Annotated in this window: 48 protein-coding genes; 23 read left to right on the top strand and 25 right to left on the bottom strand. The window is 46.5% G+C overall.

Annotated elements, in window-relative coordinates; genetic code table 11:
- Positions 1 to 455 precede the first annotated feature (455 nt).
- From FVR03_RS05905 to fucP, 11 genes are all read right to left on the bottom strand, one after another.
- Positions 456 to 1,568, bottom strand: a complete 1,113-nt coding sequence (locus FVR03_RS05905; protein ID WP_147920828.1) for a glycoside hydrolase family 43 protein — start codon at positions 1,566 to 1,568, stop codon at positions 456 to 458.
- A 266-nt stretch (positions 1,569 to 1,834) separates the two neighbouring features.
- On the bottom strand, positions 1,835 to 4,753 hold the full coding sequence (locus FVR03_RS05900) for a glycosyl hydrolase 115 family protein (RefSeq protein ID WP_147920827.1): 2,919 nt from the start codon (positions 4,751 to 4,753) through the stop codon (positions 1,835 to 1,837).
- Positions 4,754 to 4,937: 184 nt separating this feature from the next.
- On the bottom strand, positions 4,938 to 6,101 hold the full coding sequence (gene uxuA / locus FVR03_RS05895; RefSeq protein ID WP_147920809.1) for a mannonate dehydratase: 1,164 nt from the start codon (positions 6,099 to 6,101) through the stop codon (positions 4,938 to 4,940).
- A 248-nt stretch (positions 6,102 to 6,349) separates the two neighbouring features.
- Positions 6,350 to 8,314 carry a RagB/SusD family nutrient uptake outer membrane protein gene (locus tag FVR03_RS05890; protein WP_147920808.1) on the bottom strand — a complete coding sequence of 655 codons (1,965 nt, stop codon included), beginning with the start codon at positions 8,312 to 8,314 and terminating at the stop codon, positions 6,350 to 6,352.
- Between the two features lie 10 nt (positions 8,315 to 8,324).
- On the bottom strand, positions 8,325 to 11,447 hold the full coding sequence (locus FVR03_RS05885) for a SusC/RagA family TonB-linked outer membrane protein (RefSeq protein ID WP_147920807.1): 3,123 nt from the start codon (positions 11,445 to 11,447) through the stop codon (positions 8,325 to 8,327).
- Positions 11,448 to 11,468: 21 nt separating this feature from the next.
- A complete protein-coding gene (locus tag FVR03_RS24300; RefSeq protein ID WP_187270053.1) occupies positions 11,469 to 11,897 on the bottom strand; it encodes a hypothetical protein in 429 nt (142 codons plus the stop codon).
- 921 nt (positions 11,898 to 12,818) lie between these two features.
- Complete coding sequence (locus tag FVR03_RS05880) at positions 12,819 to 13,835, bottom strand: zinc-binding alcohol dehydrogenase family protein (RefSeq protein WP_147920806.1); 1,017 nt, start codon at positions 13,833 to 13,835, stop codon at positions 12,819 to 12,821.
- A gap of 51 nt (positions 13,836 to 13,886) precedes the next feature.
- Positions 13,887 to 14,720, bottom strand: a complete 834-nt coding sequence (locus FVR03_RS05875; protein ID WP_147920805.1) for an amidohydrolase family protein — start codon at positions 14,718 to 14,720, stop codon at positions 13,887 to 13,889.
- Positions 14,707 to 15,564 carry a fumarylacetoacetate hydrolase family protein gene (locus tag FVR03_RS05870; protein ID WP_147920804.1) on the bottom strand — a complete coding sequence of 286 codons (858 nt, stop codon included), beginning with the start codon at positions 15,562 to 15,564 and terminating at the stop codon, positions 14,707 to 14,709. The genes FVR03_RS05875 and FVR03_RS05870 overlap by 14 nt, the downstream gene beginning before the upstream one ends.
- Before the next feature lie 193 nt (positions 15,565 to 15,757).
- The gene (locus FVR03_RS05865) at positions 15,758 to 16,522 is read right to left on the bottom strand and encodes an SDR family NAD(P)-dependent oxidoreductase (RefSeq protein WP_147920803.1); all 765 of its coding nucleotides are present in this window, start codon (positions 16,520 to 16,522) and stop codon (positions 15,758 to 15,760) included.
- Positions 16,523 to 16,567: 45 nt separating this feature from the next.
- Positions 16,568 to 17,908, bottom strand: a complete 1,341-nt coding sequence (fucP, locus tag FVR03_RS05860; RefSeq protein WP_147920802.1) for an L-fucose:H+ symporter permease — start codon at positions 17,906 to 17,908, stop codon at positions 16,568 to 16,570.
- Between the two features lie 399 nt (positions 17,909 to 18,307).
- Between fucP and FVR03_RS05855 the strand changes: the two genes are divergently transcribed.
- Positions 18,308 to 18,805: a DinB family protein gene (locus FVR03_RS05855; protein WP_147920801.1), complete on the top strand. Its 498-nt coding sequence runs from the start codon at positions 18,308 to 18,310 to the stop codon at positions 18,803 to 18,805.
- 957 nt (positions 18,806 to 19,762) lie between these two features.
- Complete coding sequence (locus FVR03_RS05850) at positions 19,763 to 20,233, top strand: hypothetical protein (RefSeq protein ID WP_147920800.1); 471 nt, start codon at positions 19,763 to 19,765, stop codon at positions 20,231 to 20,233.
- A 194-nt stretch (positions 20,234 to 20,427) separates the two neighbouring features.
- Here the strand turns inward: FVR03_RS05850 and FVR03_RS05845 are convergent, their stop codons facing one another.
- Entirely contained in the window at positions 20,428 to 21,513 is a 1,086-nt protein-coding gene (locus tag FVR03_RS05845; protein ID WP_147920799.1) for an o-succinylbenzoate synthase, read from the bottom strand.
- A 498-nt stretch (positions 21,514 to 22,011) separates the two neighbouring features.
- Between FVR03_RS05845 and egtB the strand changes: the two genes are divergently transcribed.
- From egtB to FVR03_RS05815, 6 genes are all read left to right on the top strand, one after another.
- Positions 22,012 to 23,280: an ergothioneine biosynthesis protein EgtB gene (gene egtB / locus FVR03_RS05840; RefSeq protein ID WP_147920798.1), complete on the top strand. Its 1,269-nt coding sequence runs from the start codon at positions 22,012 to 22,014 to the stop codon at positions 23,278 to 23,280.
- Between the two features lie 5 nt (positions 23,281 to 23,285).
- Positions 23,286 to 24,302, top strand: a complete 1,017-nt coding sequence (gene egtD, locus FVR03_RS05835; protein WP_147920797.1) for an L-histidine N(alpha)-methyltransferase — start codon at positions 23,286 to 23,288, stop codon at positions 24,300 to 24,302.
- A gap of 4 nt (positions 24,303 to 24,306) precedes the next feature.
- The gene (locus FVR03_RS05830; protein WP_147920796.1) at positions 24,307 to 25,419 is read left to right on the top strand and encodes an aminotransferase class I/II-fold pyridoxal phosphate-dependent enzyme; all 1,113 of its coding nucleotides are present in this window, start codon (positions 24,307 to 24,309) and stop codon (positions 25,417 to 25,419) included.
- 241 nt (positions 25,420 to 25,660) lie between these two features.
- Positions 25,661 to 27,004 (top strand): MATE family efflux transporter, encoded by a 1,344-nt coding sequence (locus tag FVR03_RS05825; RefSeq protein WP_147920795.1) that lies wholly within the window; start codon positions 25,661 to 25,663, stop codon positions 27,002 to 27,004.
- A 72-nt stretch (positions 27,005 to 27,076) separates the two neighbouring features.
- Complete coding sequence (locus FVR03_RS05820; protein ID WP_147920794.1) at positions 27,077 to 27,649, top strand: DUF922 domain-containing protein; 573 nt, start codon at positions 27,077 to 27,079, stop codon at positions 27,647 to 27,649.
- Between the two features lie 219 nt (positions 27,650 to 27,868).
- Positions 27,869 to 29,122, top strand: a complete 1,254-nt coding sequence (locus FVR03_RS05815; RefSeq protein ID WP_147920793.1) for a TCR/Tet family MFS transporter — start codon at positions 27,869 to 27,871, stop codon at positions 29,120 to 29,122.
- A 215-nt stretch (positions 29,123 to 29,337) separates the two neighbouring features.
- Here FVR03_RS05815 and arsC read toward each other — a convergent pair whose 3' ends face one another.
- Entirely contained in the window at positions 29,338 to 29,679 is a 342-nt protein-coding gene (gene arsC, locus FVR03_RS05810; RefSeq protein WP_147920792.1) for an arsenate reductase (glutaredoxin), read from the bottom strand.
- A 534-nt stretch (positions 29,680 to 30,213) separates the two neighbouring features.
- Here arsC and FVR03_RS05805 point away from each other — a divergent pair.
- Positions 30,214 to 31,674 (top strand): aminoacyl-histidine dipeptidase, encoded by a 1,461-nt coding sequence (locus FVR03_RS05805; protein ID WP_255474085.1) that lies wholly within the window; start codon positions 30,214 to 30,216, stop codon positions 31,672 to 31,674.
- 64 nt (positions 31,675 to 31,738) lie between these two features.
- Positions 31,739 to 31,981, top strand: coding sequence for a hypothetical protein (locus FVR03_RS05800; RefSeq protein ID WP_147920790.1), 243 nt, complete (start codon positions 31,739 to 31,741; stop codon positions 31,979 to 31,981).
- A gap of 77 nt (positions 31,982 to 32,058) precedes the next feature.
- Here the strand turns inward: FVR03_RS05800 and FVR03_RS05795 are convergent, their stop codons facing one another.
- The gene (locus FVR03_RS05795; protein WP_147920789.1) at positions 32,059 to 32,721 is read right to left on the bottom strand and encodes a response regulator transcription factor; all 663 of its coding nucleotides are present in this window, start codon (positions 32,719 to 32,721) and stop codon (positions 32,059 to 32,061) included.
- 1,255 nt (positions 32,722 to 33,976) lie between these two features.
- Between FVR03_RS05795 and FVR03_RS05790 the strand changes: the two genes are divergently transcribed.
- Positions 33,977 to 34,357, top strand: coding sequence for an STAS domain-containing protein (locus FVR03_RS05790; RefSeq protein ID WP_147920788.1), 381 nt, complete (start codon positions 33,977 to 33,979; stop codon positions 34,355 to 34,357).
- 224 nt (positions 34,358 to 34,581) lie between these two features.
- Here FVR03_RS05790 and FVR03_RS05785 read toward each other — a convergent pair whose 3' ends face one another.
- On the bottom strand, positions 34,582 to 35,439 hold the full coding sequence (locus FVR03_RS05785; protein WP_147920787.1) for a hypothetical protein: 858 nt from the start codon (positions 35,437 to 35,439) through the stop codon (positions 34,582 to 34,584).
- Positions 35,440 to 35,836: 397 nt separating this feature from the next.
- Between FVR03_RS05785 and cphA the strand changes: the two genes are divergently transcribed.
- The 5 genes from cphA to FVR03_RS05760 all read left to right on the top strand — a co-directional run bounded on the left by cphA (position 35,837) and on the right by FVR03_RS05760 (position 41,944).
- Complete coding sequence (gene cphA, locus FVR03_RS05780) at positions 35,837 to 38,464, top strand: cyanophycin synthetase (protein ID WP_147920786.1); 2,628 nt, start codon at positions 35,837 to 35,839, stop codon at positions 38,462 to 38,464.
- A 603-nt stretch (positions 38,465 to 39,067) separates the two neighbouring features.
- Positions 39,068 to 39,628: a hypothetical protein gene (locus tag FVR03_RS05775; protein WP_147920785.1), complete on the top strand. Its 561-nt coding sequence runs from the start codon at positions 39,068 to 39,070 to the stop codon at positions 39,626 to 39,628.
- Between the two features lie 22 nt (positions 39,629 to 39,650).
- Positions 39,651 to 40,391, top strand: coding sequence for a DUF72 domain-containing protein (locus tag FVR03_RS05770; protein ID WP_255474084.1), 741 nt, complete (start codon positions 39,651 to 39,653; stop codon positions 40,389 to 40,391).
- Between the two features lie 225 nt (positions 40,392 to 40,616).
- Positions 40,617 to 41,621 carry an NAD(P)/FAD-dependent oxidoreductase gene (locus FVR03_RS05765; protein ID WP_147920784.1) on the top strand — a complete coding sequence of 335 codons (1,005 nt, stop codon included), beginning with the start codon at positions 40,617 to 40,619 and terminating at the stop codon, positions 41,619 to 41,621.
- Positions 41,621 to 41,944 (top strand): 2Fe-2S iron-sulfur cluster-binding protein, encoded by a 324-nt coding sequence (locus tag FVR03_RS05760; protein WP_147920783.1) that lies wholly within the window; start codon positions 41,621 to 41,623, stop codon positions 41,942 to 41,944. Before FVR03_RS05765 ends, FVR03_RS05760 begins: the two co-directional genes overlap by 1 nt.
- A 232-nt stretch (positions 41,945 to 42,176) precedes the next feature.
- Here FVR03_RS05760 and FVR03_RS05755 read toward each other — a convergent pair whose 3' ends face one another.
- The 4 genes from FVR03_RS05755 to FVR03_RS05740 all read right to left on the bottom strand — a co-directional run bounded on the left by FVR03_RS05755 (position 42,177) and on the right by FVR03_RS05740 (position 46,428).
- On the bottom strand, positions 42,177 to 43,505 hold the full coding sequence (locus tag FVR03_RS05755) for a hypothetical protein (RefSeq protein WP_147920782.1): 1,329 nt from the start codon (positions 43,503 to 43,505) through the stop codon (positions 42,177 to 42,179).
- Between the two features lie 544 nt (positions 43,506 to 44,049).
- Positions 44,050 to 45,054: a DUF2382 domain-containing protein gene (locus tag FVR03_RS05750; protein WP_147920781.1), complete on the bottom strand. Its 1,005-nt coding sequence runs from the start codon at positions 45,052 to 45,054 to the stop codon at positions 44,050 to 44,052.
- A gap of 54 nt (positions 45,055 to 45,108) precedes the next feature.
- Positions 45,109 to 45,648 (bottom strand): OmpA family protein, encoded by a 540-nt coding sequence (locus tag FVR03_RS05745; protein ID WP_255474083.1) that lies wholly within the window; start codon positions 45,646 to 45,648, stop codon positions 45,109 to 45,111.
- 504 nt (positions 45,649 to 46,152) lie between these two features.
- A complete protein-coding gene (locus FVR03_RS05740; RefSeq protein ID WP_255474082.1) occupies positions 46,153 to 46,428 on the bottom strand; it encodes a hypothetical protein in 276 nt (91 codons plus the stop codon).
- Between the two features lie 453 nt (positions 46,429 to 46,881).
- Between FVR03_RS05740 and FVR03_RS05735 the strand changes: the two genes are divergently transcribed.
- Entirely contained in the window at positions 46,882 to 47,424 is a 543-nt protein-coding gene (locus FVR03_RS05735) for an NUDIX domain-containing protein (RefSeq protein WP_147920779.1), read from the top strand.
- A gap of 264 nt (positions 47,425 to 47,688) precedes the next feature.
- On the opposite strand, the gene FVR03_RS05730 is transcribed toward FVR03_RS05735, so the two are convergent.
- The 4 genes from FVR03_RS05730 to FVR03_RS05715 all read right to left on the bottom strand — a co-directional run bounded on the left by FVR03_RS05730 (position 47,689) and on the right by FVR03_RS05715 (position 50,841).
- Positions 47,689 to 48,582: a cyanophycinase gene (locus FVR03_RS05730; RefSeq protein WP_147920778.1), complete on the bottom strand. Its 894-nt coding sequence runs from the start codon at positions 48,580 to 48,582 to the stop codon at positions 47,689 to 47,691.
- Between the two features lie 63 nt (positions 48,583 to 48,645).
- Positions 48,646 to 49,053, bottom strand: a complete 408-nt coding sequence (locus FVR03_RS05725) for a hypothetical protein (RefSeq protein WP_147920777.1) — start codon at positions 49,051 to 49,053, stop codon at positions 48,646 to 48,648.
- 7 nt (positions 49,054 to 49,060) lie between these two features.
- Positions 49,061 to 49,933, bottom strand: coding sequence for a TIGR02587 family membrane protein (locus FVR03_RS05720; protein ID WP_147920776.1), 873 nt, complete (start codon positions 49,931 to 49,933; stop codon positions 49,061 to 49,063).
- A gap of 116 nt (positions 49,934 to 50,049) precedes the next feature.
- The gene (locus tag FVR03_RS05715) at positions 50,050 to 50,841 is read right to left on the bottom strand and encodes a transporter (RefSeq protein WP_255474081.1); all 792 of its coding nucleotides are present in this window, start codon (positions 50,839 to 50,841) and stop codon (positions 50,050 to 50,052) included.
- A gap of 269 nt (positions 50,842 to 51,110) precedes the next feature.
- On the opposite strand from FVR03_RS05715, the gene FVR03_RS05710 reads away from it, so the two are divergent.
- The 3 genes from FVR03_RS05710 (at position 51,111) to FVR03_RS05700 (ending at position 53,367) form a co-directional block, all read left to right on the top strand.
- Complete coding sequence (locus FVR03_RS05710) at positions 51,111 to 51,617, top strand: hypothetical protein (RefSeq protein WP_147920775.1); 507 nt, start codon at positions 51,111 to 51,113, stop codon at positions 51,615 to 51,617.
- A gap of 356 nt (positions 51,618 to 51,973) precedes the next feature.
- The gene (locus FVR03_RS05705) at positions 51,974 to 52,621 is read left to right on the top strand and encodes an outer membrane beta-barrel protein (protein WP_147920774.1); all 648 of its coding nucleotides are present in this window, start codon (positions 51,974 to 51,976) and stop codon (positions 52,619 to 52,621) included.
- Between the two features lie 11 nt (positions 52,622 to 52,632).
- Positions 52,633 to 53,367, top strand: a complete 735-nt coding sequence (locus tag FVR03_RS05700; protein ID WP_147920773.1) for a hypothetical protein — start codon at positions 52,633 to 52,635, stop codon at positions 53,365 to 53,367.
- Positions 53,368 to 53,438: 71 nt separating this feature from the next.
- Here the strand turns inward: FVR03_RS05700 and FVR03_RS05695 are convergent, their stop codons facing one another.
- The gene (locus tag FVR03_RS05695) at positions 53,439 to 54,182 is read right to left on the bottom strand and encodes a (Fe-S)-binding protein (protein ID WP_147920772.1); all 744 of its coding nucleotides are present in this window, start codon (positions 54,180 to 54,182) and stop codon (positions 53,439 to 53,441) included.
- A gap of 2 nt (positions 54,183 to 54,184) precedes the next feature.
- Positions 54,185 to 55,030 carry a hydroxymethylglutaryl-CoA lyase gene (locus FVR03_RS05690; protein ID WP_147920771.1) on the bottom strand — a complete coding sequence of 282 codons (846 nt, stop codon included), beginning with the start codon at positions 55,028 to 55,030 and terminating at the stop codon, positions 54,185 to 54,187.
- Positions 55,031 to 55,429: 399 nt separating this feature from the next.
- Here FVR03_RS05690 and FVR03_RS05685 point away from each other — a divergent pair, with 399 nt between their 5' ends.
- The 3 genes from FVR03_RS05685 (at position 55,430) to FVR03_RS05675 (ending at position 57,571) form a co-directional block, all read left to right on the top strand.
- Positions 55,430 to 56,500, top strand: a complete 1,071-nt coding sequence (locus FVR03_RS05685; protein WP_147920770.1) for a CNNM domain-containing protein — start codon at positions 55,430 to 55,432, stop codon at positions 56,498 to 56,500.
- Positions 56,501 to 56,689: 189 nt separating this feature from the next.
- Complete coding sequence (locus tag FVR03_RS05680; RefSeq protein WP_147920769.1) at positions 56,690 to 57,226, top strand: GNAT family N-acetyltransferase; 537 nt, start codon at positions 56,690 to 56,692, stop codon at positions 57,224 to 57,226.
- Positions 57,227 to 57,370: 144 nt separating this feature from the next.
- Positions 57,371 to 57,571: a hypothetical protein gene (locus FVR03_RS05675; RefSeq protein ID WP_147920768.1), complete on the top strand. Its 201-nt coding sequence runs from the start codon at positions 57,371 to 57,373 to the stop codon at positions 57,569 to 57,571.
- Positions 57,572 to 57,671 lie beyond the last annotated feature (100 nt).

Below are 57,671 nucleotides of genomic sequence, written 5' to 3'. Positions count from 1 at the left end.
TTCTGGTTTTTGATTGCTCACGATGCACTGCTCCTACCCTCCGGATTTTATTTGAAGCTGACACGAGCTTAGAATAGAAGCCACAATAAGGCTGCTTATTGGTAGCTTACCGATTTAATAATGTAATACCTTCTACACCTTCAATAACACAACACAAACTATCCTTTTACCTTAAAACCAAAGGGCCTGCCGGTACAATACCAGCAGGCCCTTTGGTTTTAAGTATTTAGGTTCTATTCTTGTCTATTTATAACCTCATCTCCTATTAGGGTAAGATGTTACTTCTGATTGCCGGATAAATGAGGGCACGATCGTTTTGCCTGGTAAATTGACTATTGCTTCAGGCTTAGCTTGCAAATTATTCAAATGAAAATAGCCTCCAAAAGGTTTCACATCCAAATTTTGCCAAGGGTCCGGCCGGTTTATCTCAGTTGAACACACCTAAATAGCCTGATCTAAGCTTCTTCCGATTGAGCCGTAATGGTCTGGATGCTGCCGTCAGGGTTATGCTGCAGCTCCGTTACTTTTATGTTGCGAAGGTGCGTTTTGCCGGAGCGTTGCGTGTCGTGGTAGAATAGGTACCATTTGCCGTTGTGCTCTACAATGGAGTGGTGGTTTGTCCAGCCTTCAACCGGGTTCAGAATAACTCCTTTGTAAGTGAAAGGCCCCAGAGGGCTGTCGCCGGTGGCGTAAGCAATGTTGTGAGTGTCGCCGGTGGAGTACGAGAAGTAGTATTTACCGTTGTACGTATGCACCCAGGCGGCTTCAAAAAAGCGGCGTTCGTTGTCGCCAGTAAGTAAAGGTTTACCGTTTTCATCGAGCAGCTGCACATCTTTGAGAGGGCCATCAAAAGAGAGCATATCTGCGCTCATTCGGGCAACTTTCGGCATCAAGGCAGGCTGATCATCTGCTGGGTATTTATCTTCTGCCTGGTAGGTTCCTGTGCTCCAGCGTTGCAACTGACCACCCCAGATACCACCCAAATACATATAGGAGGTTCCGTCGGTATCGGTAAAAACAGCCGGGTCTATGCTGTAGCTGTTGGCGATGGGCTGTGGCTCCGGCTTAAACGGTCCGGCTGGCGAATTGCTGGTGGCAACGCCGATCCTGAACACATCCTGCTTATCTTTAACAGGGAAGTAGAGGTAATATTTTCCGTTTTTGTGCGCAGCATCTGGTGCCCAAAGCTGCCGCCCTGCCCACGAAATATCCTTTATATCGAGCACCTTGCCATGGTCTGTTACTGCACCGCCTACACTATCCATGGAGTACACATGGTAGTCGCGCATATCGAAATGGGAGCCATCGTCTTTTTCAGCCACTCCTGCATCTATGTCGTGCGATGGGTAGATGTAGATTCTGCCGTCGAACACATGTGCAGAAGGATCTGCCGTATAATTATCGGTCACCAACGGCTCCGACAGGTATTTTTTAGAACCAGAAGTCGCGCCTGGTGTATCGGTCTCCTGCGCCTGGTTTTCGGAAGCATTGTTTTGGCAACCGACTGCAAATACGGATGAAAAGGCCAGCAGGAAGATTGCTTTCTTGTAAGTGGAGTGTCTGTTCATTTTATAGTACATGATTTAAATTTATATTTTAAGTACAGTTGTTATAACAACCTCAGCAACTTCTAATGAAAAAACTGAAGATAATATTTCTGAACGATCCATTAAGGAGCCCTTGACTTAAAATTGCTGATTTACCTTCGGAAGGCTATTTTCATTCAAATAATTTGGTTATTGATGGTTAAATTGTTGTTTTGAATGGTTACAAGTAAAACTATCTGAAGTTTCGCTACAAATAAGGTTGCATCTCAATTCGCTATTCTCAGAACTTAATTGACCGCCTGCGAGGTTTGCCTGTAGTTTTCGGGCGGACCCAGGTACGAAGGTTTTAAGCCGCCGGTATCAATAATAAGCCTTTGCAACACTACCCCGGGGTCTACCACCCAGAACTTAAGCACGTGCTCGCCCGGCTCCTTTACCTGATGCTTCGAGGATTTGATGTTGATGTTGTTTGCCACCCACTGATCCCATAGCTTACCAGTCTCGCCAGCATGCATGTTGATCAGCTGCGGTGTTTCGTCATCGATAGAAACGGCATAGCGCAGGCCTTGGGTATCGTTGAAATTGAGCGTTGGGCTAAGGTAAGCATGCACAGTAATTTCACCGGCCTGCTGCAGGGTTATGCGGTACTCCAGGCATGGGCTTTTGCCGCCAGGTTTTTGGGCCGGAGCTGTTACAGGAAAAGCAGTAATGGCAGAACCTATTCGGCCCAGGTCTGGCAGCAGTTGCCATTTTACCTGCTCCGTTTCCTGTGCCCTGATATACTGCGGGGCTTCTATGGTCAGGTAGCTGGAGCTGTGCACAAAACCCTGTTGCTGCGCTGCCTTTAGAGCCGTATTATTTACAAGTGCCTGTACCACCACCTTGCTGCCTTTGGGGCCGCTGATGGTTATCGGAACGCGATGCTGCCCCTGTGGCGCCTGCTGCCAGTCTACGCTCAGGACCAGTCGTTGCTCCTCCTCTACTCTGCCTTTGCCAGCCGATACTTTAAGCCAAGGTGCTCCTGCCTGCACTGTAAACTCGAAGGGCGTTGTGCCTCTGTTATAGATGTCGATGTAAGTAGTCTGCTGCTGCAGCGGATCCAGAGCAGGTAGCGTTGCCTCCTGCTTTGCCTCTGGCCACCAGGCTTCGCTGCCTTCTATGGCCACTCCCAAGGCAGCTGCGCTTGGCAGGTTCAGCGTTTTCAGCTCCGGGAGTACATCTTTCTCGGGTTGCTGCCAATAGGTGTAGCTAATGTGGGTCTGGTCCATCATGTGGTTCCATTTGCCGCCAGCCATAGTTTTGTTGTAGTACCTGCTCAGCTCCTGATCTTTTTCGAACAGCTCTTTTACACTGGCAGCCATTTTATTAGCGGCGGCCCGGCTTTGTTTGGCATAGAGCCAGTTGAGGCCGGTGTTTACGTGCAGCTCGTTCAGGTTGGCACAGGCCTTTATGGGGTGCAGCACCAACTGGTAATAGGCATCCCGATGTGCTTCCGGCAAGGCGCTGTAAACCTTCTCGGCCTCCTCTGCCAGCTGCTTGTATTCGGCCACCACCCGTTCTGCCTCCCGGTAGTTAACCAGGCTGTAGGTGTTGGGGGCAAGCAGTTCAGGCTTACGGCGGCTGTTGTATTTGGTGTAGCGGGCCACAAAGTCTGCTATGGCAGGTGCATGCTCTGCGCCAAACTCACGGGCAGCCCACAGTTGTGTGTACTCCTGAAGCCTCTCTATAGGCCACTTCTCCGGGTTCCAGGCGTAGTCAAGAAAGAACTCTGTAGGGAACTCCATTGGTTTGATATCACCTACGTTCACGATCCAGATTTTGGTGGCGCCGTAGCGATAAGCCAAGTGCATCTGCTCCCACACCCTGGGTATTGGGTTAGTATTAAGCCATTTGTAATTTCTTGGGCCACCTACATAATCGTAGTGGTAATAGATGCCGTAACCGCCTGGGTGCGGTTTTTCGTTTGGTTTGGGCAGCTTCCGGATGTTGCCCCAGTTGTCGTCGCATAGGAGTAGCGTTACATCATCGGGTACGCGCATGCCTTTCTCGTAGTACTCCTGCACCTCTTTGTAGAGCGCCCAGAGCTGAGGCGTTTGAGAGGCGGGTTTTCCGGTTACCTCTGCAATAATCTGGCGCTGGTCTTCCACAATTTTCTCCAGTAGGGCAATGTTGCTTTCTTCACTCATCGGCTCATCGCCATCGCCGCGCATGCCTACCGATACGATGCTCTCTTTGGTGCCCATGCGCTCGATGCCTTTGCGCCAGAACTCCTGCAGGTTGGCTTTGTTGGTGTCGTAGTTCCACGGGCCGGAGCCGTAGCGGCGCCATTCGTCGTGGGCGCGCATGAGCGGCTCGTGGTGCGAGGTGCCGATAACCACGCCATACTCATCGGCCAGCGGAGCATTGAGCGGATCGTCGTCGCTGAAGGCGCTGCCCCACATGGCTGGCCACAAATAGTTTCCTTTCAGGCGCAGCAGGAGTTCAAATACCTTGTCGTAAAATTTATGGTTAAAGCCTCCGAACTGCTCCCTCGACCAGCCACTCAGGGCTGGAGCCTCATCATTGATAAATATACCACGGTACTCCACCACCGGCTCGCCTTCGGTGTGGCGGCCAGGCAGCACGAACAGCTGCTCTTTCTGCCGCACCGGCACATCGGCCCAGTAGTACCACGGCGACACCCCGATTTGTGCCGACAGGTCGTACATGCCATAGATGGTGCCGCGCTTGTCACTGCCTGCAATTACCAGAGCCCGGTCTACACCTTTCATCGGTTTCTCCACCACCTGTATCAGGAAAGTTTCGCGTTTTCCGGCCACGCCCTCCACCGCCAGCTTCTTCTGTTTCACCAGCTTATCGATCAGCGGACTTTTGCCCAGTGTTCCGATCAGCACAATTTCTTTCTGTTTGGAGGCAGGCGAATTACTGACGGTAAGAACCGGCTCCGTTTGTGTTACCCGCTTCACATCGGCTTGCAGGTGCTTTGCCACCCGCATAACCCCCGGAAAATCCTGAGAGCTTACATACAGTGGAGCCGCTTTACCAGCTGTCGCTAACGAGAAACTTCCGGCTACCTTCTGGTTAGAGATGTAGGGCTTCTGACCTACGGTGGCTGCCGCTGCCAGTGGCAGCAGGAGGCAAAGCAGGAGCAGGAGCCGTAGCTGGTACCATGGTTGCGCCACTGCAGCACCCATGGCTGGTGGCATTGTTCTTAAATGGGTTTGATGCCTGAAAAACGTCATGCTTACTTATCGTGTTGCAACCCACAAATAGAAAACCCATCTGCAGGTAAGAGGTTAACTTCTTACGCTTTGCGCAAATTATTTGAATGAAAATAGCCTTCCGAAGCCTTGGAGCCAATAAGTAGTCAAGGGTCCGGACGACTGCTTACTAATGTAATGACCGCTCGATGCCCATTTCCAGGCCCCGCAGTTCCGCCAGGCCTCGTAAGCGCCCGATAGCAGAATAACCTGGGTTCGTAACTTTGTGCAAGTCGTCGAGCATCTGGTGGCCGTGGTCTGGTCGGAAAGGGATTGGCTGCTCCCGTTGCCGGTTAATTTCTACCAGCTCACGCATTACGCCATACATGTCTACATCTCCTGCCAGATGATCAGATTCGTAGAAGTTACCTGACTCGTCGTGTTTCACATTGCGCAGGTGGGCAAAATAAACCCGGTGCCCTACGGCTTTCAGAATCTCTACCGGGTCGTTATGCCGGCCAGCACCAAGTGAGCCCGTGCAGAAGCAGATACCATTCGGCTCCCGGTCAACTCGCTCGATTATATACAACAGATCATCTTTAGAGCTGGCAATGCGGGGCAGGCCAAGTATGGGGTACGGCGGATCGTCCGGGTGAATGGTCATGTTGATCCCTGTTTCCTCACACACCTCCATAATACTCTCCAGGAAATAAGCCAGGTTCTCGCGAAGGCCGGCATGCCCGATCTCTTTGTAAATGCCGATGCTGTGCGTAAGCTGCTCCAGTGTGATGCTGCCTTCTGTGGGCACACCCATTAAAATAATATCGGCCAGTTCCTGCAGATAAGCTGTCGGCTTCGTCTCCACCCGCTGTTTGGCCTCTGCCACTACTGCTGCTTCGTAATCTTGTTCAGCACCTGCTCTTTTCAAAATATAGAGGTCAAAAACCGCCAGATCGGTCCAGTCGAAATAGAGGGCTTTGGCACCGTTTGCGAGTGTGTAGGCGAGGTTGGTGCGGGTCCAGTCGAGTACGGGCATAAAGTTGTAGCAGACCGTCCGGATGCCGCAAGCAGCGATATTGCGCAGCGACTGCCGGTAATTCTCGATGTAAAGCTCGCAATCGGTACTGCGGGTTTTAATGGCCTCATGCACCGGCACACTTTCTACCACAGCCCAGGTAAGGCCTGCTTCCTCTATTATTCGTTTGCGCTCCTGTATCTCCTCCAGTGGCCAAACTGCGCCGTGTGGCATGTGGTGCAGGGCACTCACTATGGCCGTGGCTCCTGCCTGCTTTATATCCTGAAGTGTAACGGGGTCGTTGGGGCCGTACCAGCGCCAGCTTTGTAGTAAGGGCATATTAATTTATAGTTAAATGAAAGAAGCTGATTAGTTTTATAAAGTTACTATAATCGATAAGTTAGATAAAAGGGCTGCCTAAGGAGCAGCCCTTTTATCTAACTCATTTAAAATATTATGAATTCAGGTGATACAGAATTTAAAAGTATGGTAGAACAGTAGCCAATGTTCATTTTTAATTCTGCTTAAAAGCAGGCTTGGTTGTCCCGTCTGCTCAACCAAGCCTCTCTAAATAAATAAATATAATATTAATTATAATTCGGGTTTTGGTAAGCAGCCTTTACATCAGGGCTTACATCCATCCGATCTAACTGTGCTTGCGGAATTGGTCGAAGGTAATGATAAGGTTCTATTGTTCGTGTTACAGTTACTGGTGTATGATCTCCATATCTGTCTCCGCCTATACTGTAAGAGGAAGCAAGTTCATTCCACTTTTGCGTACGTACCAGATCGTACCAACGGTAACCTTCGCCAAAATACTCGCGTGAGCGCTCTGCCAGAATATAGTTAACATCTAAAGTGGCAGGTGTTGCCGCTACCATGGCTGCGCTGTTGTCTTCTACTTTGGCAACATTGCCATTGTTGTTCCAGCGCCACATACCGGCACGTGCCCGGATAACGTTTATCAAATCTCTGGCGCTCTTACCACCTTGTGGAGTAGCTCCCTTTACAGCTGCTTCAGCAGCTATAAAGTACAGTTCTGAGAATTTGGCAATATGGAAAGGGCGAGTACTGCCGGCATTGGGTTGTCCTAATCCGTCACCATTATCGGTACGGTAAGGGCCCAGCTTCCAAAGGCCAGGATATACAATTCTGCTTATGCCTTGTGGTGAAATTACAAAATCGGCTCTTCCCGGAAGTTCTCCTGCACCCACATTGCTTCTTCCTGCTTGACCTGGTGCAGGGTAACTAATAGTTCCTGCAGGTTCTTCGTTCAGGAATGTAAGAATGGCATCACCTGGTTGAACTGGAAGTAAATTAGCATTGTAAAGCATAGGATTAGCAACCCCGCCTTTCGGCCAGTTTCCACGATAAACAGTTGTAAAAGTGCCATCGTAGCGCGAGTCATTGGTTTTATCTGCAAACGTATTTGTAATGGCACCAATTGTGGGAGCCATACGCGTCCAGGGGCGGCCAAGTGCCTGCACAGCTTCGCGTTGAACAGAAGAAACAGTCGGGTTAGACCAACTTGTCTCACTAGTTGAGCTTCTGATGTTGGTGTAGTTCCATGTCATCATCCAGCCGGCAAAGTTATCGGGTGCGCCGCCATTACCCCAGGTAAGGCTGCCACCATTATACAACTCGCTAGCCTCAGTATGATCGGCAAACAATAGCATTTCTTTGTTGCGGTCGTTTTGCGCCAGATTCACATCATAAAAGGTTTCCATCAGACCGAAAGGACCTGGATTATCTATGGCTGAGGCTGCTATATCATAAGCCTGCTGGAAATACCACTGGGCATTATGGCCATCCGGATCAACTCGTTGTGCAGCCGGGTAAGTAGGAATATTATTGGGATTCTCCAGCCACCACCCGTAGGTTAAGTAAGCTTTTGCCAGATATAGTTGTGCTAACGTTTTAGTTGCCCCGCCAATCATTCGCCCGGTTACAGGCAAATCTTCTACTGCCCTAATTAAGTCAGGGAATATGGCTTTGGTATAAACTTCCGGCACCGTGTTACGAACAGAATTCCTATTGGGAGTTCTGTTAAACTGTAACTCTCCTGAACCCAAATCTAAGGGCACACCACCGAACGTCTGCACCAGCAAAAAGTAATCGAAGGCACGGAAAAATCTTGCCTCAGCAACTAGTGCCGGCGAAACGGTGCCAACTAAAGCAGCATTTTCGATAATGCCGCTAGCAGTGTTAATATTAGGGAATGCATTCTCCCATAACCTGTCGGCGCGGCTGTTGTTGGAGTTAATAACACCTCTACCTGATAAGTCCATTACCAGGAAGTTCTCATCAGCATCTCTGCCGTAGGTAACTTCATCGGTGCCTGTTAGTCCGGTGTTATAGTAGTAGGCATCGCCATAAATCCAACGCAAGTGCGCGTACATCGACGTTAAGCCACCATCCAGCCCCCTTTCGGTCTGGAAAAAGCTGGGATCATATATACTACGGGGCTGTTCATCCAGAATATCTTTGCACCCCACTAAGGCCAGTGTTAAGGCAGCCGTGCCTATAAATTTCTTAATTTTATAACGTTTCATTAGTATCTTTTTAGAAAGTAACATTTAAACCAACCAGAAAACTGCGTGTTGAAGGTGCGTTTGTACCGATCGTTAAAAAGCGATTAGGAGTACCAGTTGTTACAGCCACATTTTGATCGGCATAGGAGTTGGTCTCAGGGTCCATGCCTGATTCTCTGTTATATGGCGAGAATAAAACAAAAGGATTCTGTGCTGTAACGTAAAGGCGCAGATTACTGAATCCTGCTTCTTTAATCCAGTTGTTCTGGTTAAAATTATAGCCCAGGGTAATGGTGCGCATTTTCAGGTAAGACGCATCGAAATAACTCAAAGTGCTGGCATATCTGGGGTTGTCGCCGCTGGTTGCGCCACCTGGTCTTGGGTATTTGGCATCAGTGTTTTCTGGTGTCCAGTAATCTACATTAATGTTTCCGCGTCGTCCGTTCAGCATGTTCAGGTAGCCCGACGATCCATAGAGTGTGCTAATAAGGATGCCTCCATTCTGAAATGCTCCTACTGCAGTCAGGTCGAATCCTTTGTAAGCAACTCGTGTGTTAAATCCGCCCTGGAAGTTAGGAGTTGTATCCAGAATCTGTCGGTCTTGAGGCCCAACTGGTCTTGTTGGTGTGCCATCAGCAGTATAATCGCCGGTATAGCGTACTTTTATCATGCCTACATTACCACCTGGCTCCAGGATATTAAGATGAGGATCTCCCTCTTGCCACAGGCCTGTTTTCTCAAAGTCATAGATAACGTTGATAGGGCTGCCTACAAACCACCACTGGCTTTCATTTCTTTGCTGCTCCCCTGCTAACGATACTATTTTGTTGCGGTTAGCATACATGTTTATACCCGCTTCCCACGTCCAGCCGTTAAGATTGTCCAGGATTACGCCGTTAAGAGCAAGCTCAATACCTTTATTTTGGGTTGAGCCAATATTAGTTGTAAAGCTTTCTGCACCTGATGTTCTAGGCAGAGGCAATCCAAGCAGAACATCTTCCGTGTTAGTTACATAATACTCCACAGTACCTGACAAACGATGATTTAAGATTGCGAAATCCAAGCCATAATTCCATGTTTTAGAAAACTCCCATCCTAATCTGTCGTTAGGTAACTGGTTTACCCATAATCCTGTCTGATAATCTGTAGGACCAAAGTTATAAGGCCTGGTAGCCAAGCGTCCTAAAGTGGAGTAAGCAGTTACAGCCTGGTTAGAGGTCTGACCATAGCCAGCACGCAACTTCAGCATATTTATAAGGCTAACATCCTGCATAAATGATTCCCTGGCAATATTCCAGCCTACTGATACAGCAGGATAAGTATTCCATTTATAACCTGGTGCCAGCACAGAAGAACCATCTGATCGCACAGTTGCACTAATCATATAGCGGTCATCATAGGAGTACATGGCCCGTCCCATCCAAGACATTAAGCCTGTTTGCCAGTATTGCTGCTGATTAGGATCAACTGTAATTTCGTCAGTGGCCAATCCTAGGTTATAAAACTGGAAGGCATCTGAAGGAATATTACGTCCTAGAATATGCGAACGGTTGAACCGGGTCTGAGACGCTGAATATAACCCAACTACATTTAAATTATGCTTCTCTGCAAAAGTGCGATCATAAGTCAGGATGTTCTCAATCGTATAGTCTGCAGTTACTGAATTGCTAAGTGTGCCGCTTGAAGGCGTTGTCGGAGTAACAGCGTTGATACCCTCACCAGTAAAAGTACCTGTTTGGCTATGACGGTAGTTTAAACCCAGGTTCGTGCGGAACTTTAACCCTTCCACGCCAGGAATAGCCAATTCGCCAAAAACATTGTTATAGGAGGCAAGAACTCTATTTTGATTCAGCCAGCGATCACTTAAGTCTTCTATCCTGTTTCTTTCAAACACCCACTGTTCATCGAGCGGTAGTCTTACAGTTCTTTTCAGGGAGCCGTCAGCATTGTATGGGTTTGCAATTGGGGAAGCACTTAACGTGTTGTACAAGCCAATATTTGCACCCTCTGTAGTACTGTAATTATTGTTTGTTGTAAAACCTAAACGGATGTATTTACCTACTCCTTGATCTAGGCTGCCTCGCATGGAATATCGAGTGTACTGCTGTGTAGGTACCACGCCCTGGTCTTTAAAGTAACCTCCACTGAAGCTGTAGCGACCTTTCTCTGTTCCACCGGAAACATTAATATCCTGGCTTGTAATGACACCTGTTTTGAAAAGTAAATCCTGCCAATCAGTATTCACACCCTCAGCCTCATCCTCTCCAAGCTGACCAGCATACTGCCCGGCAGCCTGACGGAGCGCAAAGAACTCTTCGCCGTTCATCATCGGATACCTGGAGAACACCGTTTTTGCACCAGTAAAACTGTTAAAAGTTATCTGTGCTTTTTGTCCTGCTTTACCTGATTTGGTTGTAACCAATATAACACCGTTGGCACCGCGTGAACCATAGATAGCAGTTGCAGAGGCATCTTTCAATATGTCTACACTCTGTATATCAATTGGATTGATATCGCCAATAGACCCTGGGAAAGGAATACCGTCTAATACTACCAACGGGTCGTTTGTAGCAGTTAAAGAGCGTGTACCCCGGATGCGTATCTGGGTGGTGGCACCCGGCTGAGAAGATGACTGTGAAAATTCTACACCTGGCAAGCGCCCTTGCAGAGCCTGTGAAATATTTGCTGACGGCACCTGGTTTAACTCTGCTCCACTTATAGAAACAACAGAACCAGTTACAGCTTCCTGCCGCTGCACGCCGTAGCCAATAACCACCACCTCATCAAGCGCTCTGGAGTCGCTTTGCAGGGTAACATTTATAGTAGCCCTATTGTTAACCGCCTGCTCCAGCAACTGATAACCGACAAACGTGAATACCAGCGTACCTGTTCCGTCAGGAAGGTTCAGTGTATAGTTGCCGTCTATATCGGTTGGAGCAGCATTAGAAGTTCCTTTTTGAAGCACCGTTACCCCCGGAAGGCCGGCACCAGTCTCATCTGTTACACGGCCGCTTACCCGGAAACTGCCGGTTTGCGCCAGCGTTTGCAGACTCAGGAAAAGAAAGGTTACCAGCATGGAGGCTACTTGCAAGGCTCTTGGCTTGCCCAGTTGCCCGCTGATCGCTCTTGGTTTTTGTGTAAAATCACATTTCATAGATATGTATTGTTTTTGAGGTTATTTTAAATGATGAACTATAAAGAGGCAAAGGCACCCTGCAAATGGAAGCCTGGTTAGAGAACAACTGCCGAAACAGGCAGCGTTGCGGGGAGTAGTTAACATGAGTTGTGAGTGGTATGAGAGATGGAAAAATGAACACTTTTTTAAAGACTGATAGTTTATGCCAACGTTGGCAATTTTTGACATACCAATATATTTTTCGATATAAAGCAAAAGTGCGGGCACCTGTTGTTGCCTCACCTCACTTTGCTGCCACTGCTGTTCCGGAGTAAATGCGTTCTTACAAATAAGCATATAAAAGTAGCTAACAGGCTTGCCAGATACACGTTGCATTCTCTTCCTCTCCGCCCAACGTTGATTGTTCTGCCTAACCTGCTCATAGCCAGGAGAAGAAACGTGTAAGAAGTATGGATCTAAATAATGCATAGGGTATAGAAGCAGCACCAGAAAAGCCCTTAAACAAACATTTGTTTGTAAGCCGACATAAACTTGATAATAATATTTTATAATTGCAACCGATTGCAACAATTTTTTTTCTGCAACACTATTTAAGTTATTCTAATAAGAAGTAATCCGTTAATAATTACGAAAAGGCCCCAATACTTCAGAGCTGGCAGTAAAGAGGCCTTTCTAAGCTTAGATTAAATGATAAGTGCCTGCTTTTCTTGCATATAAACAGCTGTAGGAGAAGACAATGAAGTTCGAAAATAAAAACTGCTATTGTTGCTGCAATCTGTTGTGGTAAACTTAGTTTACAGAAGCTAATCACAAATACTGGCAAATATAGTTTGGTTGAATGGTACGTGCATCTAAATAAAGCGTATCGCAAAACTTAAGTTATAATCAAGATCTACTACAAATGGCACCACCGCAAGCTGCTTAACATAATTTTTCAACTAGATACGCCTTGTTACATACCTGCTATAGCTTCTGCTACCTTTAAGCTTCAGCGGCACGATAAGCATTAATGCTGATCAACTATTTTTCATACAGACATGCGGCTGGGAACCCTTGACAACATTTTAACAGAATTCCTTCTGGAGGGTCTATTCATTTAAATAATTTGAGTTAAACGAATCATAAGCTAGTTTTTCCCACTCTGCCCCGTGCCCTCTCCCCTGATAGTGGAGTTTGTGAAGCATAATTAAGGTATTAGTTGTTAAAGAGAACTTATAGGTAAAGACGAAGAAGGCGCTTAACGTGGAGGATTAATCCAGACAGAAAGCTATTTTAAGAAGAGCAAAAAAAGCCCCGGCGAAACAAGTTGTTTAACCGGGGCTTTTAAATTATGCTAATTAAAATGGGCTTCAGAAGGCGAATTCAACCTTTTGGTGTCAAGGGTTGAAGTTAATCCAGTTCTACCATGGCTTTAATAACACCGTTTGCAGGGTCTAACCAGCCAGCGAACTCCTCCTTCACCTGCTCAAACTGAACCCGGTGTGTAATGTAAGTAGTAGGTTCCACTAATCCTTTCTTCATGGAGGCCACCACGTGCTCAAAATCCTCGCGTGTGGCGTTGCGGCTGCTCATGAGCGTAGACTCCCGCTTATGGAACTCCGGATGGCTGAAGCTTACCTCCCCCTTCTGCAGCCCCACCATAACGTAGCGGGCGCCGTGCGCCATGTACTGGAATGCATTGTTAATGGCACGCTGACTTCCGGTTGCATCAATTACCACAGTCGGCATGTCGCCGTTCGTGATTTGCTGCAGCTGCTCCGTCACGTCCGGGGAGAGTGCGTTCACAATATGCTGCACCTTGAGCTTCTCTTTACAGAAGGTGAGGCGCGAGTCGTTAATATCCATGGCGATAACCTGGGCACCAGCTATGCGGGCAAACTCCATAATACCAAGCCCGATGGGGCCCGCTCCTATCACCAGCACAAACTCACCAGGCCGCACGCCGGCTCTTCTTACACCATGCGCACCTATGGCTAAGGGCTCCACGAGTGCCAGCTCGTCAAAACTGAGGCCTTCGCCGTGCACCAGAGCATAAGAAGGCACCGACAGGTATTCCACCATACCGCCATGCACGTGCACACCGCATACTTTCATGTGCGTGCAGCAGTTTGGTTTTCCTGCCCGGCAAGCGACACAGGTCCCGCAGTTAAAATAAGGAATAAAGGTTACAGCCTCTCCTTTTTCAAAACCGGGGGCATCATCAAAATCGACAAGCTCGCCAGCCAGTTCGTGGCCCAGAATGCGCGGGTACTCAAAAAATGGTTGTGTGCCCTCGTAGGCGTGCAGGTCGGTTCCGCAGATACCAATGCGCCTGATCTTGATGATGGCATGACCTGGGGTTAAAGCAGGTTGTTCTCCGGTAGCGTAATCGAATTGCTTCGGAGTGGTACAAACTAATGTTCTCATGAAACACGTATTCTTTATTTGAATTGCCTTCAATAGTCAGGCAGGTATTGTTTAGTTCAGCTTGTAAAAAGAAGCAGCATTTCCTCCGAAAAAGGCAGCCTGCTCCTGCTCGCTGAAAGCAGAAAAGTAGTCTTGCACAATGCCGAGCATTTCTTCGTAAGCACCTGCCACCAGGCACACCGGCCAATCAGAACCATACATAATCCGGTTCGTGCCGAAGGCCTCAACTACGGTATCGAGGTAAGGCCGGAAATCTTCTTTTTTCCAGTTATGCCAATCTGCCTCGGTTACTATGCCCGATATTTTGCAATACACATGTTGGTGCGCTGCCACCGCCTGCATATCCTTTTTCCAGCTATCAACTTTTTGGTCTTTGATGTAAGGCTTGGCCATGTGGTCTATTACGAAAGGCTGCTCCGGAAACTCCGCCACAAACTCTTGTGTATACCCCAACTGATCCGGGAAAATCAGCACATCGTAGGTGTAGCCAAACTGCTGCAGTTTGCTGATGCCTTTCCGGAACTCTGGTGTCAGCATCAGGGCCCGGTCTTCGGCTCCCTGCAGAATATACCTGAACCCTTTCAGCTTATCAAACTTGCTATAGTTCTGGAGTCGTTCCTCCAGGTCCTCAGCAAAAAAATCGACCCAGCCTACTACGCCTTTTATAAAGGAGTGCTTTGCCGCCTGCTCCAGCAGAAAATCGTTTTCGAACTCCGGCTGTGCCGACTGCACCAATACGCAGCCCTCGAAACCGTTGCGCTCCAATACCGGCTGCAGGTCTTCGGGCAGAAAATCACGCTGAATCCGAGACATGTCGTCGTTTATCCAGCTATCGCGAACCGGGTCATATTTCCAGAAATGCTGGTGCGAATCAATTTTTGGCATACGCTTTCACATATTGCTTCGACGTACCGAGGCCTTCAATACCCAACTCCATTTCATCGCCTGGCTTCAGGTACACCGGCGGGTCAAAACCTAAACCTACGCCAGCCGGAGTGCCTGTAGAAACCACATCGCCGGGCAGCAGGGTCATAAACTGGCTCAGGTACGATACCAGGTGCGGTATTTTAAAGATGAAGTTCGAGGTGTTGCCATCCTGCATCATCACACCATTTACTTTGAGCCACAGGCGCAGGTTATCGATATCGGCGATCTCGTCTTTAGTTGCCAGAAACGGCCCCATAGGAGCAAACGTATCGCAGCCTTTGCCTTTGTCCCAGGTGCCACCGCGCTCGAGCTGGAACTCCCGCTCCGACACATCGTTGTGCAGGCAGTAACCGGCCACATAGTCCATCGCTTCTTCTTCGCTTACGTAGCTGGCTTTCTTGCCAATTACAAAGGCCAGTTCCACTTCCCAGTCGGTTTTAACGGAGTTCTTAGGAATTACCACATCATCGTTAGGGCCAACCAGCGCGGTTGTCGACTTAAAAAACAGCACCGGCTCAGTCGGCACTTTGGCGTTGGTTTCGCGGGCATGGTCGGCATAGTTCAAACCAATACACACTATTTTAGAAGGCCGCGCAAACGGGCTGGACAGGCGGCTTCCTTCCGGTATGCGCTCCAGGTTGCCTTCGTTCTTTTTCACGAACTCTCTTAAGCGGTTCAGGCCGTCGTTCTCGAAAAAGCGCTCATTATAATCTTCACCAAAAGCAGAAGTGTCGTAAGCTACATCGTCTATTAAAACGCCAGTCTTTTCCTGATTTGGTTCTCCGTATCGAATAAGTTTCATAGTAGATCGTGTGCCGCACCAGCTAGCCCGGCTCTTTTATGTTTATTAGTGAATATCTTATTTTATGGTAAAGTTACTTTGTTCTTGTTGTAATTTAGAGCAAGGCGCCAAATAATTCTCTGTCTGTTCAAATTATTTGAATGAAAAAGCCCTTCAGAAGGGCTTTTTGTATTTTTAGTCCAAGGGTTGGAGCTTAGTTATTAAGTTTAATAAAGCCCCCATCAATCGGGTAATCGTTGCCGGTAATAAAGGAGGCTTCGTCGGAGCAGAGGTAGAGGATCAGCTTCGAGATTTCGTCTGGCTTGGCCATTCTGCCTATTGGCTGGGTTTTAGACAGCTTGTCGAACATTTCCTGCTCCTGCCCCGGGTAGTTCTTGGCCAGGAAACCATCTACAAACGGGGTATGCACGCGGGCCGGCGAAATGCTGTTGCACCGGATGTTGTCGTGTATATAATCTTTGGCCACCGACATGGTCATGGCCTGCACCGCACCTTTGCTCATGGAGTAGGCAAAACGGTCGGGTAAACCGATAACGGCCGCAATAGAACCCATATTCAGAATAGCGCCTCCCCCATTTGCCCGCATAACCGGGATGGCAGCAAACAGGCAGTTATACACGCCCTTCACGTTAACCTGGTACACCCGGTCAAAATCCTGCTCCGAAGTTGTATCCACACGGCCGATATGCGAAATACCGGCGCTATTCACCAGAATGTTGATCGTACCGATGCTCTCGAACACTTGTATTACCTGCTGATGGTTGGTTACATCGCAAACATGTGCCGTTGCTTTGCCGCCAGCATGTTCAATTTCTGAAACGGTTTGCAGGGCCTGCTCCTGGTTCAGGTCCAGCACTTGTACTTGGGCTCCTTGTTTAGCAAAAGTTAGGGCAACGGCCTTCCCGATGCCACTACCTGCACCTGTTACAAGGGCTACTTTATCTGTTAATTCAAACATAAGAATATAAGTTACTTTGAATTTAAATGCTTCGTTTTAGGCGTGCTACTTTACTGTATTAAACTGAGGCGATGGTGATCCTGCCGCTCCGGCACCGCGCAGGCGTTTGTTTAGGGCCTCCTCGTGCTTGCCGGCAATAATGGCATACACCACAATTACCAGGAAGCAAATCATGGGCACTATAAAGGAGAGCCCAATACTACCGGTCATGTCAGACACAATACTTTGAATACCTGTAACTACTGCACCTCCTAAAATAGCCATAATCAATCCAGAGCCTCCAACTTTGGTATCTTTCCCTAACCCTCTGATGCCCAAACCATAAATAGTAGGAAACATAAGCGACATACAACCTGAAATTCCGACAAGGGCATACACTCCGAGGTAGCCGCTGCCAACAACCACAAGCAGTGTGCAGACGGCCGCAGCCAATCCCGTTATCATGAGTAGCGTGGCAGGCTTTATAAAGCTCATCAGGGCCGAAAATATAAACCTGGATACCATAAACAACACTAGCGCACCTAAATAGTAGTTAGAAGCGCTGTCTTCGTTGAGGTTAAGTTCCTGCATCACATACCTGATCGTGAAAGACCAGACACAAATCTGGGCACCCACATAAAAGAACTGTGCCACCACGGCCCACACGTAATGCGGCAATTTAGTAAGCCGCTTAAAAGTGGAGGCAAGCTCGAGGTCTGGCCCGCTATCAGAGGCTTTGGGCATTTTAGTAAACTTTAGTACAAGCCAAAGCAGCATCAGAAAAAGAGCCACTCCTACATAAGGCCCCATCACAGCCGTCAGTTCTTCTGATTGAACGGCAGCCAGTTCCGCCTCGCTCATGGCGCTTCGCTCCTCCGCGCTAGAGAGGTTGAGCTGCGACAAGATAAAAACCTTGCTCAGTAAAACCCCGATAATGGAACCAATCGGGTTAAAAGCCTGCGCCAGGTTAAGCCGCCGCGTGCCAGACTCTTCGGGCCCAAGCGCCACAATATAGGGGTTGGCAGCTGTTTCCAGAATAGAAAGCCCGCCAGCCAGCACAAAAAGCGCCGCCAGGAAATGCCCAAACACCATGGTAATACTGGCCGGATAAAACAGCAGCGACCCCAGAATAAAGAGCCCCAAGCCGAGCAGTACACCGGTTTTGTAAGTAAATTTCTTAATAATGATGGCAGCAGGCAAGGCAAGGAAAAAGTAAGCCCCATAAAAGGCATACTGAATCCAGGCTGTCTGGAAATCGGACATGCTCATGATTCGCTTAAAGGCTGCCAGCAAGGTATCGGTCATGTTGTTGGCCAGTCCCCATAGAAAAAAGAGGCTCGTAATCAAAATAAAAGGCCAGGTGGTGCCTGCTCTGAACAGGGAAGCCTTTGGTGCGGAACTACTCATGTTTTAAGTCGATAATTATGGTCGCAGATGTTTTTTTAACCGGTTAAGCGGCACTAACAGCGTAAAGCTTACCTAACCTGCCACAGTTTCTGAGGCTGCTGCTTTTTACAAAGCTTATGTTGCTGCAAAGTAAGCAAAACAAAGTTAATCCGGTTTTAGCTGCAAACTAGTTACAAACAATTGTTTGTTTATCCAAAGAAAACTAATTTCTGGCTGCGGCTGCTCTAGGTTATTACCATGTTATTATAAAATTTTAACATGTATGGGCTAAACCTGAATCCTTTTCCGGTAATCCTTCCATTTCTGCATAAAAAATTTATTTCGATGACCGAAAATCTTACTGCCATAGGGTTGTCACTAGTGGCAGTTTTCTTTGTAGCATCAACAAAAAATAAAACTATGAATATGTTAGAAGTTTTTGCGCAGGAGCTGGAGCAAGAGTCGCACACCACCCGAAAAATGCTGGAACGTGTGCCCACAGACAAACTCGATTGGCAGCCACACCCCAAGAGCATGACGCTGCGGCGCCTGGCAGCGCACGTGGCCGAGCTGCCAGGCTGGATCGGCATGACCTTTAACACCAGCGAACTCAATTTCGATAACAACCCTTACGAGCCACAGGTGATAAACTCTAAAGCAGAACTAATGGACTTTTTTCAACGCTCCTTAGAAGGCGGCAAGGAACACCTCCAAAAGGCACACGAGGACCAACTGGCAGAGGAGTGGCAAATGCTGGAGGGTGGCCAGGTTATGTACAAAGGCTCAAAAGGTGCCGTTATCCGGATGGCTATATCGCAAATCATCCATCATCGGGCGCAGTTAGGCGTTTACCTTCGCCTGCTCGACATCCCGATTCCAGGCAGCTACGGCCCAAGTGCCGATGATGAAACCGAGTAAGTAACGACAAGCTGCTTCGGTTTAGGGTCAGCTTGTTTAGCTTCTAAGAAACATACCTCCTTACTAACGCATTAAGTCCGCATGCCACCAATAGTTAAAGGAGGTATGTTTTAAAATTATTTGAGTGTTTTAGACTTGAAGAGGCATGAGTATATTTATAAGGAGTAAATTCCTGCCGCATGTTTAGCGAAGCGCAACTTGTGGTTTGGTATAACAGCAAGTTTTCAACTTACTTAAACCACCTGCTTTCATACTTTCGCAGGTTGAAAACAATGGCCCCATTAGTTACTGCTGCGCCTAAACCAGCGGTGTAAATTAGTATAGTACTATACTTATACGCCTCCATCTGTTATTATACCATAAAATTATTCTGATGAAAATAGCCTTCCCAAGCTTTTTCATTAATTATAGGTCAAGGGTCTGTTATTTTGTTCCTGTTAAACAACCTCTGCAGCTGGCTGCTTGCGTAGCTGCAGCATCTTATTTCTACCAGACTTTCCCCCAGCATTCACTACACCTGTAGTTGGTTACTTTTCAGGTACAGCAGTTAGGCAATCATCAGTTCAACAAGCCAGTAATCGTACAAGTCCCATCCTCAAATGTTACAATCCGGTTATCTGTTTATAATCAGGCAGCGTGTAGTAAAAAAAAAAGCTTCCGCGCCGCGGTTATTTTCATATTTCGGCTGGAGTGGCACCAGTCAAAGTTTTAAAATGGCTTCTAATCAGGCATTTCAAGTATTCAAAAATCTTTTATTTTAAATATTGAATCCTTTAGCAGGCGATAGCGTAAAAGGAGTCGTTTAGAAATTAATCGATAAATAAAAACACAAGTTGCACATCCTAATTTTTGTAGTTGTGCATCTAATCAGGCACCTACTCCTGTAAATCAGGCCACACCCTTTTAATCACTATTAATATAATGCAATTATTATTTAAAATTAAAAACAACACTAACATGAGAAAACTATTATTACTCCCGATATTAGTCATGCTTGTTACATTCACTTCCTGTAAAGACGACGAAGCTGAACCATTTGTAGAAACACCCCTCGACCTGGAGTTGAAAGGCAACTGGGAAAACTTTGAAACAGTAGCTGTATTTATTGATGGCCAGGACAAAGTGGCCCACACCGACACCTCGCGCGCTGTAGTAAAACATTCGTTTAACAAGCCGAACATGAAAATGGTACACTCTGTATCTGGCCAGGAAGCAACTGTTAACTATGCTTTGCCAGACTCCAGTGGCACCCGCTACATCGTTATTTCCGACTCTCAGAACAACCAGGATGTTTTCGAAATTAAATCGCTCACAGCAACCGATATGGTGTGGGAGAAGGTAGTGCGCTATGCCAGCTATAAAAAAGACGACACCTACATTACCTCCCGCAGAGGCACCTGGACCTACAAATTCAGAAAAGTAGAATAACTGTTGCTTCACCACATAACAACTGGTGTTAGCTTACAAATCTCAAAAGGTCCGCCACTTAACATGGCGGACCTTTTTGCGTTAGTAGCCAATTGCTTCTGGTCCGGGTTAATTATTTGAATAAAATGCTTCTCCAAAAGAGTTTACCTCAGAAAACCGCCAAGGGTCTGGCTTAAAATTTTAAAGCCATGATGTTATGCTGATGGCACATTGCCCCACTCCTGCTGCTGGTCGTACCACAAAAAGCCCTGTTTTATGGTGAGCGGTGAGGCCAGGTTGTTATGGTATAGCTGCCCGGTACCGAGGCCCTGCGGCATGGTAGTAGTATAAGTTGCGGTGAACTGGCTAACTGAATTCAGCCCGATGTTCGATTCCAGGGCCGACGTTACCCACCAGCCAATGCCCCTGCCCTCTGCCAGCGAAATCCAGTTGGCACTTGCCTGCAAACCACCCACCAGCGTAGGCTTCAGAATAATATACTGTGGCTTTATAACATCAAGTAAGCGGGCTTTTTCCTCCGGCTGCTCCACTCCGATCAGTTCTTCATCTAAGGCAATAGGAACTGGAGTGTAGGCACAAAGCTGGGCCATTTGCTCCGGCTGTTGCTGCCGTATGGGTTGCTCGATAGAATGTAGCTCGTACCGTGCCAGCCGCTCCAGTTTCCGGAAGGCTTCTTCCGGTTTAAAGGCGCCATTAGCATCTACCCGTATGGTCAGTTCAGCGGCACTGGCAGTACTTCGGATGCTTTCCAGAATCTCTAGTTCGGTAGCAAAGTCGAGGCTGCCGATTTTAAGCTTTAGACAAGTGTAGCCCTCCTTCAGCTTTTTCTTTATCTGATCCTGCATAAAAGCCTTGTCGCCCATCCAGATCAGGCCGTTTATAGCGATGCCTTGCTGCCCTTCCGAAAAAGCATTTCTGAAAATAATTCTGTTACCGCCATGCTGCAGATCCAGCCAGGCGGTTTCGAGGGCAAAACGTATGGCTGGCCAGCCGGCAAGGGCCAGGCCTTCGGTATCTAAAAATTCCTCGTTACCGGTAAGTGCTACGGCACCACTGTTCACCTGCCTACAGAGTTGCTCCAGCTTCGCCTCCAGATCAGGGGTTGCATCTACGCTTAAGCCAGCTAAGGGAGCACACTCACCAATGCCTTGTTTTTCGGGTCGGTTTTGCTCCGATAGCACCAGGTAATAAACTTTATGTTCGGCAATGGCTCCGCGCGAGGTACGGGCATCGAACTTAAAAAGCAGGGTGTGAGGCAAAAGGTGCAGGTGGTAGCGCATAGCAGAAAAGTTAGCAACAGATAATGAAATAAATCAGCAGCCTGACAAACAGGCAAAGAATTGATGAATTGACTGGCTTCTGTAAAACTAAAAACATCTGTATAAAGTAAACAATGAATTTAAGAAAATAAGCCTGAATGGACAGTGTAAACCATAAAAAGGAGCCGCGGCAGGCAGTTACTCCACTTAGTTTAAGTAGCCTTCATAGCAGCACGCCCCTTGACTAAAAAAGCTAGTAAAAGCTTCTGAAGGCCATTTTTATTTAAATAATCAACAAAGAATGTGTCGTACGCCTGGTTGTACAGCAGTTGCCAGTCCTGATATACTGAGACTTAACTTTTCGGAATTTGAAATTTTACTACCAAATGTTATAGGACACAAGACTTATAGGACGAAGGACTCAGGATTTATTCTTAATCCTGCTAAAATAAAATTTTGATTTCCAATAAGTTAAATCGTCATCCATAACATCAAAATCATTTTTTCAGCGATAAACACATGAGCACCATCACCGCCACAGCACCAACAGTAAGCTTGCAGCGCTTCCAGGAAATAAGGGCACGCACCGAAAAAATCTGTGCCCCCCTCGAAGCAGAAGATACTGTTGTGCAGCCTATTATAGATGTTAGTCCGCCGAAATGGCACATGGCCCACACCACCTGGTTTTTCGAGACCTTTGTGCTGCAGCCGCACCTGCCGGGTTATAAACTGTTTCATGCCAACTACGGCTTTCTGTTTAACTCCTACTACAACACGGTTGGTAACCGCGTGCAGCGCGATGCCCGCAGCACCCTTACCCGTCCGCCCCTCCGCGACATTTATGCCTACCGTCAGCACGTAGATGAACATATAAGCCAACTCCTACAGCAGCTCGACGATGATAAGGCTGCAGCCATAATGCCCTTGCTGGAACTTGGCCTGCAGCACGAGCAACAGCACCAGGAGCTGCTTATTACCGATATAAAATACATCCTCAGCACCAACCCGCTTGTACCGGCCTACCAGGCAGCACCTACCAAGGCACCCCATACAACTGCTGTGGCAGCCGAATTTCTGGAAGTTCCGGGCGGCATTTACAGCATTGGCCACCAGGGCAGCGGCTTTAGTTTCGATAACGAACAGGGTGTGCACGAGGTGCTGTTGCAGGATGTACAAGTCATGAACAGGCTCGTGACCAACGGTGAGTACCTGGCCTTTATACAAGATGGGGGCTACACCGATTTCAGGCACTGGCTGGATGAAGGCCTGGCCCTTATAAAAGCTGCCGGGCTAAAAGCTCCGCTGTACTGGCTGGAGCAAGATGGCGAGTGGCAACGGTTTAGCATGCACGGGCTGGAGCCACTGGACCCGCACCAGCCGGTATGCCACCTCAGCTTTTACGAAGCCAACGCATACGCCACCTGGGCCGGTAAACGTTTACTTACCGAGTTCGAATGGGAGGCAGCCTCGCAACTTTATGCTCCCAGCAAAGGTAATTTTATGGAATCGGAGTTGCTGGAGCCGGCTGCTGCCACACCTGGCGCTTCGGGTCTGCAGCAGCTCTATGGCGATGTGTGGGAATGGACCTATAGCGCCTACCACCCATACCCCGGTTTTTCGAAAGCTCCCGGTGCGCTGGGCGAGTACAACGGCAAATTTATGCTGAACCAAATGGTGCTGCGCGGTGGCTCCTGCGCCACACCGCAAAGCCATATACGCACTACTTACCGAAACTTCTTTCACCCTGACAAACGCTGGCAATACAACGGAATAAGGCTGGCTTATTAAAACGTATGAAAACACTAACCTCAACACCCAACAAATTGCCACTCGTAGAATTACACAAAGAACCTGACGGAAGCGTTTCGAAAGCTGCTTTCGCCAAAGATGTGGAGGCCGGCCTCAGCAAAAAAAATAAAACACTCTCGTCGCGGTACTTCTACGACAGCCGGGGCAGCCAGCTTTTTCAGGATATTATGGCGCTGCCGGAGTACTACCTTACCCGAAGCGAGTTCGAGGTGCTCACCGACCAGAAAGAGGCTATTGCAGCAGAGGTAGCGGCCGAAGGCTTTTTCCATTTAATAGACCTTGGCGCAGGCGACGCCCTTAAAACCAAGATTCTGCTGCGGGAGCTGCACAAGCAAAAGCAGCAGTTCGATTATGTGCCGGTAGATATTTCGGGGCACGCCATGCAGGAACTGACCGAGCGCCTGCACCACGAACTGCCCGATGTGCCGGTGCAGGCGGTGGTTGGCGAGTATATTCAGGCGCTTGAATGGCTGCAGGAGCATAAATCGGAGCGGAAGGTGGTACTGTTCCTGGGCTCCAACATCGGCAATTTCACTTCTGATGAAAGCATGGCCTTCCTCAAAATTGTGAGGAGCTACCTCGGCTCCGGCGACAAACTGCTGATGGGCATGGACCTGCGCAAAGACCCCAACACCATTCTGGATGCCTACGACGACAAAACAGGAGTAACAGCCGCTTTTAACCTGAACCTGCTGCGGCGCATAAACGAGGAACTGGGCGGTAACTTCGACCTAAACTGCTTTAGCCACTACGCCACCTACGACCCGCAGGCCGGGGTTATGCGCAGCTACCTGGTCAGCAGGAAACGGCAGGAGGTCTGGATAGAGGCTATTGGCAAAATGTTCTCGTTTACCGCCTGGGAAACCATTCATACCGAAAACTCCCATAAATACTCGCTTGAGCAGGCGCAGGAAATGGGCAAAGCCACAAACTTCAGCATCGAGACTGTTTTTCTGGACAAAAACCAGTATTTTGCTGATATCCTTTTCGCCGTAAAGTAGACCTATGACCGATATTAATTTAGCCTCAGGAGCAAGCTACTTCCGTAGTCCTGCTCCTGCCATAGCCACTGCCATAGCAGCACTGGAGGCCGGTGCAACTGGCCATGGCACCGCAGAGGGTATACCAGAACTGCGAGAAGCCATTGCCCAACGCTACCAAGCTGACGGCATTGCCATTGCGCCAGAGCAGGTGCTGGTAACGCCTGGCAGCAAGCAAGCCCTATTTTATCTATTTACCACGTTGCTGCAGCACGACTCCGATGAACTGGTGATTCCCACTCCTGCCTGGGGTGGCTTCAGGGAGTTAATGGCTTACGGTAAAGGTAAACTAGTGGAGCTGCCTACAGCTGCCAGCACAGGTTACCGCCTCGATTCGGCGGATCTACGAAAAAAATTAAACGAGCACAGCCGCATACTTTTGCTCACAAACCCCTGCAACCCAACCGGCCGTATCTATACAAAGCAGGAACTGGAAGGCATACTTTCGGTTACCCGCGATTTTCCTGACTTAACCATTATAGCTGATGAGATTTATGACTTTATTACTTACAACGGGGCTTTTACTAGTATCCTTTCCTGCGAAGGGGCGGGCCAGGAAATAGTTGTCGTAAACGGTTTCTCCAAGTCGTTTGCCATGACCGATTGGCGGCTCGGCTTTATGGTAGGGCCAACAGAACTTGTTAGCAGGTGCACCCGGTTTCAGGGGGCTACTCTGGCCGGCGTTAGCAATTTTTTGCAAAAAGGAGCCGCCTCTATGCTGCAACAACGCACGGAGGTGCTGAAACCCATGCTGGAGGTACTGCAGGAAAACCGCCGCCTTACGGCAGCCGTATTACATGACATTCCGCACCTGCCATATTTCTATCCGGAGGGAGCTTACTATTTTTTCCCCGACTTCAGCTATTACCTACCCGGAACTACGCCACAAGGCACTACCTTAACCAGCAGCCAGGATTTGTGCCAGTACCTGAAGGATGAAGTGGCGCTACAGCTCTATGCCGGCGAAAACTTTGGAGCATCGGGCCATGCCCGCCTCTCTTTCGCCGTAGAGAAAGAAACGCTGCAAGAGGCGCTCATACGTTTAAAAGAGGCGCTGGAAGGACTGGTGGTGCAATAAGCTTAATTTGTCGGGGAAGTTCTAATTCTGCTAATGAAAATGACCTTCAAAAGAAAAAAGGGCAAAATTATGCCAAGGGTTGAACACAGCAACTACAGCTATTTGTAAGAGGAACGCTACAAATAGCTGTAGTTACAAATTGATAACACGCCACTACCTGTTCCTGATTTCAAATTTCTGCATATCTAACTTTATCAAATTTAAAAAGCGTACTTTTGCGGGCCTAAAATGAGCCGCTGGTATGAGATCAGAAGAATATAAAGAACATTTCGCTAAAAATTTCCTGCTTGCTTACCCTGTTGTTCTCAGTCAGCTGGGGCACATTATGGTAAGTGTTTTCGATAGCCTGATGGTGGGTCAAATTGGCACCCTGCCACTGGCAGCCGCCTCACTGGGCAATAGTGTATTTGTCGTGATGATGATGTTTGGCATCGGCGTCTCGATGAGCATCACTCCTTTAATTGCCTCTGCCGATGGCCGTGGCAATCCTACCCGCATCTCGCTGTGGTTACTGAACGGGCTTGTTTCTAATGTGCTGCTCGGCCTGCTGGTGATGGTGGCGGGCTATTTCCTGTCGCCGGGCCTTAGCCTGCTGAACCAGCCCGAGGCTGTGGTGGAGCTGGCCATTCCTTACATCCGGATTCTGTTCTACTCTATGGTGCCGCTCATGGTATTTCAGGCGTTCCGGCAGTTTACCGAAGGGCTTTCGCTTACAAAACAGGCCATGTATATTTCAGTTGTCGCTAACAGCCTCAACATCGTCTTTAATTATATCTTAATTTATGGGAAACTCGGTTTCCCGGCTATGGGACTGGTGGGGGCTGGTTGGGCTACTTTTATCTCGCGCATCATCATGGCCCTCCTGATGGGTGGTTACGTGCTCTACGCCAAACGATTTGCTATGTACCGCCATTACCTGAACCTGCGCCACCTGTCGCTCATCCATATGTCGCGCATCTTTAAACTGGGGCTACCAATTTCGCTGCAAATGCTGTTCGAGGTGGGCGCGTTCAGTTTCTCTGCTATCATGATCGGGTGGATCGGGGCAAGTGAACTGGCGGCGCACCAGATTGCTATTAACATAGCCTCTGTATCGTATATGATGGCCAGCGGCATAGCAGCAGCTGCCACCATTCGGGTAGGAAACCAGAAAGGCCTGGGTAACATAAGAGCTATGCGCATGGCAGGCTTCAGCAGTTTTTTAATGGCCATTGTGTTTATGATCGGCAGCGGCCTGCTTATGGTGACTTTTAACCGGCTCATTCCGATGCTATACATCGATGATCCGGCGGTAATCGCGATTGCCTCGCAGCTCCTGATTATCGCTGCTCTTTTCCAGATTTCGGATGGAGTACAGGTGGTTGGCTTAGGTACTTTACGAGGCCTGGAAGATGTCAGAATTCCGAGTCTTGTGTCGTTTGTTGCCTACTGGATAATTGGACTTCCATTAGGATATTTGCTCTGTTTTAAGCTTGGAGTTGGTGTAAACGGAATCTGGGCCGGGCTACTGATAGGACTTTCTGTAGCTGCTGTTTTGCTCTTCTGGCGGTTCAATAAACAGACGATTCAACTGCTTCAAAAATAAATTAAAAAAAATGCAACCTTTCTAAAATAGCCCTTGTTGCCCCTGTAATGACGATAATTTTACTTTTAGCCAATGTTTATTATCACGCTACTCTTATCTTTTGTTACAGGATTCTTTGCACCAGCCACCGTTCCTTTTACTCCTGCTATGCCAGCAGTGGAGGAAGACAATAGTGCAAAAAGCGAAAAACTTTCCTGGTCTCCCAGTAGAAAGCTGAGTTGGGAAGATTTTAAAGGAGACCCTGACACTGAGAACCCACACCACGCCTTAACTGCTGCAAACCTAGCCCTGGATGCCAAGTGCCGGAACAACCAACTGGAGTTCCAGGTATCCTGCGTTTTTCTGCCTACGCAGTCGTGGTCTAAAAACAAGAAATCTGAAAAGCTGCTGTACCACGAGCAGCTTCATTTCGACCTGACGGAGGTGCATGCGCGCCTGCTTCGCCAGCAACTGCAAGCTCTTGGCAGCTCCTGCGACAACGTGCAGCAGAAACTAGGCCCTACCGTTACAGCCGCCTTTGCTGCCTGGAAAGCCGAGCAGGACAAGTTCGACAAATCGGTACGTCATGGGCTTAATTATGAAGCACAAGCTGAGTGGGCGGCCAACATTGAGCAACGCTTGAAGGAATTAGAAGCCTATCAGTAACAGCATTACCTCCCGATTAACTGTTCTAAACAAGGCTACAGTTGCCTTGCGATCTTGTTGCTGTAAACAAAACAGCCTGCCTTTGGTTTAGTTCTTTCTTAAACCAATGGCAGGCTGTTGTAGTTTTACCCTTTTCTACTGGCTATACACCTTATTCTGACTGCTGAAGTGTTGCGATTTGCTATAAAAGTTTTACTTTCAGGCCATTAATTAACTTTTATGGTTTTTATGCCCAAAGCGGCTCAGAGTTTTGTTCTGGCTACCTTGTTTTTAGATGTTCTGTGCCTTGGCATGGTATTGCCGGTTCTCCCGGGCCTGCTGAGCCAGATAACAGGCTGCACATTAAGCGAAGCGTCGGTTTATGGCGGCTGGCTCATGTTTGCGTTCTCGCTTACTCAGTTCCTGCTGGCCCCTACCATGGGCAAACTAAGCGACCGCTTTGGCCGACGGGCTATCCTGCTGCTGTCGCTGGCTGGCATAGGAACAGATTACCTGTTCATGAGTTTTACCTCTGGCATCGGGTGGCTATTTATTGGGAGGTTGCTGGCAGGCACTACCAATACAACGTTTTACATGGCTACCGCCTACACCGCCGACATAACTTCCATGGCTGATCGTGCTAAACGCTTTGGGCTATTAGGTGCAGCTTTTGGGCTTGGTATTACTGTTGGTCCGGTGCTGGGTGGCGAACTGAGTCAGGTTGGGCTGCGGGTACCGTTTTATGCGGCATTGGGCATTACGCTCCTAAATCTGGTCTACACTGCTTTTGTGGTTCCGGAATCGTTGCCCGTCCATAAGAGAAGCGCCTTTAGCTGGAGCAGAGCCAACCCGTTAGGGACCTGGCTGCACCTCCGGAAGTACCCTTTGGTGGTAGGTTTATGCTGCTCGTTATGTTGCACCTACATTGCGGTGCATGTGTTTCATAACGTCTGGGCTTATTTTACAGCCTTAAAATTTAACTGGGCCGAAAATCATATCGGCTACTCATTTGGTTTACTGGGTTTACTTATTGCCTTTGTTCAGGGTTGGCTTACCGGTTTTGTGGCACCAAAGTTAGGTCTGAAAAAAACAGCTTATATAGGAGTAGGACTTTACAGCCTGGGTTACCTGCTACTAGCCCTGGCCACCGACTCCTGGATGTTGTTTGCCTTTTTGCTGCCGTACGCCATGGGTGGTATTTCAGAGCCAGCCATTCAAAGTATTCTTTCAAGCGAAGTTCCTGAAACCGAACAAGGTGAGTTACAAGGCGGTATTGCCAGCCTGGCGAGTGCCACGGCTCTTATAGGAGCACCCATGATGAGTTATTTGTTCGCCTTCTTCACCTCTGGCAGCGCCCCTGTTTATTTACCCGAAGCTCCCTTTTTAGCAGCTATTGCACTTACGCTTACCAGTCTGTTTATATTACTGCGTGTGCTGCACAGGCACTCTCTTAAATCAGATAAAGAGCGCACCCATGTAGCTGCTACCATTTAATGTTTCTCAGACGTTCTCCTCTGCACTACCTGGTTCATAGCCTAACTGACCCTTGGATAAAAAGGGCCTAAATTCTTTTGGAAGGGCATTTTCATTAGAATAATTACTTTTCTTAACCAGCCTTGTTAAAAGGGAGCAGCAAAATGTTAGGGAAAAGCTTGAATGTTCTTGACAAAACTTTGCCGATTGGTCGAAGCATAGGAATAATGCAGAAGTTACAGCAACGCTAGCACATTTTCCGGAGGTCTTCCTATCACGGCTTTATCTCCTTTTACCACTATAGGTCTTTCGATAAGCGATGGGTTGGCTACCAAAATCGCCACCCATTCCTCATCGGTGTACACTTTGCCTGCAAACTTTTCTTTAAATAGTTTTTCCTGCTTCCGCACCAGGTCCTCTGGTTTCAGATGCAACTTCTGCGCCAGGCTTTGAAGTTCTGCTGCTGTGGGAGGAGTTTTCAGGTACTCGATTACCTGTACCTCCCGGTTTTCCTGCTGAAGGAGGTCTAGTGCCTGGCGGCTTTTGCTACAACGGGTATTATGGTAAATTGTGAGCATACGTGTTTCGGCGTTTGTTCTGCTAGTTAAAAGAATTTTGGTACGCAAGCAACTCTTGCCTTACTTCCTCAACCTCGAACCCTTGAAGGTAAAGTTGTAAAAAACCTTTTGGAGGCTGTTTTCATTTAAATAATTCGGAAGCTAACACTGTAGTAGAGGCAACTCTCTCTTACTTGTACGCAGCTTGTGGTGCAGCTAACACAGCACTCTATAACAAGAGGCAGTTGCGGCTGTTAAGACCTTATGTTGAGCACGTTAACCACAGATATAGACAGCGACAGTACTTCCTGGAAATAGTTTTACGAAAAATACAAAAGAAAAAAAGTCTTGTGTCTTGTGTCGTGATACTTGTGTCCTGTTTCCAGGAGAGATACAATTTCAATTTCCGATAAGTTATGACGCAGCCTATAAGGCAGCTTGCAGACAGTAAAATTTGGTTCGTTATTTTTATGCTGCTCAAATATTTGCTAGCTTGTTTCTGCTGCGCAGGCAGCTCATATATTTAATTCGTAACCTATGACAACTACTACATCTGTGAGAAGCCTTCAGCCTGAGGCACTTTGGAACAATTTTGCCGACCTAAACGCTGTACCTCGCCCATCTAAACAAGAGGAGCGCGTTATTAAATTTATAAAGGAGTTTGGTCAGAACCTTGGCCTAGACACAACTGAAGACGAAGCAGGTAACATTATTATCAGGAAACCGCCTAGTGCCGGCATGGAGAACCGTCAAACCATCGTGCTGCAGAGTCACCTCGACATGGTACACCAGAAAAATGCCGACACTACCTTCAATTTTCAGACACAGGGTATAGACATGTTGGTAGACGGAGATTGGGTGAAAGCTAACGGAACTACGCTGGGAGCGGACAACGGAGTAGGTGTAGCCACCATAATGGCTCTTTTGGAGGCCACCGACATAGCACACCCACCCTTAGAAGCGCTGTTTACTATTGATGAAGAAACCGGCATGACAGGAGCCTTAGCCCTGAAAGGCGGACTACTGCAGGCTAGTATCATGCTGAACCTGGATACAGAAGACGATCGGGAACTGACAATTGGTTGTGCCGGTGGCGTAGACGTAACAGCATCCGGAAATTATGACATGGCGCCTGTTCCTGCTGGTTCAAAAGCCTTTAAAGTAAGTGTAAAGGGCCTAACAGGCGGCCATTCAGGCATGGATATACACGTAGGTCGTGGTAACGCCAACAAACTGATGAACAGGTTACTCTACCAGGCATCTAAGCAGTTTAGCCTCCGCCTCTGCACAGTAGATGGCGGTGGCCTTCGCAATGCCATCCCAAGAGAATCTTTTGCTGAAGTTGTTGTTCCGGCAGGTGAGGCAGGTGCTTTCGAAGGCTTTATTGATGAGCAAACGGCAGTGCTGCAGGCAGAGTATAGCAGCACAGACCCAAAGCTGGAGCTACTGCTTCAGACCGTAGACGTTCCGAATGAGGTGGTTTCGCCTGCGTTTCAGGCTAATTTTCTGCGAGCTGTATACGCTTGTCCCAACGGCATCTACCGCATGAGCCCCGATATCCAGAACCTGGTACAGACCTCAAACAACGTGGCCAGGGTGTTGCTAAAAGAAGGCAGCTATACCATCCAATGCCTTACCCGCAGCTCCGTCGATTCTGAAAAAGAAGATCTTGCCTCTGCGATTGCGGCCACCTTCGAATTGCTTGGAGCCAACATAAAGCGCGCCGGCTCCTACCCCGGCTGGACTCCACGACCAGGAGCCACCATCGTAAAGCTGATGAGCGATTTGTACCGCGACCTGTTTGCAGAAGCACCTCACGTAAATGCTTGCCACGCCGGTCTGGAATGCGGTATCATCGGTGCGAATTATCCGGATATGGAAATGATTTCTTTTGGTCCGAATATTCGCGGGGCACACTCTCCAGACGAAACAGTACAGATAAGCTCTGTGCAGAAGTACTGGCATTTCCTGCTTGAAACACTCAAAAACATCCCTTTGGCCGAAAAAACAGTATAAGCCAGCAGTAGCAACAACAGGCAGCCAGATAAAAATAAATTTGCCTATAATTTTCTAAAAACGGATGGAGCAAAGAGAAGTAACAGATACAGAAAATACCACCTGGACTTGTGTGCAGGCTTATGCCGCACTTGGCAAAGAAGTTGCCGACAAGGCTGGAGACGCAGACAACATGGTAACATTGGTTTGTACACCTAGCGGTGGTGCCCAAACAGTACGGCTGCAGGTGCCGAATAATTGGCTGGCAGAACTAAGCGACGAACAACTGGTAAACAAAATTTCTCAGGTGCAAAAGGAGCAGGTTTAGGACGTTTCCTGCGGAAGCACAAAAAAAGTGCGGCTCCCGAAATGAGGGCCGCACTTTTTTCGTGCCTTCGACTACAGTTAATTTATAATATTATTCTGAAGCGCATATTTTATTAGCGTTGCCGTGTTTTTGGTTTGAGTTTTTTCGAGCAGGTTCTGGCGGTGCGTTTCAATGGTACGCTTGCTTGTGAAAAGTCTTTCGGCTATTTCGGCATTGGTATAACCCTCTCCAATAAGTGTGAGTACTTCCAGCTCACGTTTCGAAATGTCTTTGTATTTTTTGTCCTTTGTATCGGGGCAAGTCACAGAGCTGAACATATTCTGGTTTCCTATTTTCTTCAGCAGGTCTAATGCCACTGTAGAACTGATGTAGATGTGCCCACTGGACACGAGCCTGATAGCCGCAGAAAGTTCTTCCTTGCCTGAGTTTTTAAGAATATAGCCAGAAGCCCCTAGTTCAATTACCCTGTTTACATAGCTCTCATGATCGAGCATAGAAAGCACCAGGACTTTCACGTTTGGGTAATGTTGCTTTAAATATTTTGTTGTCTCAAACCCATCCAGTTCCGGCATGTTTATGTCAAGTAAAACGACATCAGGAGTAACACTATCTAAAAGTTCAATTAGTTCTTTGCCATTAGAAGCCTCTCCTACTACTGTTATAGCAGGGTCGTTGTGAAGTAAGGCGATTATTCCATCGCGAATAATTTTATGATCATCTGTAATAATAACATTTATCATAGAACTCGTGCAAAGTGTGTTTGATAGATTTTGATGTGACAACATTATTTATAGATTGTTACCACCATCTTAAATTACAAAAAAATATACTAGTTTTTCAGAAAATAATTAAATGAGCACCATAAGAAGCCTATTCAATAACCTTTTTAAATAATTCTAAGTTTATAACAAATTTGTAAGTTAACAAGGTTACGGCAACTACTGACTAAGCAGCCTAAGGTGGTAGTTAGATTAGTATTATCAAATAAAATTGCCGTTTTGTAACACCGCGCAGTTTCTGCTCAAACCTAATATTTTTTAAATATAGTTGTCAGAGAAGACATTTCGACGAATAAAATTAAATTTAAGTATTTGCCACCCACCTAGGTGCGTATTAACCCCAAATCACAGATAGAGCTTATTAACATGAATTAGGGTCAGTTTTACCTGTGTTATGATTGTCTGTTCTGAACTTATAACAATTCCAATATATGTTTTTTATCAGATTATTATAAAAAAAATAATGGATTGGGTGTGGGTAAACTTTATAACGACGGTAAGTTAGAATACCGTATTGTACTTCATCCTTTAAGACAAACTTCCACCATCTTTCTCAAATTAAGCCCTCGTCCATCTTCCTACTAAAAGCGAGTTTAATTTGATACAATAATAAGTTATTTTAAGGAGATACCATGTTTATATATCGTCAACTATATTTGTAGCAGTCAAATTTCCTTTTTGAGGCATTCTGCCGGGCAGCAAGCTCTTTAGGTAAAAAAAGACTTTAAAACTGAAGCCTCAGCAAGTCTTTCACTTGAGTCACTCAACATGACTTATCATTTAACCGTGCTTCCCTCCTTCAGTAGTATCTTCTTTTACATATTTAAACTAAAAATAACAATTAGGTGTAAGCAAACTGCTTCTACATTGATTTTAAGTATAGCAACAAGATCAGATTTAGGCTTATTGTAAAAGGGGTTTAAATTGGCTCATTATTGTTATTAAGTATAAAGCTGCCGGACCACAAGTAGCCTGATTAACCAATTAAAAAAAAATTATTTAATTCTTCCAAAATACCTGCTTCCAGGTATTTGCTAATCAAGTGCTTAACACTATATTTGTTTTCGTCATTGGCTATTTTTTTGATTTTTACACTCCGTTCTTCTTAGGCATCTCCTTTACAATTAACTCTAAAGGCCTAAAATTCAGAAGTAGTAAATCTGCTGTACCCGTACATTTCAGGAATAGACATAGTGTAGAAGTAGGATTTTATCATATGAAAATAACCATTACAACTGAAGATAATATATTTCATATTCAACTGGCCGGTGACTTAGAAACTAAAACATTCTCTGTTTTAAAATCTACACTTCTGCAGGCTATTATTGCCCGGAAGGCTCAAAAAGAAGTTTGGCTTGACTGTAGTTTGTTGAAGAGCATAACCACCGAAGCCATAGAATTTTTAATTCTGTACCAGCACATTCTGAAGGAGCATAATATTAACTTCCTGTTGATTCAGTTAAATCAGCAAATTCAGTACTTATTTAATACCACGCAGTTAGATGCTACCTTACCTGTAATACCTACTAAAGAGTTGGCTTATTACATGTATCGGTCAAACCATATGCTAGCACAGGCACCTGGGTTAAACAGCTAATTTTTACTTAAAACCAGGTTCTACCTGATTAGTGGGCTTTACAAAATCAAAACCTTACAGATTCTCATAGACAAAAGGCCCACACTATGGCGGGCCGTTTGTCTATGAGAATCTGTAAGGTTTTCAGCTATGTTTAAGATTCCTTGGTTTGTTAGTTATAACTTCATAAGCAATTTAAGAGTTGTTAAGCAGGCTGTACCACTAGCGTGCATCAGGAGCATTCACTACAAATTTCTGCTGTTCCAGCCTCTGCGCTTGTAATCTGGCAAGCGATCCTTTTGTTCTTCTGTTTCGGAGGTGCCATAGTCTCCATCCGTAAAGCTGCGGCTTTGCCCTGTCCAGGTTGTAAGCTCATAATCGGAGCCGTCGTTATAGTCTGAACCATAAATACCTGACCGCATGGGGCTACCGCTGAGGTGTGTTTCTTCCTGCCGTTGCTGCCTGTAAGTGTCTGGTGTCCAGCCTCTGCTACTGCCCATCTGCCTGGGCGTACCCATAGTACCTGTCTCACTGTAAATACCGCCACCAAAGCTACCGCCACCACTGCCAAAGCTGCCGCCTCCCATAGAACCGGAACTGCCCTGCCTGGCCGGATCGCTGTAGTTTATACCCGTAAAGGCTGCTCCGCTAATTCTGCGCTCTGCCTCACTGCCTCTCCCTGCTGATGAACCGTAAGTGGCATCCATGAAGTTGCGGCCATAACTGTTATCTGAGTATGAGCTGCCCGCGCTCTGCCCTCTTGTTTGTCCGAACTCCTGACGATGAAAAAACTGTCCTGATCTGAAATCTGTTGCTTCTTGATGATCAGCAGGTGGAGTGCCATAATCGCCGTAATCAGGTAGAGAACTGTAACGACCTCGGCTAAACCTATCTACATCAGAGTATCCAGACAGCTGGTTGTCCTGTCTGCGACGGTTTTCATCACCAGCATTACCTTCCCAGGCATGACGGATATTGTCATCAACCCGGCCTGAGAAATCTGCCTGGTTGCCGCCTGTCTTTTGACTTCTTTCAAAACCGTACGGATTGTCATGGTAGCCGTAGCCACCATCTTCGTTAATACGCTGATACTGTTTAGACATTGTCGTAGTTGATGTAAAATTTAACTAATACTTGTTATTTAGTTTAAACGCAGAGTTTACTTTCTGGTTGAGGTGTCAATGCATAAAAATTGGCAGTTCCTTAAATAAAATGCAACCTTCTGCATATACAGCAACAAATTATGTATCAACATGTTATAAATTTTAAAAAATCAGTTTTTACACGTACGGCCAGCACCGTAATTTATGCACATCAGGTTAAATACGCAGCCCAGTATTTCAGAAATTTAAAGTATCTGTTTCTACAAATCCGGCTGATTTTCGTAAAGCACTACTATAAGACTTTTTCGGTCAGATACATCAGATCTTTCCTGCACTTCCTGCCTTGCCCACCTAAACAGTAAGCAACGGGTAAATTTGTTTTATTAACATAACCTATATGAAAATTGTTGAAGTAAGGATTATGCGCGGTCCGAATTACTGGTCTGTGAAGCACCCCAAAATTATAGTTCTGAAGCTGCAAATGGAAGACCAGCAGGAGCTGACCACAAACGAGATACCCGGCTTCTCTGACAAACTGGAAAAACTATTTCCTGGCATGTATAAGCACCGGTCTTTAGAAGGTACCGAAGGAGGTTTTTTCAGGTTGGTACGCCAGGGTACTATTTTAAGCAAAGTAGTACAGCATATTGCCCTCGAACTGCAGACCATGGCTGGCATGGACTGTGGCTATGGCCGCAGGTACCCTGCTCCTGCACCCGGAGAAGATTTCGTGGTTTTCTCGTATCAGCAGGAACGGGCAGGAGCCTACGCCGCACAGGCAGCCGTCCGGATAACAGAAGCGCTGGCCAGGGGGCAACGGGTCAGCATTGTGCAGGACATAGCCCGGCTACACCAGATCAGGGAAGATGAATATTTCGGACCCAGCACCGAAGCTATTGTTATGGAGGCTGTCAGCAGAGACATCCCCTACATCAACAACCAAAAGCGAAACCTTATTCAGCTTGGTTATGGCATCTATCAAAAACATATTCAGGCGGCCATCACAAGCAACACCTCCTATTTTGCAGTAGAAAGTGCCGGCGATAAAAACGAGACAAAAGTTATTCTGGACGAGGCGGGTATTCCAGTACCCCATGGTAAGATCGTGTATAACACAACCGACTTAGAAGCCGCCATAGCAGAGCTGGATTACCCGATTGTACTAAAGCCGCTGCACGGCAACCAGGGCAAAGGAGCCAGCATAAACCTTAGAACCTGGAAAGAAGCCTTAAAAGGTCTGGCCGAGGCGCAACGCTTTTCTGAGGCTGTAATGGCAGAGCAATATATAGCTGGCGACGATTACAGAATGCTCGTAATAAACGGAAAGTTTGTAGCCGCTGCCAAACGCACACCCGCCATGGTAACCGGAGATGGCGTTTCTACGATACAGCAGCTGGTAAAGCAGGTGAACCAGGACCCCAGGCGCGGCATAGGGCACGAAAAAGCTCTGACACATATTAAAATAGATAAACTAACACGCTCCATCTTAAAAGATAAAGACCTTACCCTGAAATCGGTATTGCCTGCCGGACAGGTCCTTTTCCTGAAAAACACAGCTAATTTAAGTACAGGAGGCACTGCTACCGACGTAACCGACCTGGTGCACCCTTACAATGTGCAGATGGCTGAGCGAATAGCCGGCATTATAGGGCTCGACATTTGCGGTATTGATGTGATGACCACTGATATTGCCATTCCGCTGCCTGAAGCCCGAGGTGCAGTAATAGAGGTTAACGCGGCTCCCGGTCTGCGCATGCATATTTCGCCTACCGAAGGCCTGGCACGTAATGTAGCGGAGCCTATAATAAATATGCTGTTTCCGCATGGCAGCCCCAGCCGCATTCCTATTGTAGCTGTTACAGGCACCAACGGTAAAACAACCACCACCCGCCTTATTGCGCACATGCTCCGGCAAAAAGGCTACCAGGTAGGTTTTACCACAACCGATGGCATCTACATTCAAGAGAATAAGATTATAGCCGGCGATACCACCGGCTCGTTTAGCAGCGAGTTTGTACTAAAGGACCCTACTGTAAACTATGCCGTGCTGGAGTGCGCCAGGGGTGGCATCGTGCGCGCCGGCCTTGCCTTCAGGAAATGCGATATTGGTATTGTGCTGAACGTATCTGAAGACCATCTGGGCCTGAAAGACATTAACACGCTCGAAGATATGGCCCAGGTTAAAGCAGTTATTCCCAAAACTGTTTGTGCCGACGGCTTTGCCATACTAAACGCTGACGACGACCTGGTGTATGCCATGGCAGGTAACCTCGCCTGTAAAGTAGCATTGTTCAGTATGAATGAGCAGAATCCCCGCATCCTGAAACACATCCAGAAAGGAGGACTGGCGGCAGTATTAGAAGACGGCTTTATCTCTATTTTCAAGAATTCTTACAAAATGCGCATAGACCGGGTGGCCGACATACCTCTTACCTTTGGCGGACGAGCCCGTTTTAACATACAAAATGTGTTAGCAGCTACCTTGGCAGCTTATATAGCCCATTTCGAAGTTAATGAGATTAAAATGGCTTTACGCACCTTTGTGCCTTCCGCTGAAACCACTCCTGGTCGCATGAACTTATTTAAGCTCCCGAAGTCGGAAGTGCTCATTGATTATGCGCATAATGTGGCAGGCATGGAGGCTATAAGCGAATTTCTGAAGCAGGTGCCGGCAACACATAAAATAGGAATAATATCGGGCGTAGGCGACAGAAAAGACGAAGAAATTATTAAAATCGGTCAGCTGGCAGCCACCATGTTCGACTACATCATTATAAAACAGGATGTAGACTCGCGCGACAGGCATGGGCACCAGATAAACCTGTTGCTTCAGGAAGGCATTAAAAAAGGTGCTCCACACGTAAAGGTAACTGAGATTAAAGAAGAAACCCGGGCCCTGGCACATGCCCTCGAATATGCCCCGGCAGGCGCCTTTATTACCTTGTTTTCTGAGAATGTTCCAGAGGCAGTTAAAATGGTAGAAAGTTTCCGGATAATTCAGCACAGGAAGGCAGTATCTGAGTAAAGCAGCATAAGGGCTTTTGCGATTGAAGGTTCAAGAGGTTTTTTGTCCTGTCAGCAAGAAAAACCAAAAAAGTCAGAACCTGAATTTCTACTCAGGCTCCGGGGGAGTATGGCTGGCTTGTAAAAACACCCGGCAAAGGCAGGCAGTGCAGATTCTGTTGCCAGTGCAGTAAGTAAGACACCAAAAGCCTTTTGGCTTTGGTATCAAGACAGAAAGAACAAGCAAGCAAACTATACAAAAGCTTCGTGCCGCTGTTACAGCGTTAGCAGAAACTATTCTAACTTATTTCCAGAGCTGCCATTGCTGATGCATCTAGTGCATAAGATTCTTCCAGAATGACAGAGTGATCAGTACTGAACCAGAAATGAAAGAGTGATAGTACTGCACGGTATTATATCAACTCTACTAAGTTAGACGCATTCTCAACTTACCAGCCTAACCAACCTGCCATACAATTATTCAAATAAAAATGGCCTTCCAAAGGCTTTTAAGTAAAATAACCTCAAGGGTAAGACTTGCAAAAGGCAAGAAAACGTGTACGAAAACTTAGCTGTAGCGCGTGCGTAAGCACCTCTAACCAGCACATACAAAGCTGCTCAACCCATGATAGAAGAACGGCACATAATCGGCCACAGCATAGAAGAAATTTGCCAGAAGCTGGCAGAAGATATAGCGCAACAACAAGACATGTTCCAGTACCGGGCGCTACTGCAGCACCAGCAGTACCCGGTTTATTTTCAGTTAGACATAGACCTCGGTGGCGGCTTCGAAAGTGGCATCTCCACCACCCTTTTTAGTGCCGCTTTGCAACAGGAAGGTAATTACAGGTTTAGTCTGCAGCAACAAGGCTTGCTGGAGGAAGTAGGCAAACTGCTTGGTATGCAGGATGTAAAGGTAGGGCACCCGGAGTTCGATGCACACACGCTGGTGCAGACAAACAACGAAGCCAAAGTTATCAGGATGCTAAGCCAGCCGGATGTGCGCCAGCCACTGCTGCACCTCTCAGATTACAAGCTGGAACTGTACCTGCCGGAGGAGCCAGGCGAACCTGCACGTCTCGATTTATGGATACAGGAAGCCATTACAGATCCAGGGCAGCTTTGCCAGCTGTACCATACTTTCCTGAGTTTCCTGGTATTTGCCACCACCGATAAAGAACTTTAGTCTTCGGAATTAAAAGTAAGTTGTGGAACGGAAAATACACATTGGCACCTCGGGCTGGCACTATAAACACTGGATGGGAAACTTCTATCCGGAAGGAGTGAAACCTAAGGACTTCACGAGTCATTATGTGCAGCATTTCAGCACAGTCGAGGTCAACAACTCGTTTTATAAACTCCCTTCCGCCGAAACATTTGCCAACTGGCGTAAGAGCGTACCACCCGATTTTTTGTTTTCGGTAAAGGCCAGCCGGTACATTACGCACATGAAAAAGCTGAAGGACCCGCAGCAGAGCATTGCCCGCTTTTTCGAGAACGCCAATGCTTTAGAAGAAAAGCTGGGGCCAATCCTGTTTCAGTTGCCTCCGGGCTGGGCCGTTAACGAAACCCGGCTGGCCGATTTTCTGGCGGCACTCCCCTCGCACTACCGCTACACCTTCGAGTTCAGGCACCACAGCTGGTACACCCCTGGCGTACTGGAGCTACTACGAAAGCACCAGGCAGCCTTTTGCATTTACGAACTCGAGTGGCACCTCTCGCCCATGGAAGTAACCACCAACTTTGTGTACGTGCGGCTGCACGGCCCCGAAGGCAAATACGCTGGCAGTTATACCGACGACACACTTCGCTGGTGGGCCGGCAACTGCAGAAACTGGCAGCAGCAGGGACTGGATGTGTACATCTACTTCGACAACGACCAGTATGGCTTTGCTGCCTTTAACGCCAGTCGACTGCAGGAAATCCTGAGGGAACAAAGCGCATGGTGAATTAGCTTTTAAAATTAATAATTGTTTAAACAACAACAGGCTTTAGACGAAGCAGAACAATTTTAAGCAGCAGCTGTTATGGCTATAGCAAGTGGTACTGTTATAACTTTACGTTATGACTAATAACAGATAGTAATTAGCTAATATAACCCTAAAAACGTTACTTTGTGTACTTGCAGTAGAGGAGCAGTCAGCTCCCGCAGCACAAGCAAAATACAGTATAATATGATACAGACAGATATATGCATAGTAGGTGCAGGCCCGGTAGGTCTGTTCGCTGTGTTTGAGGCCGGACTTCTGAAAATGCGTTGCCATGTGGTAGACGCTTTACCAGCTGTTGGTGGTCAGCTTACAGAGATTTACCCTAAAAAACCCATTTACGATATACCTGGTTTTCCGGAAGTGCTGGCCGGGGATCTTGTTAAGAACCTGGAGAAACAAATTGCCCCCTTCCACCCTACCTTTACCTTAGGGGAGCGTGTAGAGGAGCTGCAGAAACAAGAAGACGGCTCTTTCATCGTCATCACTTCTGAAGGAACAGAGATAGCCTGTAAGGTGGTGGTAATAGCCGGTGGGCTTGGTTCTTTTGAGCCCCGCAAACCAGCCATCGAGAATCTGGAACATTTCGAGGGTAGAGGTGTAACCTACATGGTGCGCGACCCGGAGTTGTTTCGAAGCAAAAAACTTGTAATTGCCGGTGGCGGCGACTCTGCCCTCGACTGGACGATTTACCTCTCAGGGCTGGCTGAAGAACTTACCCTGGTGCACCGTGGCACCACTTTCAGAGGGGCTCCCGAATCTGCCGAAAAGGTGCTGACACTGGCGGAGGAAGGTAAGATAAAACTTTTGCTCAAGTCGAATGTGGTAACTGTGCAGGGCAATGGCAAGCTCAACGCCGTTTCTATTGCCGTTGATAACCAAGAGCATTACAACCTCGAAACCGATTACCTGATTCCGCTGTTCGGGCTGGTGCCAAAACTGGGGCCGCTGGAGAACTGGGGACTGGAGCTCGACAAAAACGCCATTGTCGTAAACACCCTCGACTACTCCACCAACATACCGGGCATTTACGCCATCGGCGACATAAACACGTACCCCGGCAAGCTGAAACTGATCTTGTGTGGGTTCCATGAGGCGGCTTTAATGGCGCAGAGCGCTTACAATATCATAAACCCTGGCAAAAAATATGTACTGAAGTACACCACCGTAAACGGAATTCAGGAGCTATAATGGAAGATGCCATAACAATTTACGTGGAGCAGGAAAACGGAGAGCGCGTTCCTGTAGAAGCCCCAACAGATATGGGCCTATCTGTGATGGAAATATTAAAAGCCAGCGAATACGATATACCAGCCATTTGTGGCGGCATGGCCATTTGCGCTACCTGCCATGTGGAGGTACTGGAAAGTGGCGAGCTGCCAGAGCCAAGCGACGATGAGGCTTTTATGCTGGAATCGTTGCCGCACGCCACCGAAAATAGCCGCCTTTCCTGCCAGCTCCGCATCGGGCCTGCTCTTGAGGGGTTGGTGGTGCGCCTGAAGCCGGAGGCTTAATTGAAGAGCCGATCCTTGTTAGAAGCTAAGTACTTTTAAATAATAAGTGCCAGATAGACCCTGAGAGAAATTTCGATAAAAAACCTTTGGAAGGCTCTTTTCATTGGAATAATTGGAGTTTGGCATTTAATCTTCCCTACTTTATCTGACAATCTAACTTAAATGGCCTAAACGCTACTTGTTTCTGATCTCTGCACGCTATTCTGCAGAGATCAGAAACAAGTAGCGGCTCTTAATTCATATTTCCTCGCTGGAGGTATTTTTTAATGCAGTGCACCGATCCGGAATTTTCGGCAAACGGATGAAAATCTTCCAGCATCACTACTCTAAAGCCAAGCTCTTCCCATAGTTGCCTGTTCGCTTCGTCTGTTTTTTTCAGTTCGGGCCAGCTGCCGTGGCCATAACTAGGCAGCCAGATAGTTTTATCCTGAATACTTTTAATCTCTACCAGTGCATTGTTGGAGGTGGCATAGTACCACTTCCGGGTTTTCTTTTCTTCATCGTCCAGGCACGTAACAGGCAGCGGGTTCCGATAAACGACAAAGCCCAGCCCTTGCAGATACTCCGCTATATCATCGAACACATCAGGGATACTGTACTGCATCAGTTCCTCGCCAAGAAGTTCTGCCGCCATGCGGGTATCACCGACCACTAACTGGTACTGACCTTGGCTGTTGCGGCCTGCAAGTGTAATAAACATATCGATGTGGAAGAGTGGCTGCACCGTTCCCTCCTGGTTTTTGGTATGAAAGGTTTCTGTCCATTCGATGCCGTTTTTTCTGAACTTCCTGATTTCCTCACCTGGCACATACAAGGTGGAGCCCACAAATATAAGCCTGCGCTCTTTGTCGAAGTACTGCTTAAAAAGTTTGGCAACTGTTTCGGTAGCTGATACACCATTTTGCAGTGGCAGCACTCCCTTCAGATCCAGCATAGAATCGATGCCATAGTCGGCACCCATCAAAAAGAAATCATCGCCTATAAGAATGTTGCCACCTTCAAAATATAGAGGTATGGTTACGCGCGTATGGCCCAGGGCGCGGCTTGTCAGGTAACTTACCAGGCTATCGGCCCCGCGCCTGTTGGAGTGTGGCTGCACCAGGTACCTTTTCCCATCGCTTTTGTCGGTAATAACTTCGTAAGCATCTTCGGCCCAGATATACATATGGTAATGCGACGGTACTTTGTGCAGGTGCGCCTTTTGCTCCAGCCCGTTTTGTTGCAGCCATAGCGCCACCTCCTCTGCTACCTGCTCATGCACCATGAGCTGCAGTTGGGTATAGACAGGTAATTTCAGAAACAGATCTTTATAGGCCTTCCAGAGTGGATTATCTGTTCCTTCCAACACGTGGTCTGGTATGGTGAAGATGATGGCTTCCAGGCTCCCATCGGCGCTGGGTGTCATGCTGGGTTGCTGGGGCAGGTGCAGAAACTTTTCCAGAAAGCCCATGGCAATAGCCCGCCGCCGCATGCCGCTTTCGGGCAGGTCTTGCTGCGTTTCGTTAAATAAGCCTTCTACAAGGGAGTAGTGTCTTTTCTTTAGCGGAAACTTTTCGGACATACGGCTGTTTTGTTAGTGTACCTTTGGCTTACGCAAAAAACGGAAGCTGTTTGCTTATGAACTGCTAAATATTCTCTTGCTGCTCTTGAACTGCCTACAGCTCCAAATTATTCTAATGAAAATGGCCTTCCGGAGGTTAAAAGCCATTTAAAGAGCTCAGGCCAGCCAAGCTTAAAATTAATTTTTTGCGCTACGAATTGCCCATAAAAGACCCAGACTCTCACTTTTCTCATCCAATCCTTTTGTGAAAAATTCGCGCTTGCAACAGCAAAATTTAAACCTGAACTTCATAAAGCTGCCATAACAAATCAGCAACATCTAATTAAAAACGACTGAGAATGCTTGTAAATAGACCATTACAGGACCTTATTCATCATTTTTAATTTGAATTTGGCGAAGTTCCTTAGGGATAAGTCCATAAAAAAGCAGCGGCAGATAAGATTATCTGCCACTGCTTTTTTATTATCAGCAAGTTCGTTGTACTTCCTGTACTTCTTACCTTCAACACAATTTTAATTATAAAGTCATGCTCACATTCGTGTAGTTAAATAACTGGTTCGTCTCTATCTGAGTCGAGCCGGTTTCTTCTTCTGGCTTCGTCATCGAGGTACGTATCATCGTCCAGGTCGGCTGGCCTGTCTGGATTGTTCGGCGTTAGCTCTGTTATCTCCACATCGGTTTTATGAACTGTGTCTCTAATGGTTTCTTCATGTTCTTCCACCTCTTTGCGAATAGTTACCTCCTCTACCACGTTAGCTTCTTTAGACACCACAGGCACCTCTGTATGTTCTGTAATCTCGATTTCACCTTCTTTAAATGTATCCAGATCTGATTCGGAAGCTGGCCTGTTTACGGGCTCACGATTAACATAAACGGACTCTTCGCGCAGCGTTATATCTTCTTCTACAGGACGCTCTGTAATTTTAGAGCGTATGCGGGCACCGCCAGTCTCGATGGTGCGCTTGCCAACCTGCAAGTCTTCCTCAATAATAGGTATAGAACCTGTGCCTGTGTCAGAAATATCAGTGGTGTCTGTTACGGGAGGTGTGCCGGGTTGTCGCCTGCGGTACAGGTTATCTTCGTTGAAAAACTCCTCATCGTAGTTATAGTCGGTGTCTTGCAGAGAAGTGGTTGCAGCGGCACCTGCTACTCCGGCCGCTCCCAAGCCACCGAAAATGTTCCTAACCTGCAGTTCATGGTCGCGATCCAGGCTCCCTCTCCTGTACTCAGGCAGTGTCTGCAGCTGGTCGGCCGTAACCTGGCTCAGGTACACCAGGTCATCTGATTCGTGCAGTTCTGCAGCTCCGATTGGAACAATCACATCACGCGGCTCCAGGTCGAATACATTTCCTTCCAGATCGAGCACGATGTAACGTACTTTAAGCGCTGAAGGGTCAAATATCAGTTCATCGACTTCGCCAATTGTTTCGTCTTGGGCATTTTTCACTTTCCAGCCCCTAATGTCTGGTTGTCCGTCTACAATTTCGTAATCGCTGCCACCCAGTTCTATTAGCTGATTGTTATTATTTAATTTTTCGTTCTCATTCATAGCTTTGATATTGTTTAGAAGAGCAAACTCCTCTTGTTTCTAAAATCTAACAAGTTATTCATTATTGGCGCCACGTCGGGCTACAATTTCTACCCGGCGGTTTTGCTGCCGTCCTTCTGCTGTTTCGTTAGAGGCCACTGGCTGCGACTCCCCAACCGGATGAACTGAAATTTTATCATCGTCGATGTCGGTGTTCTGAGTAAGCCAGCTTTTAACAGATTCGGCTCGTTGCTCCGCCAGCTCTTTGTTATAACCGGCACTGCCCTGCGTATCGGTGTGACCATAAACTCGTATATCGCCACCGCTGAAACGTTGCCCAACAGAAGCGGTTATCTGCTTTAATTTAGCTTCTGCTCCGCTTCGTAAGTTACTCTGATCCACATCAAAAAGTATGGTTTCGTCTAAGCTGTAAATTGCGTAATCTTCGTTTCCGCGCACTTCTATGTCTCTGTCAGAAATTTCGGAGTAAGTGGCGCGTGGCGCGTTAAAATTAACGGTATTCCAGTCGCGGTCGCGGGTCGTAGCGGCGGCTGTGGTATCGGTCGTGGCCGGATCTGTTGTCTCAACCCGATCGTCGTCGTTACAGCCTCTCATCAAGAAAAATAGAATTGCAATTGCAAGTGCTACTAAAAGAATCCAAAGCCACCCTGGTTTGTTCTTTTTTGGTTGTACATCTAAATCTGCCATAGTGTAGTTTTATTTTGTTTAGAGATGATAAGGATGTTTGAAAAGTAATACTTGTACGCCCTATTTCTGTTCTTGTTCAGAAATTATTAAAATAGTAATACTTACCAATCTATAAAAGAGTAGCAGCTATTTTAGCCAGGCCTAACTACCTGTTGCACAAAACCCAGCTTACAATAATTCTAAAAATATAGTTTTACTAACTTCTTCCGTTTTTGAATAAATCTAATGTAAAGATTTAGTAAATAAGCAGACCAACAGAGATACAACAGGCAATTTCGTTATAATTCCAAGTATTACCTGCCTGCCTGACCGTGCTTTTTCTAGCCTAAGAAGATTTGTATTTTATGGCTAGCAGCCACAGCACAATTAACGCCAGCTCTGCCAGACCATCGAGCATGTATACATTCCAAATCACATCGTTAAGGGCATAAAAAAGTCTATAAATGCCATGCTGGCTGCCCCACCCACACCTAACCAGATAATTTCAGGCGTAACGCGCCTGTGTAGGCCTGCCGCCAGCAATGTGAAACCGATAACCGTTAATAGCAGCCCCACGGTGCGCACTAACCATAAGTCTGTTTTTGGACCAGATACCCATATAAAACTTGGCATATGCACCAGTGGCCATATGCCGGTTATGGCCCAGTAGCTCCCTTGTAGTTTCGAGACGAAAGAAGGTTTTATCATAGTAGTATGTAGTTACAACATTGTGCTGTGCAACATAAAATGGGTTGAGTTAAAGCCGGACTTCAGAAGCCTTTAAATCCGGGAGTGCCGCTATAGACTCTCTCTTAACCTATCGGAATTACAAATTGCACTGTTACCTGTTAAAGAACACAAGACGCAGGCCACAAGATTATCCTTATACTGCTAAAATGGAAAAATCCACTATTGATTTCCGATGAGTTGTGTCGCTATCAATAATTCTATTGGTTCTAATTCGTATAAAAAATAAAAATAGTTCGATTAGTAAAGGAAGTGGTGTAGGGCAGGCAGGCTTGTTCCTTTTTACCCTTGAGGCTTTGAGGGCTCATTTTCTTCTGAAGGCCTATTTCATTCAAATAATTACCAGTTATGGCTAACCCTTGGCAAGGCCAGCATCGTATTTTTCAGAATGGTAATTCAAACTATTTCTATGCTATGAAAATTAAAGATAGAAAAACCATTTACGAAGGCTTTTATACATTCAGGAAACTGATTATAGAACAAGATGGGGAAACCTTTGAGCGGGAACAATTTGAAAGTGGCCATGCTGCCGCTGCCATTGTGTACAACACCGACAAAGACGCTTACCTGTTTGTGAAGCAGTTTCGGTATAGTGCCGGCATGGAGTTGCTCGAAGTAGTGGCTGGCGTGGTAGAGGACCACGATCCGGAAAAAACCATCCGGAAAGAAATTGAAGAAGAAACAGGCTATGCAGTAGATCATGTAAAGCATATCTGGGATTTTTACACCTCGCCGGGAGCCTGCACCGAAAAGGTATTTTTGTTTTATGCAGAAGTAAGCAAAAAGAAATCGGAAGGTGGTGGGCTTGATGAAGAGCACGAGCACCTTAAGGTACTGGAACTACCTATGGAGGACCTGCTGCTTCAGAAATGGGCTGACGCCAAAACCATTATTGCCGTGCAATGGCTGGCAGCACAGGAGCAGGTTTTCCTGAAGAAGCCTGAAACCAAACTCTAAGCGCATGCGGGTTAGTTGTGGCTGATGCTATTGCTTATCCAATTAAAAATTAGAATTTCAAAGTTACAAATTAGGAGTAAAAGCTAAAAGCAAATAAATAAGCAGCCTTACTTATCTAAAATAAAGCTGATTTTGGAATATGTTCTGTTAGGTTAACCCCGTTCCGATTATTTGAATGAAAACAGCCTCCGGAAGGTTTTCAGCAGAAATCAGGTCAAGGGCTACCAGTTAAAATGAATCTTCGGTTACAGCAGCTACCTGGTATTAAATATGCAGTTGGTCGTATATTGGCAGCGTGTAGCGCTCTCCCCGCGAAAGCAGGTGCACACGCATGTCCCGGACAGTGAAAGGTTCGCCAGTTTTGATTTCGTAGATATTCGTGTAGCTAATACCCATACCATCTACAACCGTTACTAATCCACTACCAAGTACTTCCACCTCTTTACCTTCCGTTACCAGAATGGCAGTATCTTCTTCCAGCCCAATGCCAATACAGCCCGGATTTGTGGAGATTGCCTGCGACATACGCACAATGCGACCTCTGGCAATAAAATGAGTATCTATGGCTACATTTTTCATAAACTCCAGCCCTGTTGTAATACGCACATCGCCTTTAATATAGCCGCCATGCGTTTCGCCCTCATATATCATGGGTGTTGACATGGCTGTGGCTCCGGCACTGGTACCTGCAATTATTATATCTTGAAAAGTGTAGCGCTCTTTCATAAGCTCTAAAGCAGGCGTTCCTCCCAGTATGGAGGTCAATCGCAACTGGTCGCCTCCAGTAAACATAATGCCGGCAGCCTGCTCCAGAATTTCGCAATAGGTCTCGTTGTAGGCATCTTTCCTTGCCCTGATGTCTATAATTTCCAGGTTTTTAACTCCAAGCTCTGTAAAAACTGCCTGGTAATCTTTGGCTATTTCATCGGGCACGGTAGAAGCCGTTGGCACTATCGCCACCAAGGGATTATCTCCGCGAAGTTCGGCTACAAAGCGTTTAAGTATTTCTTCGCTTATAAAGTCAATGTTCTTGTTTTGCTCCTCTTTAAGTTCAGCATGTCCTTTATCTTCTGCGCCTCCCATAGCCAGCAACCGGCCTTTTGGTATGGGAGCCTCTTTTTGTGAATTATACGTTTTTACCTGTTTTCGCTTCGTCATCCTTCTCAGTAGTATAAGTTATAAACAGAATAATATTAATTCGATTTAAATTACTCCACTTCCTTAGGGCTTTTTATAACTTTTAACCCGTGCTACAATAGTATCTGCCAGTGCAGGGTTATCCTTAAAAATTATCCAGCCCTCTCTCGACGATTCTTTCGGGGCAAAAGGTAACTGCAGATCCGCCGACTCCAGCTCCTGTCCATCCTTTTCGGTCCATACCTGAATAGTAACTTCCTCGGCCGTTTCTTTGCCCCTGTTTTCGACTTTTATATGGTACCGGTATGGCTCCAGAGCCGACGGGTCGAGGCGGTAATGCACCTCCAGTTCAGGCTTTGGATCTTTTTCTGCTGTGTAAGCCTGGTAGCCCAGGTACATGAATACGGCACAAATAAGCAAAAGGCTACACCCGAATACCAGCCACTCCAGCACATTTTTATCGTCGTCCCCTTCGCGAATATTCCTTTGCATATAGTAGTTACTTTATTAATAAACGGCCTGCCGATGCACCCAACGTAGCAATTACTCCCAGCACGATGCACTGCGAAACCGCCACATAAAAACTAACATTCTGAAACCTGCCAAAAAACCACAGGCACATAGCCGATGCCACCAGCGCCACCAGGTAGCTCAGGCAGGTATCGAAAGCCACATTAAACAGTTTTGACTTATGATTATGCTTTTCTGGTCCGTTTAAAACACTATAATAAATAGCTATAAGACTTAACACCACCGATAAAATAGACAGGAGCAGAATATGGTACGGCTCCGACTCAATAGCCAGTAAAATAACTTCTTCGGTAGGAGCTATGTTGCCGCCTACTATAATGGCTCCGCAAAAACTAAGTGCCAGCAGGCTGCTTTTGTCAGACCACCAGCTGGCCTGCCTTGGTTCGGCTGTTAGTTCTTCCGGCTTTTTGCCATTGTCTTTGTCGTTCTCTGAGTTAACTCCCAGTTGCGCCGTACCAATCGAAACGCCTATAGAGACGGCCATTGCCTCCAGAATTGTTTTGCCCAGCATTTCATCTATGGTCATGCCCTCCAGCCTTATTCGGTTCAGCAAAAATAAAACGACAAAAGACAGCACCAGGCCTATACCCATTTCCTCCACGGAGTCGATTAAAATACTGCGCCAGGAGGTTTCGGCACGCATACCGGCATAGCGGTTGTAGCCCAGCAAAAGCATGTAAGTAGTTACTATAAGCAGCAGTAACTGCAGGGGTGTTGCCGAGAAGCCTGCCCACCACACTTCCATGGTAAACAGCATCGGAAAACTAAACAAAAGGCCACCAATAATTCCTTGCCCGTATTCCCGAACCGACTTATGAATAGGCCTTTTTTTCTGTACCATATTTACTTATTGAACAAACTGCCAAGAATAAAAACCACCACGAAACAAGTACCTACATTATAAAACAGATTGTTTTTTTGCATACTGTGCTAATTTCTGGCGTATTTGCTTCCTATTTAATGAGGCAGCCTTACCGAAATACCCGATGTAACAAAATAATCAGGAGCAGCAGCATTTAATCGGGTGCCGACTGCCACATCGAGCTGCAGGTTGGGCAGCACCAGAAAGAGGATCCCGGCATCGGCCTGGTGTCCTGCCTTTTCTCCTTCCTCTTTACTACCGAAAACCTCGCCAAAAACACTTATTTTATCATGCACCTCATAGCTGAGCGAGGCGGTATATCCCGGCACTGAGTAGCCATCGGCCCAGCCATGCACCAGGTTGTAGGCCAGTTCCATTTTATCGGTAAGTTGGTGCGAAAGGTTTAAGCGCATATGAGGCTCCGGGTTAGCAGGCCTGAACTGGCGGTTACCCGTTGGCAACAGCACCCGAAAAAGAAGTGCCGCTTCTGGTCGCCAGCCACTCTCGTTCCATAATTTTACTTTGGCGCCCACACTCAACGGACCCATGCCCTGCAGTTTTCGGCGGTCGTTTTTCTGAATAACCGAATCGCGGTAAGCAGCCAAAAACAAAAGCTCCACATTTTTCAGCACCCCCACCCTAAGCAGCGCCGTTGGGTAGGCATGCGATTTTAGCTCTGTATCGCCCTGCGTATCTTTCTGAAAGAAAAACCCCGTTTCGAGTTGTACTGTTCTGCGTGGCACTATAGAAGACGACTCGGTCTGATCTGGCCTGTCAGTTTTCATTTCCGGTAACTCATCCTGTGCCATCGCCTGTAAAGCCAGGCCTAAAAAACCAATAATCAGTGTAATTTTATAAAATATAGAGATCGAGGTAGAAATTTGCATGTTTATGTACGTTGACTGCATCGCTTATACGTGCATTAACGAAAAGCGGCACTCCGCTGGCTCTTTACTTTTTAACCTGCTAAACTATCACCTCTTTCCAGCCTTATATCACTTCGTTTTCTCAACAAAAGTTATAGTTCTGTGGCTTTAAAGAATAAACCATTCACCTGTTATGAGGCAGGTAAAAACTTTCCTGAATTTAAACTTGCAAACCCTTTAGAGATAGAACACAAGAAGCAAGGCAGAGGATTAAAGTTTATCTTCTTCAGTTGGAATTGCATAAACCAACTGTTGATTTCGGAAAAGTTTTGTCGCAGTTATTGCCGGGTTCTGAAAGGCAAGAGTATGGAAATGCAGATGAGAAGAAGAATAAGGCTCAACCGAATTATTCTAATCAAAAAAGCCTTCAGAAGGGAAAAGGTGGAAATATGTTCAAGGGTTTAACCTTGGAATCAGAAACTCTTGATGGGCTGCTGGAAGATAAATCCGAAACAAAAAATAAGGAGAAAAAGGGAAAGATGAGGGAGCTGGCTTTCGGCATCTGCAAGCTTTTTCTCAAGCGCCAGCTCCCTTATCTGCACATGATACTGCTACCTAAAGCACCCAACAAAAGGCAGCATTCTCATGAGTTCAACAAAATTCAGTTATCACAGACCGGCTATCAGCCTTTAACCAACACCTTCGAATCACGCCTGGAGCTGAACTCAACCAACCAAAAGTTAGCTCCTGCAGCGTGTGCGTCTGCGACACTGTACCTACCTATACGGGCCCCCTAAAATTTGGTGAATGGATAATGAGAAAAAATAACGGTTGTTAGTAAAACCCGTTTTTGTTCGGTTAAATCTACGTATTTACCGTCACTTCTTAAGAGTAGCATCAATTTATTACCTAAACAAAATATCACAATTATTTTAATTAATTAAAAATCTTTAATATTTAATGTTTTAGCATAAAATACAAGCTATTCATGATTTAATTAAAAATTATAACTATATGAGAAATAATAAATTATAAATATCTAACTAAGGAAAGCAACATTTATAGTTATATTTTTCAAAGCTGATGCAGGATAAATTTAATTTAAACGGGCATTATTCTTGTAATCATCTCAGCACACCAAAAAACATGGAATATGAAAAAATTATGGCTACTGCTGCTGCTGGCAGCAACCGGGACTACTATGGCCTATGCTCAAACAGAACAGGGGAATATGGTGATTACTGGGAGAATCGGAGGAAGCTTATCCTCAAATGAAATCGAAGACAAGGATTATCCTGACGGTTTTAGGCGAAAATCATCTTCAGTATCATTTCGTCCGTCTTTTGGTTATTTTATTCAGGACAGACTCGAAGTAGGATTAAGTCCGCAAATCTATTTCTCGAAAAGTCACGAAGCTTATAGCGGCGTTGACAATATATACCGCAGTAGGTTCATTGGATTTGCTCCCTATATTCGAAAATACGTTGTTCTGTCAGACAAGTTGATGGCGCACGGCACCGTCACAGCCTCTGCAGGCTTCAATACCTCCTGGACAGACAATGATTCTATTCGTAATCCAACAAAATACAAATCTACCGATCTAGGGATCTCTATATTTCCAGGAATAACTTATTTTGCCACTGAAAAAATAGGAATTACAGCCACTATTGGGAACTTAGGCTACATGCGCTATATGTCCAAAAGAAGGGAAGGGGTAAAGAGTTTGGTACAGCAAAATTTTATTGCCGATATAAGCTTTAGCAGTTTTACTCTTGGAATTAATTATTTTATCGGACGATAAATTGTAAAGGTATGAAAAGACTTATTCCAATTATTGTGTTATTGCTATTAAGCACAATAGTAGCCTCAGCACAAACTTCAGCCGGCACATATAGTTTAACGGGAAGTGGCTATTATAAGACTAACAATTTTAGAGAAACAGATGAGGCTGAAACTTCTTCAAGCATCTACAATTATATTTCTAGGGAACTCCAAATTAGTCCAGGTATAGGATATTTTGTTTTAAATAATTTAGAAGTAGGTATCTTAGGCTCTATTTCACAAAACCGTTCTATTACCGCTTATAATTATCAGGAGGATTCTTCTGATAATTATAATTACAAAAGCTTTGGCAAGAGTATTACAAATCAATTCGCAGTTGGACCGTTTGTGCGTAAATATTTCTTTTTAACTGAGCGCTTCGCTTTGACTGCTACTTCTGCTTTTAATTATAGATTTTCTTACGCCAGAAATACTTTGGAGTATACAAAATCTCAAGGAGAAGAAATTAATAATTCATCCGATGGTCCCAATAGTAATAGTCTTTCAATTAGTTTAGGCGCTGGGATTATGTACTTTGTAACAGGTAAATTTGGAATTACTGCTGGCTTAGGTTCTATTTACTACAGCAGAAGCAGCACAAAAGAAAATAGAACGACATATGAAGGTGAAGTTTATGCTTGGAAGAGAAAGGAAAATTCCGGTGGTTTCAGTTTTTCTCCCCAGTACATTAACCTAGGCCTCAGCTATTACTTCGGCGGCAACTAGAAACTTACATAAACAAAAAGGCCCGATGCTACAACTCGCACCGGGCCTTTTTCATTTATAGCACTTCTCCCCTACCAGCCACTGGCCAGTACATCGGCTATGTGCATGGTTTTAATTGTCTTCTTCTGTTTCTGAATGTAGGCTTCCAGGTGCATCAGGCAGCTGGTGTCTGTCGAGAGAATATAGTCGGCTCCGGTGGCCAGGGCATTCTCTACTTTCTGCTCCGCCATCGCTACCGAAATGGATTCAAATTTAACGGCGAAAGTACCACCAAAGCCGCAGCAGGTTTCGTTGTCTTCCATCTCTACCAACTCAAGCCCCCGCACACTTTGCAGCAGCGCCCTTGGGCCAGCCTTTATGCCGCACTCACGCAAGGCACTGCAGGAGTCGTGGTAGGTGGCGCGCCCCAGCAGCGAGGCATCCGGGAAAGAGGTAACACCCATCACATCTGTCAGGAATTCGGTAAATTCGTACACCTTTTTCTGCATCGCGCGGTACTTCACCAGCTTCGACGATTTAACGAAAATATCCTGGTAGGCATTGCGCACCATTCCTACACAAGAGGCTGAAGGAGCTACAATATACTCGGAGATATCGCTTGAAAAATCATCCAGAAATTTGTTGGCTACCTCCCGGGCCTCATCAAAAAAACCAGCGTTAAAGGCAGGTTGGCCACAACAGGTTTGTGCCGGATTATAGTGCACATCGCAGCCCAGGCTCTCCAGTACCTTTACCATGTTCATGCCGGTTTCGGGGTAAAGCTGGTCTACAAAGCAGGGAATAAATATATCAACAACTACTCTTCTTCTTGCCATAATTATAAGAAAACGGTGCCGGAGCGGGCCAAAGCCTCTTCGAGCGCCTGCTTGTTCAGGCCCAAATTTAAACCAATATTCTCAAAGTAGGCTACTAAATTTTCGGTGGGCATATTGCCTACCAGTTCATCTTTGGCCATGGGGCAACCCCCGAAACCCCGTAAAGCCCCGTCAAAACGCTGGCAACCGGCCCGGTAGGCGGCATCTACTTTATCTTGCCATGTTGCTGGAGCCGTATGCAGGTGTGCCCCAAACTCCAGATCAGGGAAAGCCGGAATCAAGTAACTGAAAAGTTCGGTAATAACACCAGGATCAGCGACACCAATGGTATCAGAAAGCGAAACGATCTGCACCCCCAGCTGCTGTAACTGCTCCACAAAACTCCTGACCGTAGCGGCACTCCAGGGGTCGTTATACGGGTTTCCGAAGCCCATGGAGAGGTACACGACCAACACCTTGCTTTTCTGGTGGCACAGCTCCTGCATCCGGGCCACCTCCTGCATTGCCTCGGCTATGCTTTTGTTCGTGTTGCGCCGCTGAAACGTTTCTGATACCGAAAGCGGAAACCCAATGTAGCTTATTTCATGGTAAGCAGCCGCTTCGGTAGCACCACGCATATTAGCAACAATGGCAAGCAGTTTAGAGACAGAATTCGCCAGATCTAACTGCGCCAGCACCTGCGCCGTGTCGCGCAACTGTGGAATAGCCTTTGGCGAAACGAAGCTGCCAAAATCGATGGTATGGAAGCCAACTTTCAGCAGGGCCTGCAGGTAAGCTACCTTAGTTTCGGTTGGCACAAACTGCACCAGCCCTTGCATGGCATCTCGGGGGCATTCTATAAGTTTCATTGGTTGGCTTCTACTTTAATTAAGGTTTTTATATATCAGTTTGGTATGGCTTTCAGCACACGGTCAGCAAAAAAAAGAATCATCAAGCCTTCGCTAAATTTTCACATTTATCTTCTGGAGGCCTTTTTCATTCGAATAATTTGAAAATTAATATCTATAGCTTTGCCGTTTAGAATACAACATGATTTTTGGTATATCACATTACATCCTCTCTTTTCCAGCTAAGGATAAAGCGGCATTTTTATTATAGCCTTATTTTCCTGTTCCTACTGTTACAAAATTCCGAATTTAAAGAAATACAGGTGAGGGCAATCAGTAACCTTGCGCAAACATTGTTTATATTGTAGTTATCTGTTCTGACATTTTACGTAGAATTCATTTAAAGATAAATTTATTTCAATGGGATTATTAATCACCTATCTGTTGGTTGCGCTGTTTTTCTCTTTCTTGTGTTCAATTCTTGAAGCGGTACTACTGAGCATTACACCCTCGCATGTGAGCATTACGGCTAAAAACAACCCGGCTCTGGGTAAAAGCCTGATAGATTTTAAGGATAACGTTGATAAACCACTTGCCGCCATCCTAACGCTTAACACCTTTGCCCACACCTTAGGAGCTGCCGGAGTGGGTGCCCAGGCACAGGCCATCTGGGGCGATAAGTATTTATCTGTTGTTTCGGGGGTGCTAACCATCATCATCCTGATTTTCTCGGAGATCATACCTAAGACACTCGGAGCAAATTACTGGAAGCAGCTGACACCCTTTACCGTGCCCGCTCTTAAAATAATGATTTACTCGCCGCTCTACCCCATTATATTATTTTCTCAGTTTATAACCAAGCGCCTCAAAAAAGACAAAGGCCGCAGTATATTGAGCCGGGCAGATTTTACGGCAATGGCCGAAATCGGGATGAAAGAAGGTATTTTTAAAGAAGGCGAATCGCAGATTATCCAAAACATACTCCGGTTCAACAACATCCTGGTTCGGCATATTATGACGCCACGCACTGTTATAAAAGGTGCCCCCGAAGACATGACCCTGAATGAGTTTTTTAAGCAAACCACCAGCCTCCGCTACTCCCGCATACCAGTTTACACCGAAAGCCTGGACCACGTAAAAGGCTTCGTGTTAAAAGATGAGGTGCTCTACAAGCTCATCCAGAACAAAGGGAACATGCCCTTAAAAAGCATTAAACGCGAAATTCAGATGGTGCCTGCTTACATGCCAATACCGACGCTGTTTAACCGCCTGATGGAGCAGAAGGAGCACGTGGCCCTGGTGGTGGATGAATACGGTGGCACAGCCGGCCTGATAACCATGGAAGACATTATTGAAACCCTGCTCGGCATGGAGATAATTGATGAAATGGACGATGTAGCCGACCTGCAGACCTGGGCCCGCGAAAACTGGAAAAAACGGTCAGTTAGGCTCGGCATCCGAAACGATGACCCGGAAGAGCAACCAGAGTAAACACTGCCCTGGTAACCGCAGCTCCGGCAATTTTTTCAACTGGCATTACGTCGCCTCTGAAAGCCTTGGTAAGGCTAACTGTTATAAATTAGCAACCAGTAACCAATCAATTGTAGAAAAAGATGCGTTGAGGGCCAATGAAGTGCCTTTTTCTACATTTCGAATTTTGGATTTGCAAAGTGCCGTATCATGTTTGAAAGCATCCGCAACAAGACTTCAGTATATATGCCTCAGCTCCGCGAGCTATACGAAGCTGCTTTTCCTGTAGCAGAACGTCGCGAATTTGAGCAACTGCTGGCGCTGCTCGAGGAGCCAGACATGCACCTGCATGCAGCATTGGAGCAACAACAGTTAGCTGGTTTTTGTATATTCTGGGAATTGCCCGGGTTCCTTTTTGTGGAGCATCTGGCTGTAGTGCCGGAGCAGCGGGGTCTTGGCCTTGGCACAAAAATAGTGAAGTGGCTACAGCGAAAGGCATCCGGAAAGCCGCTGTTCCTGGAGGTAGAGCGCCCGGTTACAGACACGGCCCGCAAACGCATCGTGTTTTACGAGCGGCTCGGTTTCACCCTCTATCCAACCTTCGACTACCTGCAGCCAGCTTACTCCCGCAGTGGACAGCAAGTGCCCCTTTACCTGATGAGTACTTCTCCCCCATCTTCAAAAGCAGATCTTATAGCAAAGGCCAGCCTTATAAAGAGCTTTGTTTACGAACAATTCTACACCTGAACCCTTGACCCTTTTTAGTATCAAATAGCTTTGGAAGGGCATTTTTATTAGCATAATTTAAAATCTTACCCGCTGCTGCGACAGAAAAGCAGGTGCGCGCCACAACCTCTCTTTCCCAGCCTCTACAGGAGCTGCCTACCTGCTTTGACTGAACTTGCTGAGACTCAACAAAATTTACTTTCTGGTATATTTAAAAATATTAATTTATTTATAAATAATAGTCAAAACCTTCCGTTTGCGGGTGCATTTCCGCTTGCCTGCAGCCTACAAAATCATAACTTTGTAAAAGAGAAAGTAGAGGCAGATGCGTTACTGCAGCAACTTCACTTACTTTACGCAGTTTAAGTACCCAAGCACATGGCCCAGCAATTTTCGAGGCAAAACCAAAACCCGTTCGAGGATTTCCAGTCCCCGATGACTCTTTTTGAGCTGCACCAGCAGATTA

The sequence above is a fragment of the Pontibacter qinzhouensis genome, from assembly GCF_008017455.1.
Lineage (GTDB): Bacteria > Bacteroidota > Bacteroidia > Cytophagales > Hymenobacteraceae > Pontibacter > Pontibacter qinzhouensis.
Note: the sequence above shows the minus strand (reverse complement) of the source record. Positions and strands in the feature narration are given on the sequence as shown.

What these genes read in the sequence shown, in the direction of transcription:
- FVR03_RS05870 (WP_147920804.1), bottom strand. Translation starts at nt 15,564, where the DNA reads ATGAAACTTATTCGATACGGAGAACCAAATCAGGAAAAGACTGGCGTT.
- FVR03_RS05685 (WP_147920770.1), top strand. Translation starts at nt 55,430, where the DNA reads ATGGGATTATTAATCACCTATCTGTTGGTTGCGCTGTTTTTCTCTTTC.
- fucP (WP_147920802.1), bottom strand. Translation starts at nt 17,908, where the DNA reads ATGAGTAGTTCCGCACCAAAGGCTTCCCTGTTCAGAGCAGGCACCACC.
- FVR03_RS05730 (WP_147920778.1), bottom strand. Translation starts at nt 48,582, where the DNA reads ATGACGAAGCGAAAACAGGTAAAAACGTATAATTCACAAAAAGAGGCT.
- FVR03_RS05785 (WP_147920787.1), bottom strand. Translation starts at nt 35,439, where the DNA reads ATGTCTAAACAGTATCAGCGTATTAACGAAGATGGTGGCTACGGCTAC.
- FVR03_RS05700 (WP_147920773.1), top strand. Translation starts at nt 52,633, where the DNA reads ATGAAAAGACTTATTCCAATTATTGTGTTATTGCTATTAAGCACAATA.
- FVR03_RS05745 (WP_255474083.1), bottom strand. Translation starts at nt 45,648, where the DNA reads ATGAGAGGCTGTAACGACGACGATCGGGTTGAGACAACAGATCCGGCC.
- FVR03_RS05705 (WP_147920774.1), top strand. Translation starts at nt 51,974, where the DNA reads ATGAAAAAATTATGGCTACTGCTGCTGCTGGCAGCAACCGGGACTACT.
- FVR03_RS05735 (WP_147920779.1), top strand. Translation starts at nt 46,882, where the DNA reads ATGAAAATTAAAGATAGAAAAACCATTTACGAAGGCTTTTATACATTC.
- FVR03_RS05890 (WP_147920808.1), bottom strand. Translation starts at nt 8,314, where the DNA reads ATGAAACGTTATAAAATTAAGAAATTTATAGGCACGGCTGCCTTAACA.
- FVR03_RS05825 (WP_147920795.1), top strand. Translation starts at nt 25,661, where the DNA reads ATGAGATCAGAAGAATATAAAGAACATTTCGCTAAAAATTTCCTGCTT.
- egtD (WP_147920797.1), top strand. Translation starts at nt 23,286, where the DNA reads ATGAAAACACTAACCTCAACACCCAACAAATTGCCACTCGTAGAATTA.
- FVR03_RS05790 (WP_147920788.1), top strand. Translation starts at nt 33,977, where the DNA reads ATGAAAATAACCATTACAACTGAAGATAATATATTTCATATTCAACTG.
- FVR03_RS05815 (WP_147920793.1), top strand. Translation starts at nt 27,869, where the DNA reads ATGGTTTTTATGCCCAAAGCGGCTCAGAGTTTTGTTCTGGCTACCTTG.
- FVR03_RS05905 (WP_147920828.1), bottom strand. Translation starts at nt 1,568, where the DNA reads ATGAACAGACACTCCACTTACAAGAAAGCAATCTTCCTGCTGGCCTTT.
- FVR03_RS05750 (WP_147920781.1), bottom strand. Translation starts at nt 45,054, where the DNA reads ATGAATGAGAACGAAAAATTAAATAATAACAATCAGCTAATAGAACTG.
- FVR03_RS05695 (WP_147920772.1), bottom strand. Translation starts at nt 54,182, where the DNA reads ATGGCAAGAAGAAGAGTAGTTGTTGATATATTTATTCCCTGCTTTGTA.
- FVR03_RS05740 (WP_255474082.1), bottom strand. Translation starts at nt 46,428, where the DNA reads ATGATAAAACCTTCTTTCGTCTCGAAACTACAAGGGAGCTACTGGGCC.
- FVR03_RS05715 (WP_255474081.1), bottom strand. Translation starts at nt 50,841, where the DNA reads ATGCAAATTTCTACCTCGATCTCTATATTTTATAAAATTACACTGATT.
- FVR03_RS05775 (WP_147920785.1), top strand. Translation starts at nt 39,068, where the DNA reads ATGATAGAAGAACGGCACATAATCGGCCACAGCATAGAAGAAATTTGC.
- FVR03_RS05865 (WP_147920803.1), bottom strand. Translation starts at nt 16,522, where the DNA reads ATGTTTGAATTAACAGATAAAGTAGCCCTTGTAACAGGTGCAGGTAGT.
- FVR03_RS24300 (WP_187270053.1), bottom strand. Translation starts at nt 11,897, where the DNA reads ATGCATTATTTAGATCCATACTTCTTACACGTTTCTTCTCCTGGCTAT.
- FVR03_RS05720 (WP_147920776.1), bottom strand. Translation starts at nt 49,933, where the DNA reads ATGGTACAGAAAAAAAGGCCTATTCATAAGTCGGTTCGGGAATACGGG.
- FVR03_RS05880 (WP_147920806.1), bottom strand. Translation starts at nt 13,835, where the DNA reads ATGAGAACATTAGTTTGTACCACTCCGAAGCAATTCGATTACGCTACC.
- FVR03_RS05760 (WP_147920783.1), top strand. Translation starts at nt 41,621, where the DNA reads ATGGAAGATGCCATAACAATTTACGTGGAGCAGGAAAACGGAGAGCGC.
- egtB (WP_147920798.1), top strand. Translation starts at nt 22,012, where the DNA reads ATGAGCACCATCACCGCCACAGCACCAACAGTAAGCTTGCAGCGCTTC.
- arsC (WP_147920792.1), bottom strand. Translation starts at nt 29,679, where the DNA reads ATGCTCACAATTTACCATAATACCCGTTGTAGCAAAAGCCGCCAGGCA.
- FVR03_RS05680 (WP_147920769.1), top strand. Translation starts at nt 56,690, where the DNA reads ATGTTTGAAAGCATCCGCAACAAGACTTCAGTATATATGCCTCAGCTC.
- FVR03_RS05800 (WP_147920790.1), top strand. Translation starts at nt 31,739, where the DNA reads ATGGAGCAAAGAGAAGTAACAGATACAGAAAATACCACCTGGACTTGT.
- FVR03_RS05855 (WP_147920801.1), top strand. Translation starts at nt 18,308, where the DNA reads ATGAATATGTTAGAAGTTTTTGCGCAGGAGCTGGAGCAAGAGTCGCAC.
- FVR03_RS05755 (WP_147920782.1), bottom strand. Translation starts at nt 43,505, where the DNA reads ATGTCCGAAAAGTTTCCGCTAAAGAAAAGACACTACTCCCTTGTAGAA.
- FVR03_RS05900 (WP_147920827.1), bottom strand. Translation starts at nt 4,753, where the DNA reads ATGCCACCAGCCATGGGTGCTGCAGTGGCGCAACCATGGTACCAGCTA.
- uxuA (WP_147920809.1), bottom strand. Translation starts at nt 6,101, where the DNA reads ATGCCCTTACTACAAAGCTGGCGCTGGTACGGCCCCAACGACCCCGTT.
- FVR03_RS05820 (WP_147920794.1), top strand. Translation starts at nt 27,077, where the DNA reads ATGTTTATTATCACGCTACTCTTATCTTTTGTTACAGGATTCTTTGCA.
- FVR03_RS05850 (WP_147920800.1), top strand. Translation starts at nt 19,763, where the DNA reads ATGAGAAAACTATTATTACTCCCGATATTAGTCATGCTTGTTACATTC.
- FVR03_RS05845 (WP_147920799.1), bottom strand. Translation starts at nt 21,513, where the DNA reads ATGCGCTACCACCTGCACCTTTTGCCTCACACCCTGCTTTTTAAGTTC.
- FVR03_RS05765 (WP_147920784.1), top strand. Translation starts at nt 40,617, where the DNA reads ATGATACAGACAGATATATGCATAGTAGGTGCAGGCCCGGTAGGTCTG.
- FVR03_RS05885 (WP_147920807.1), bottom strand. Translation starts at nt 11,447, where the DNA reads ATGAAATGTGATTTTACACAAAAACCAAGAGCGATCAGCGGGCAACTG.
- cphA (WP_147920786.1), top strand. Translation starts at nt 35,837, where the DNA reads ATGAAAATTGTTGAAGTAAGGATTATGCGCGGTCCGAATTACTGGTCT.
- FVR03_RS05725 (WP_147920777.1), bottom strand. Translation starts at nt 49,053, where the DNA reads ATGCAAAGGAATATTCGCGAAGGGGACGACGATAAAAATGTGCTGGAG.
- FVR03_RS05830 (WP_147920796.1), top strand. Translation starts at nt 24,307, where the DNA reads ATGACCGATATTAATTTAGCCTCAGGAGCAAGCTACTTCCGTAGTCCT.
- FVR03_RS05875 (WP_147920805.1), bottom strand. Translation starts at nt 14,720, where the DNA reads ATGCCAAAAATTGATTCGCACCAGCATTTCTGGAAATATGACCCGGTT.
- FVR03_RS05795 (WP_147920789.1), bottom strand. Translation starts at nt 32,721, where the DNA reads ATGATAAATGTTATTATTACAGATGATCATAAAATTATTCGCGATGGA.
- FVR03_RS05690 (WP_147920771.1), bottom strand. Translation starts at nt 55,030, where the DNA reads ATGAAACTTATAGAATGCCCCCGAGATGCCATGCAAGGGCTGGTGCAG.